General features: G+C 41.8%; 52 protein-coding genes. 13 read left to right on the forward strand and 39 right to left on the reverse strand.

Features of this window, described 5'->3' with window-relative positions; genetic code table 11:
- Positions 1 to 176: 176 nt before the first annotated feature.
- Complete coding sequence (gene cysI / locus BN2425_RS07380) at positions 177 to 1,892, reverse strand: assimilatory sulfite reductase (NADPH) hemoprotein subunit (RefSeq protein WP_042456998.1); 1,716 nt, start codon at positions 1,890 to 1,892, stop codon at positions 177 to 179.
- Between the two features lie 25 nt (positions 1,893 to 1,917).
- Positions 1,918 to 3,714, reverse strand: coding sequence for an assimilatory sulfite reductase (NADPH) flavoprotein subunit (locus BN2425_RS07385; RefSeq protein WP_042457001.1), 1,797 nt, complete (start codon positions 3,712 to 3,714; stop codon positions 1,918 to 1,920).
- 285 nt (positions 3,715 to 3,999) lie between these two features.
- Here BN2425_RS07385 and BN2425_RS07390 point away from each other — a divergent pair, with 285 nt between their 5' ends.
- Both BN2425_RS07390 and BN2425_RS07395 read left to right on the forward strand, forming a co-directional pair.
- A complete protein-coding gene (locus BN2425_RS07390; protein ID WP_042457005.1) occupies positions 4,000 to 4,509 on the forward strand; it encodes a DUF2243 domain-containing protein in 510 nt (169 codons plus the stop codon).
- Positions 4,502 to 5,317 (forward strand): cytochrome c oxidase assembly protein, encoded by an 816-nt coding sequence (locus BN2425_RS07395; protein WP_235714581.1) that lies wholly within the window; start codon positions 4,502 to 4,504, stop codon positions 5,315 to 5,317. The genes BN2425_RS07390 and BN2425_RS07395 overlap by 8 nt, the downstream gene beginning before the upstream one ends.
- Before the next feature lie 120 nt (positions 5,318 to 5,437).
- Here the strand turns inward: BN2425_RS07395 and BN2425_RS07400 are convergent, their stop codons facing one another.
- The 6 genes from BN2425_RS07400 to BN2425_RS07425 form a co-directional block, all read right to left on the reverse strand.
- Positions 5,438 to 6,628, reverse strand: coding sequence for a MalY/PatB family protein (locus tag BN2425_RS07400; protein WP_042457175.1), 1,191 nt, complete (start codon positions 6,626 to 6,628; stop codon positions 5,438 to 5,440).
- Positions 6,629 to 6,782: 154 nt separating this feature from the next.
- Positions 6,783 to 9,392, reverse strand: coding sequence for a bifunctional acetaldehyde-CoA/alcohol dehydrogenase (gene adhE / locus BN2425_RS07405; protein WP_042457008.1), 2,610 nt, complete (start codon positions 9,390 to 9,392; stop codon positions 6,783 to 6,785).
- Between the two features lie 389 nt (positions 9,393 to 9,781).
- Positions 9,782 to 10,927 (reverse strand): M20 family metallopeptidase, encoded by a 1,146-nt coding sequence (locus BN2425_RS07410; RefSeq protein WP_042457011.1) that lies wholly within the window; start codon positions 10,925 to 10,927, stop codon positions 9,782 to 9,784.
- Positions 10,928 to 11,178: 251 nt separating this feature from the next.
- Positions 11,179 to 11,760, reverse strand: a complete 582-nt coding sequence (locus tag BN2425_RS07415) for a hypothetical protein (RefSeq protein ID WP_042457014.1) — start codon at positions 11,758 to 11,760, stop codon at positions 11,179 to 11,181.
- A gap of 54 nt (positions 11,761 to 11,814) precedes the next feature.
- Positions 11,815 to 12,243: a DUF6114 domain-containing protein gene (locus BN2425_RS07420; protein WP_042457017.1), complete on the reverse strand. Its 429-nt coding sequence runs from the start codon at positions 12,241 to 12,243 to the stop codon at positions 11,815 to 11,817.
- A gap of 42 nt (positions 12,244 to 12,285) precedes the next feature.
- On the reverse strand, positions 12,286 to 12,870 hold the full coding sequence (locus BN2425_RS07425) for a DUF6230 family protein (protein ID WP_042457020.1): 585 nt from the start codon (positions 12,868 to 12,870) through the stop codon (positions 12,286 to 12,288).
- Positions 12,871 to 13,163: 293 nt separating this feature from the next.
- Here BN2425_RS07425 and BN2425_RS07430 point away from each other — a divergent pair, with 293 nt between their 5' ends.
- Positions 13,164 to 14,345: a response regulator transcription factor gene (locus tag BN2425_RS07430; protein WP_042457023.1), complete on the forward strand. Its 1,182-nt coding sequence runs from the start codon at positions 13,164 to 13,166 to the stop codon at positions 14,343 to 14,345.
- Positions 14,346 to 14,420: 75 nt separating this feature from the next.
- On the opposite strand, the gene proC is transcribed toward BN2425_RS07430, so the two are convergent.
- On the reverse strand, positions 14,421 to 15,221 hold the full coding sequence (proC, locus tag BN2425_RS07435; RefSeq protein WP_042457026.1) for a pyrroline-5-carboxylate reductase: 801 nt from the start codon (positions 15,219 to 15,221) through the stop codon (positions 14,421 to 14,423).
- A 115-nt stretch (positions 15,222 to 15,336) separates the two neighbouring features.
- Here proC and BN2425_RS07440 point away from each other — a divergent pair, with 115 nt between their 5' ends.
- The 4 genes from BN2425_RS07440 to BN2425_RS23315 all read left to right on the forward strand — a co-directional run bounded on the left by BN2425_RS07440 (position 15,337) and on the right by BN2425_RS23315 (position 17,364).
- Positions 15,337 to 16,467, forward strand: coding sequence for a CAP domain-containing protein (locus BN2425_RS07440; protein WP_195891911.1), 1,131 nt, complete (start codon positions 15,337 to 15,339; stop codon positions 16,465 to 16,467).
- A gap of 103 nt (positions 16,468 to 16,570) precedes the next feature.
- Positions 16,571 to 16,765: an alpha/beta-type small acid-soluble spore protein gene (locus BN2425_RS07445; RefSeq protein ID WP_042457032.1), complete on the forward strand. Its 195-nt coding sequence runs from the start codon at positions 16,571 to 16,573 to the stop codon at positions 16,763 to 16,765.
- A gap of 153 nt (positions 16,766 to 16,918) precedes the next feature.
- Positions 16,919 to 17,215: a hypothetical protein gene (locus tag BN2425_RS07450; protein WP_042457035.1), complete on the forward strand. Its 297-nt coding sequence runs from the start codon at positions 16,919 to 16,921 to the stop codon at positions 17,213 to 17,215.
- Between the two features lie 14 nt (positions 17,216 to 17,229).
- The gene (locus BN2425_RS23315; RefSeq protein ID WP_264757800.1) at positions 17,230 to 17,364 is read left to right on the forward strand and encodes a hypothetical protein; all 135 of its coding nucleotides are present in this window, start codon (positions 17,230 to 17,232) and stop codon (positions 17,362 to 17,364) included.
- 22 nt (positions 17,365 to 17,386) lie between these two features.
- Here the strand turns inward: BN2425_RS23315 and BN2425_RS07455 are convergent, their stop codons facing one another.
- A complete protein-coding gene (locus BN2425_RS07455) occupies positions 17,387 to 18,508 on the reverse strand; it encodes an NAD(P)/FAD-dependent oxidoreductase (RefSeq protein ID WP_042457038.1) in 1,122 nt (373 codons plus the stop codon).
- Positions 18,509 to 18,695: 187 nt separating this feature from the next.
- Here BN2425_RS07455 and BN2425_RS07460 point away from each other — a divergent pair, with 187 nt between their 5' ends.
- Positions 18,696 to 19,628: a vanadium-dependent haloperoxidase gene (locus BN2425_RS07460; protein WP_042457041.1), complete on the forward strand. Its 933-nt coding sequence runs from the start codon at positions 18,696 to 18,698 to the stop codon at positions 19,626 to 19,628.
- Positions 19,629 to 19,718: 90 nt separating this feature from the next.
- Positions 19,719 to 19,877 (forward strand): hypothetical protein, encoded by a 159-nt coding sequence (locus tag BN2425_RS22475; RefSeq protein WP_154663472.1) that lies wholly within the window; start codon positions 19,719 to 19,721, stop codon positions 19,875 to 19,877.
- Positions 19,878 to 19,918: 41 nt separating this feature from the next.
- Here the strand turns inward: BN2425_RS22475 and BN2425_RS07465 are convergent, their stop codons facing one another.
- From BN2425_RS07465 to BN2425_RS07480, 4 genes are all read right to left on the reverse strand, one after another.
- On the reverse strand, positions 19,919 to 20,245 hold the full coding sequence (locus BN2425_RS07465; protein WP_042457044.1) for an AzlD domain-containing protein: 327 nt from the start codon (positions 20,243 to 20,245) through the stop codon (positions 19,919 to 19,921).
- On the reverse strand, positions 20,236 to 20,970 hold the full coding sequence (locus BN2425_RS07470) for an AzlC family ABC transporter permease (protein WP_042457047.1): 735 nt from the start codon (positions 20,968 to 20,970) through the stop codon (positions 20,236 to 20,238). The genes BN2425_RS07465 and BN2425_RS07470 overlap by 10 nt, the downstream gene beginning before the upstream one ends.
- A 37-nt stretch (positions 20,971 to 21,007) precedes the next feature.
- Positions 21,008 to 21,820, reverse strand: a complete 813-nt coding sequence (locus BN2425_RS07475; RefSeq protein ID WP_042457050.1) for a TrmB family transcriptional regulator — start codon at positions 21,818 to 21,820, stop codon at positions 21,008 to 21,010.
- Positions 21,821 to 21,998: 178 nt separating this feature from the next.
- Positions 21,999 to 22,538: an NADPH-dependent FMN reductase gene (locus BN2425_RS07480; RefSeq protein ID WP_042457053.1), complete on the reverse strand. Its 540-nt coding sequence runs from the start codon at positions 22,536 to 22,538 to the stop codon at positions 21,999 to 22,001.
- A 216-nt stretch (positions 22,539 to 22,754) separates the two neighbouring features.
- Between BN2425_RS07480 and BN2425_RS07485 the strand changes: the two genes are divergently transcribed.
- A complete protein-coding gene (locus BN2425_RS07485; protein ID WP_042457056.1) occupies positions 22,755 to 23,900 on the forward strand; it encodes an SLC13 family permease in 1,146 nt (381 codons plus the stop codon).
- 41 nt (positions 23,901 to 23,941) lie between these two features.
- On the opposite strand, the gene BN2425_RS07490 is transcribed toward BN2425_RS07485, so the two are convergent.
- The 10 genes from BN2425_RS07490 to BN2425_RS07535 form a co-directional block, all read right to left on the reverse strand.
- Positions 23,942 to 24,661, reverse strand: coding sequence for a TerC family protein (locus tag BN2425_RS07490; protein WP_042457060.1), 720 nt, complete (start codon positions 24,659 to 24,661; stop codon positions 23,942 to 23,944).
- A 163-nt stretch (positions 24,662 to 24,824) separates the two neighbouring features.
- On the reverse strand, positions 24,825 to 26,360 hold the full coding sequence (locus BN2425_RS07495) for a DUF4145 domain-containing protein (RefSeq protein WP_074433021.1): 1,536 nt from the start codon (positions 26,358 to 26,360) through the stop codon (positions 24,825 to 24,827).
- Positions 26,361 to 26,710: 350 nt separating this feature from the next.
- Entirely contained in the window at positions 26,711 to 26,878 is a 168-nt protein-coding gene (locus tag BN2425_RS22960; RefSeq protein ID WP_235714582.1) for a hypothetical protein, read from the reverse strand.
- Between the two features lie 151 nt (positions 26,879 to 27,029).
- Positions 27,030 to 27,827 carry a GNAT family N-acetyltransferase gene (locus tag BN2425_RS07505; protein ID WP_042457062.1) on the reverse strand — a complete coding sequence of 266 codons (798 nt, stop codon included), beginning with the start codon at positions 27,825 to 27,827 and terminating at the stop codon, positions 27,030 to 27,032.
- A complete protein-coding gene (locus tag BN2425_RS07510) occupies positions 27,821 to 28,465 on the reverse strand; it encodes a hypothetical protein (protein WP_042457065.1) in 645 nt (214 codons plus the stop codon). Before BN2425_RS07510 ends, BN2425_RS07505 begins: the two co-directional genes overlap by 7 nt.
- An 83-nt stretch (positions 28,466 to 28,548) precedes the next feature.
- Complete coding sequence (locus BN2425_RS07515; protein WP_042457068.1) at positions 28,549 to 29,439, reverse strand: RNA polymerase sigma-70 factor; 891 nt, start codon at positions 29,437 to 29,439, stop codon at positions 28,549 to 28,551.
- Between the two features lie 18 nt (positions 29,440 to 29,457).
- Positions 29,458 to 30,603, reverse strand: coding sequence for an NAD(P)/FAD-dependent oxidoreductase (locus BN2425_RS07520; protein ID WP_042457071.1), 1,146 nt, complete (start codon positions 30,601 to 30,603; stop codon positions 29,458 to 29,460).
- A gap of 213 nt (positions 30,604 to 30,816) precedes the next feature.
- Complete coding sequence (locus tag BN2425_RS07525; RefSeq protein WP_042457074.1) at positions 30,817 to 32,073, reverse strand: MFS transporter; 1,257 nt, start codon at positions 32,071 to 32,073, stop codon at positions 30,817 to 30,819.
- A gap of 124 nt (positions 32,074 to 32,197) precedes the next feature.
- Complete coding sequence (locus BN2425_RS07530; RefSeq protein ID WP_042457077.1) at positions 32,198 to 33,367, reverse strand: SAM-dependent methyltransferase; 1,170 nt, start codon at positions 33,365 to 33,367, stop codon at positions 32,198 to 32,200.
- 136 nt (positions 33,368 to 33,503) lie between these two features.
- Positions 33,504 to 34,439 (reverse strand): aldo/keto reductase, encoded by a 936-nt coding sequence (locus BN2425_RS07535; protein ID WP_042457080.1) that lies wholly within the window; start codon positions 34,437 to 34,439, stop codon positions 33,504 to 33,506.
- 230 nt (positions 34,440 to 34,669) lie between these two features.
- On the opposite strand from BN2425_RS07535, the gene BN2425_RS07540 reads away from it, so the two are divergent.
- The gene (locus tag BN2425_RS07540) at positions 34,670 to 35,467 is read left to right on the forward strand and encodes a Cof-type HAD-IIB family hydrolase (protein WP_042457084.1); all 798 of its coding nucleotides are present in this window, start codon (positions 34,670 to 34,672) and stop codon (positions 35,465 to 35,467) included.
- Between the two features lie 50 nt (positions 35,468 to 35,517).
- Here BN2425_RS07540 and ilvA read toward each other — a convergent pair whose 3' ends face one another.
- From ilvA to BN2425_RS07565, 5 genes are all read right to left on the reverse strand, one after another.
- A complete protein-coding gene (gene ilvA, locus BN2425_RS07545) occupies positions 35,518 to 36,729 on the reverse strand; it encodes a threonine ammonia-lyase (protein ID WP_042457087.1) in 1,212 nt (403 codons plus the stop codon).
- A 191-nt stretch (positions 36,730 to 36,920) separates the two neighbouring features.
- Positions 36,921 to 37,745, reverse strand: a complete 825-nt coding sequence (locus BN2425_RS07550) for a formate/nitrite transporter family protein (protein WP_042457089.1) — start codon at positions 37,743 to 37,745, stop codon at positions 36,921 to 36,923.
- 118 nt (positions 37,746 to 37,863) lie between these two features.
- The gene (locus BN2425_RS07555; RefSeq protein WP_195891912.1) at positions 37,864 to 38,805 is read right to left on the reverse strand and encodes a ketopantoate reductase family protein; all 942 of its coding nucleotides are present in this window, start codon (positions 38,803 to 38,805) and stop codon (positions 37,864 to 37,866) included.
- Positions 38,806 to 38,919: 114 nt separating this feature from the next.
- Positions 38,920 to 39,555 (reverse strand): NUDIX hydrolase, encoded by a 636-nt coding sequence (locus BN2425_RS07560; RefSeq protein WP_042457094.1) that lies wholly within the window; start codon positions 39,553 to 39,555, stop codon positions 38,920 to 38,922.
- 34 nt (positions 39,556 to 39,589) lie between these two features.
- Complete coding sequence (locus BN2425_RS07565; RefSeq protein WP_042457097.1) at positions 39,590 to 40,654, reverse strand: NAD(P)H-dependent flavin oxidoreductase; 1,065 nt, start codon at positions 40,652 to 40,654, stop codon at positions 39,590 to 39,592.
- A gap of 191 nt (positions 40,655 to 40,845) precedes the next feature.
- Here BN2425_RS07565 and BN2425_RS07570 point away from each other — a divergent pair, with 191 nt between their 5' ends.
- Positions 40,846 to 41,670 (forward strand): MBL fold metallo-hydrolase, encoded by an 825-nt coding sequence (locus BN2425_RS07570; RefSeq protein ID WP_042457101.1) that lies wholly within the window; start codon positions 40,846 to 40,848, stop codon positions 41,668 to 41,670.
- A gap of 214 nt (positions 41,671 to 41,884) precedes the next feature.
- Here the strand turns inward: BN2425_RS07570 and BN2425_RS07575 are convergent, their stop codons facing one another.
- From BN2425_RS07575 to BN2425_RS07615, 9 genes are all read right to left on the reverse strand, one after another.
- Complete coding sequence (locus BN2425_RS07575; protein ID WP_042457103.1) at positions 41,885 to 43,105, reverse strand: M20 family metallopeptidase; 1,221 nt, start codon at positions 43,103 to 43,105, stop codon at positions 41,885 to 41,887.
- 19 nt (positions 43,106 to 43,124) lie between these two features.
- Positions 43,125 to 43,940, reverse strand: coding sequence for an ABC transporter permease (locus BN2425_RS07580; protein ID WP_042457107.1), 816 nt, complete (start codon positions 43,938 to 43,940; stop codon positions 43,125 to 43,127).
- A 16-nt stretch (positions 43,941 to 43,956) separates the two neighbouring features.
- Positions 43,957 to 44,901 carry an ABC transporter permease gene (locus BN2425_RS07585; protein ID WP_042457111.1) on the reverse strand — a complete coding sequence of 315 codons (945 nt, stop codon included), beginning with the start codon at positions 44,899 to 44,901 and terminating at the stop codon, positions 43,957 to 43,959.
- A gap of 97 nt (positions 44,902 to 44,998) precedes the next feature.
- Positions 44,999 to 46,534, reverse strand: coding sequence for an ABC transporter substrate-binding protein (locus BN2425_RS07590; RefSeq protein WP_042457114.1), 1,536 nt, complete (start codon positions 46,532 to 46,534; stop codon positions 44,999 to 45,001).
- Between the two features lie 28 nt (positions 46,535 to 46,562).
- Positions 46,563 to 47,270 carry an HAD family hydrolase gene (locus tag BN2425_RS07595; protein ID WP_042457117.1) on the reverse strand — a complete coding sequence of 236 codons (708 nt, stop codon included), beginning with the start codon at positions 47,268 to 47,270 and terminating at the stop codon, positions 46,563 to 46,565.
- 269 nt (positions 47,271 to 47,539) lie between these two features.
- Entirely contained in the window at positions 47,540 to 48,505 is a 966-nt protein-coding gene (locus tag BN2425_RS07600; protein WP_042457120.1) for an ABC transporter ATP-binding protein, read from the reverse strand.
- Positions 48,480 to 49,490, reverse strand: coding sequence for an ABC transporter ATP-binding protein (locus BN2425_RS07605; protein WP_042457123.1), 1,011 nt, complete (start codon positions 49,488 to 49,490; stop codon positions 48,480 to 48,482). The genes BN2425_RS07600 and BN2425_RS07605 overlap by 26 nt, the downstream gene beginning before the upstream one ends.
- Positions 49,491 to 50,020: 530 nt before the next feature.
- On the reverse strand, positions 50,021 to 50,800 hold the full coding sequence (locus BN2425_RS07610) for a class I SAM-dependent methyltransferase (RefSeq protein WP_235714583.1): 780 nt from the start codon (positions 50,798 to 50,800) through the stop codon (positions 50,021 to 50,023).
- A 105-nt stretch (positions 50,801 to 50,905) separates the two neighbouring features.
- Positions 50,906 to 52,222, reverse strand: a complete 1,317-nt coding sequence (locus tag BN2425_RS07615; protein WP_216628804.1) for a hypothetical protein — start codon at positions 52,220 to 52,222, stop codon at positions 50,906 to 50,908.
- A gap of 158 nt (positions 52,223 to 52,380) precedes the next feature.
- Here BN2425_RS07615 and BN2425_RS07620 point away from each other — a divergent pair, with 158 nt between their 5' ends.
- Positions 52,381 to 53,316, forward strand: a complete 936-nt coding sequence (locus BN2425_RS07620; RefSeq protein WP_042457126.1) for an AEC family transporter — start codon at positions 52,381 to 52,383, stop codon at positions 53,314 to 53,316.
- A gap of 51 nt (positions 53,317 to 53,367) precedes the next feature.
- Here BN2425_RS07620 and BN2425_RS07625 read toward each other — a convergent pair whose 3' ends face one another.
- Entirely contained in the window at positions 53,368 to 53,811 is a 444-nt protein-coding gene (locus BN2425_RS07625) for a hypothetical protein (protein WP_042457128.1), read from the reverse strand.
- Positions 53,812 to 54,004 lie beyond the last annotated feature (193 nt).

Genomic DNA, 54,004 nt, shown 5'->3' on the forward strand with positions numbered 1-54,004 from the left:
CGAGGAGGCTCCCCGGCACGCCCTAAGGTCCGCGAAGCACCTGGAGCGGAAATCAATAGGCCCCATTGCAGGCGATAATCAATTCTAAAAATCATATTTTAATTCAAGTAAAATGAAAAATTGCCGAGAAAAATAACCTTTCTCGACAATCTGAGAGACAGAAACCTGTCTCTTTTTTAGTCGTGAAAATTAGTGCCGTCTGTGGTGGCTTTTATAATTTCCGCACGGATGACAAAGTCACCAAAGTGCTCTCCATCTTTACGTTCTTTTGCGTAACGGGAGAAAAGTAATTTAAGTTCGCTTAATATTTCATCTTCCCCGATGTTTTCACGATACATTTTATTCAAACGGCTTCCGTCATGAGCTGCACCAAGATACATATTATATTTACCAACAGCTTTTCCAATTAAGGCAATTTCAGCAAGTGCCGGACGAGCACAGCCGTTTGGACATCCGGTCATGCGAATGGTGATTTCCTCATTACGAAGGCCATTTTCATCCACAATTTCTTCAATTTTATCCATCAACACTGGCAAGTAGCGCTCACTTTCAGCAAAAGCTAAACCACATGTCGGCAAAGCAACACAAGCCATCGAGCTGCGGCGTAATGCAGTATGGTAATTACCGTCGGTTAAGCCGTATTGCTCCATCAGTTCTGCAATCTTTTTCTTTTTCTGACTGGAAACATTAGCAATCACCAGGTTTTGATTTGGCGTCAGCCTAAAATCACCTGTATGAATCTTGGCAATTTCTTTTAAGCCGGTTTTTAGTTTATAATCCGTAAAATCTGCTACCCGGCCATTTTGGACAAACAGGGTGAAATGCCATCTTCCCCCAACCCCTTTAACCCAGCCATAACGGTCACCGTTATGATCAAAGTGATAAGGTTTTGCTTCCTCTAACTTCCAGCCAAGCCGGTTCTCCAGCTCTTCTTTGACTGCTTCTAATCCGAGACGGTCAATCGTGTATTTGAACCGGGCATTTTTCCTCACCGATCGATTTCCGTAGTCACGTTGGATGGTGATCGTCTTTTCGGCCAATTCTACAATTTTATCAGGTGTGCAGAAGCCAATCACCTTTGCGACCTGCGGATAAGTAGCTTTATCGCCGTGGGTCATACCCATGCCGCCGCCGATTGCGACATTAAAACCAATTAACTTGCCATCTTCCACGACCGCAATAAGTCCCAAATCCTGCGAAAAAACATCCACATCATTGGATGGCGGGACAGCGATCCCAATTTTAAATTTACGAGGTAGATAGGTAGGTCCGTAGATTGGCTCCTCTTCTACATCGGGTGTTCCGGCTACTCTTTCTTCATCCAGCCAAATTTCATGATACGCTCTTGTGCGAGGCAGTAAGTATTCACTTAAATAGCTCGCCCATTCATAGACTTCTGCATGGACTTCCGATTGATATGGATTTGGATTACACATGACGTTTCTGTTAACATCTCCGCACGCTGCTAGAGTTGTAAGCAGAGTATTATGGATTCGCTGAATCGTGTCTTTCATATTCCACTTTAAAATTCCGTGAAATTGGAACGACTGGCGAGTTGTTAATTTAATTGTTCCGTTGGCGTTTTGATCAGCTAGCCCATCCAAGACAAGCCATTGCTCTGGAGTTACCACCCCTCCTGGAGCACGAACGCGGAGCATAAATTGGTAAGCCGGTTCCAGTTTTTGCTTTTGGCGCTCAGTCCGTAAGTCCCGGTCATCTTGCAGGTAACTTCCGTGATGTTTCATCAGCCGGTTGTCACTTTCCGGTATTCCAGCACTAAGAGGTTCTTGCATAACTTCTTTCAATGTTCCACGCAGATAGTCACTATTAACTTTAATTTCTTCAACATCACTTGGAGGACCATCAGGCGCTTTTAAAATTTGATTCACCATGTTGAAAACTCCTTTCCACACCAGGTCAATAAACGTCCCGTTGATAACGTTTTTGCTGTTGCAATTCAGCTATATAAGTTTCTGCTTGCTCACGAGTCATATTGCCTTCCTGTTCCACAATGCTAATTAGAGTTTGATGGACATCATGAGCCATGTTCTTTTCATCACCGCAAATATAAACATAGGCGCCTTCTTCTAGCCATTGGAACAATTCCTTACTGTGTTCAAGCATGCGATGCTGCACATACACCTTTTCATCTGTATCGCGAGAAAAGGCAACGTCCATTTTCGTAAGGACACCATTCTTCAGCCATTTTTGCCATTCAATTTGGTATAAGAAATCTGTGCGGAAATGCTGGTCTCCAAAGAACAGCCAGGACTTTCCATCTGCACCTGCTTCTTCCCTTTCTTGCATAAACGAACGGAACGGCGCGACACCGGTGCCAGCTCCAACCATAATGATCGGGGCATCCGAATTCTGCGGCAATTTAAAGTTTTCGTTATGTTGAACAAAAACAGGAACTTTATCGCCTAACTGCAGACGCTCCGCTGTTAATGTGGAGCAAACCCCTTTTCTCTGTCTACCGTTTGCTTCATATCTAACAGCACCGATTGTCAAATGCACTTCCTCAGGATTCGCCGTTAAGCTGTTGGAAATGGAATACAGACGGGCAGGAATTTTTCGAAGTAATGAAACAAATTCCTGTGCAGATTCACCCCATGCCCCATAATCACGTACCAAATCGAGTAAATCACGTCCGGAAAGATATTGTTTAAGCTGTTGTGCATTTTCTGGTGTTAAAAGGTCCTTTAACCCGGCATTGTTTGTCAGCTGGCTGACTTTTTCAAGAAGAGGTTTGGTAAGGACGGTTATTTCGTAATAAGAAGTAAGTGCCTCTCTTAGTGAAAGGACCTCTCCCTGTTTATTAATCGTCACACTGTCTTCTGGACTCCATTTTAAATCAGCAAGAAGCAATTCTACGAGTTCCGGATCGTTCTCCGGATAAATTCCTAGGCTGTCACCAGGCGCAAACGATAGGCCAGAGCCTTCAAGTGATAACTCGAGATGACGAGTTTCTTTGTTGGAGCCTCGCCCATTTAAATTGATATTTTCAAGCACTTCCGCTTTAAATGGATTTGTTCTCGAGTATTCCGTTTCCACTGCTGATTGTGGCGCAGTAATGGAAGCAGGGGCAGCACTTCCTCCCTCTGATTCGTTTAAACTGCTAACTACACCTTCGAGCCACTCTCCTGCCGGTTCTTCATAATCGACATCACAATCGAACCGAGGATATAGTCGTGTACCCCCTAGTTCCTCTAATCGGGCATCAAAATTTTTACCTGTTTGACAGAAGAATTCATACGAGCTGTCTCCCAGTGCCAGTACAGAGAAGTGAAGGTCGTTCAGTTTTGGTGCACGTTTGCTAAATAGGAATTCGTTGAATGAGATAGCATTATCAGGCGGATCTCCCTCACCGTGGGTGCTGACAATGACCAGCAGGTTTTTAACCTTTTTTAAATTGTTTGGTTTAAAGTCACTCATGGATGAAAGGGTTACTTGGAAGCTATTTCCTTCAAGAGTTTTGGCCGCTTTCTTAGCCAGACCCTGTGAGTTGCCTGTTTGCGACCCGTACAGAATCGTTACATCTTTTGTCACTGTTGCCGTAGGTGTACTTGGCGTGCCCTGAACAGAGGTAAACTGGGACGCGGCCAAATATCCACTCAGCCATAATTTCTGAGAATCGGTCAATGTTGGCAGAAGGCGGTTTAGGAGTTCTGCCTGCTCCTGATTAAACGGACTGTTCAATACCTGAAGTTGCAACAATACCACCTCGCAAATTTTTTACTGTAAAAAGCGTATATTTCAAAGCTACTGGACTTTTCCAATCACTTTTTCAGTCATAAAAATTGATTACTATAATCATAGATTTAGTATTCCTATTAGTCAAGTAGGAATTAGGGGTTTATTAGATTATTTAGAAATTATTTATTAATCTGCGTAAGATTTCTGCCTGCTCCTTAGGTTAGAAAGTTTCACGGCTATGGTTTATAGCTTATTTATTTGGGGGAAATTGGGGGTAGGAAACCGTTTTTAAAGGAGAAGATTATGATCAGGGATAAAAACTATATACATAAAACAAGTGCTATACCAAATTCATTCATTCATCGTAATCTTTGGTCGGGGATGCTATTTGGACTGGGACTTATAGCATTCGTAGATGAAGTTGTATTTCATCAATTGCTTCATTGGCACCATTTTTATGATAAAGCCACGACTGTAATCGGACTGATCTCAGATGGATTTTTCCATGCGCTTAGCTGGTTTGCCACCGTGGGTTCTTTGTTTATGGTTGCGGACCTGCGCCGGCGCAAACACTGGTTGCCTCTACGATGGACTTCAGGGGTTTTGCTTGGGGCAGGTATATTCAATTTATATGACGGAACCATTCAGCATAAGGTAATGCAACTCCACCAAATTCGGTATAATGTAGACATTCTGCCCTACGACATGGCATGGCACATAACCTCCGGAATCATGATTATAATTGGCATCACCCTTTACATCCATTCAGGACGGATCATTAAAAGTACAGGGGCAAATCCAGAAAATGCTTAATCAACCTATGGTGCACGAATCACAACTCCATGTCCATCCGGTGTATAACCATTTTCTTTTAGGATTTCCTTTTTTATTAATGTTGGCAATCTATCTACTCGGAGTGGTTATTTCAAATCGTTCCTATAAAAAATGGCCGCTTTATCGAACCGTTTTTATGATTGCAGGTGTGATTTGTTGTTTAACTGCTATATCGAGGCCGGTTGCGGGCCGTTCACATGCTGATTTTATCGGACATATGATGGTTCATCTGTTATTAGGCATGCTGGCCCCCTTGTTAATGGTCTTTGCCGCACCGATTACTTTAGTTTTAAGGGCACTGCCCATTAACTATGCAAGAAAGGGATCAAAGGTCTTGAAAAGCAAATTCTTCCGCTTTATAGGTGACCCTTTAACTGCTTCGGTCCTAAATATTGGCGGACTTTGGCTGCTGTATACTACGGATTTATTTGCAAAAATGCAGCAAAATGGAATGGTCCATTTGTTCGTTCATAGTCATGTATTTCTTGCTGGATTTGTTTTTACAGCTGCCTATATTTCGGATGATCCACCCTCCCATCGGACTAGTTTTGTGTATCGCGGCATTGTATTAGTGATTGCTTTGGCCAGTCATAGCATTTTGTCTAAGTATATTTATGCACATCCACCGGATGGGGTCCCCGATAGACAAGCACAAATCGGCGGTATGCTCATGTATTATGGCGGTGATTTGATTGATTTGGTCATTATCTTTGTCCTCTGCTATAAATGGTATAAAGCATACCGGCCGAGACCTAATATGCAGCAACGGGTATATGATATTAAATAAATTTAACTATTAGGAAATGTCTTTGACGCGTGCTCCTACGAGGGTCCGTTAGGTGTAGTTATATGAAGAAACCCGCTGCCTTCAATATAGTGCTATACAATAGGCAGCGGGTTTACATTTTTAATTTACATCTTCAAACTCTTTTGCTATTCTCTCAAAGGCTTCCTGAATCATCGGTCTTGGAGAAGGGATACAAATTCTTTGATAAGGGAGTCCCTCTTCGCCGAACATTTTTCCATCCTCCAAGATGACATTTGCTCTATGGTATATACGTTCATGCACTTCGTCAGGGGTAAGTCCGTAACCGCTAAAATCCATCCACATAATATAGGTGCCTTCTGGAATTCTTACTTTAACTTTTGGCATCCTTTTTTCCAAAAAGTTAACCACCCATTCCATGGTCCCGTCAATATATTCTTTTAATTGTTCCAGCCAGTCCTCACCCTCATTGTAAGCAGCGATCAGTGCTGAAATCATAAATGGAGACGGTGATTGATGGCCCATTGCTTTACTAAATTTCTCCCGAAGTTCCTTGTTAGAGATGACAGCATTTGTGCAATGCAGTCCAGCAACATTGAACGTTTTATTGATGGCCGTAAACGTGATAATCCGGTCATTTTCCTCCGTTGCTTTGGCAATAGGGACAAAGGTTTGGTTTCGGCGGATAAGGTCACCATGAATTTCATCAGCTACGATTAGGACATCATTCTCCGCACAAATCGCCGCCAGTTTTTTTAATTCGTCGACAGTAAATACTCTGCCAGTCGGATTATGAGGATTACACAGGATAAACATTTTCGTGTTTTCTTCTTTTGCTTTTGCTTCAAAATCTGCAAAATCAATATGATAATAGCCTTGTTCGTCCGGCTTCAAAGCATTGTTTCTAACGACTCTCCCATTTGCCTCAATTGCCGAAGTAAATGGCGGATAGACAGGGCGCTGGATAATGATTCCATCACCCGGTTCAGTAAAAGCTCTGACTGCCACATTCAGCGCATAAACCGTTCCCGGGCTATAGACAATCTCATCTTTTTTGATTTCCCAATCGTGATGTTTTTTGAACCAATGCTGAATTGCTTCAAAGTATTCTGGAGGAAAGACAGTATAGCCAAATATTCGATGGTCTACCGTTTTATGCAGCGCATCTATCAACGGCTGCGGTACCGGTAAGTCCATATCTGCTGTAAACAATGGGATGGTCTCTTCATCATATCGATTTGTTAAACCTGCTTTTTTAATAAACTCGCCGCCATCCCATTTAACCGAATATGTACCACGGCGATTGATAATTTCATCAAAGTTATATTTCATTCGCATTCAGCCCTTCCTTTTATTAATCTTTGTTCATTCTCCTTTATTATATCTTTCTATTGACATTGTTGAAACTTTAAGAAATGTTTCGTTGGCGAAAATGTAAAAAGCAGGGAACCCAAACCATTAAAATAGTTTGGTCCCCTGCTTATTATTAGACGCCTTTATATGCTAAACGATAGATTTCTGCTAATTCTGATACAAGCGGAAGCTTTGGATTGGCCGTGGTACACTGGTCTTCGAATGCACGGTCGGCTAGATAATCAACGCGGCCCTCGAATTCTGTTTTGTCTACTTGGTTTGCTTCAAGGCTCATTGGAACATCCAATTCTTTCGCCAGTGTAATAATTGCTTGAATTAGGCTTTCTACACCCTCTTCCGTGGTCCGGGCAGGCAGGCCAAGAGTCCTGGCGATTTCCGCATAACGTTTATCCGCGACAAAATGAGAGTATTTTGGAAAGGCTGCAAACTTTTTCGGTTTGGTTGCATTATAGTGAATCACATGTGGCAATAAGACTGCATTAGCTCGCCCATGGGCAATATGAAACTCCGCCCCCAATTTATGGGCAAGGCTATGATTGATCCCTAAGAATGCATTCGCAAAGGCCATACCAGCAATAGTTGAAGCGTTATGCATCTTTTCACGAGCCTCTTCGTCCTGATTGCCAAATTTATAAGCCCTTGGTAAATACTTGAACACAATTTGGATTGCCTTCATGGCCAGACCATCCGTGAAATCGTTGGCCATATTGGATACATAAGCCTCAATCGCATGGGTTAAAACATCCAGCCCTGTATCTGCCGTGACTGTCTTGGGAACGGTCATAACAAACTGTGGGTCAATAATCGCTACATCTGGTGTTAATTCATAATCAGCTAATGGATATTTAATATTAGCCTGCTTATCGGTGATGACCGAGAATGATGTCACTTCAGAACCTGTACCAGAAGTAGTCGGAATTGCCACGAATTGAGCCTGTTTACCTAAATGTGGATACTTCACAATTCTTTTACGAATATCCAGGAATTTTTGTTTCAAACCAAAGAATTCGACATCAGGATATTCATAGAACAGCCACATTCCTTTGGCTGCATCCATTGCCGAACCTCCGCCTAGAGCAATAATCACATCGGGCTGGAACCTCGACATCATTTCCGCACCTTTTGCTACGGTTTCAATGGATGGATCTGGTTCTACATCGGAGAAAATTTCACAATGCACATAATCAGGGCGCTTCCTTAAATAGTACAGAATTTTATCGACATAACCCAATTTCACCATGCCAGGGTCAGTAACAATAAAAGCTTTAGAAATTTTAGGCATCTTGGCCAAGTATTGAATCGAATTTTTTTCAAAATAAATCTTGGAAGGCACTTTGAACCACTGCATATTGACGTTCCTCTTTGCCACTTTCTTTACATTGATTAGGTTTAGGGCACCAACGTTTGTCGATACTGAGTTTCCTCCATACGTTCCACAGCCCAGTGTCAAGGATGGCATATATGCATTATAGATATCTCCAATAGCACCTTGGGAGGATGGTGAATTGACAATAATCCGTCCAGCCCTCATTCGAATACCGTACTCCTCAATAACGGTTTTGTCTGAAGAATGAATCACGGCTGAGTGGCCTAGACCGCCAAATTCCAGCATTTCTTCTGCCCGCTTGTAGCCTTCTTCATGGCTATTCACCCTGAAACAAGCTAAAACTGGACTAAGCTTTTCTCTTGATAGCGGATATGCAGGTCCTACTCCTTTTAACTCTGCCACCAGCATTTTCGTTTCTTCAGGAACCTTTACACCAGCTAATTCGGCAATTTTATAGGCGGGCATGCCAACAATGTCTGGATTAACAGCACAGGAATGTTCATTAATAACCAGCTTTTCTACCAGTTCTCTCTCGGCGTCGGTGAGGAAATAGCAGTTGTTGTTGATCATTTCATTTCTTACTTCTTTGTATATTTCTTTATCAATAATAACGGCTTGTTCTGATGCACAAATCATCCCATTATCAAATGTTTTGGATAATATCAAATCATTGACTGCCTGTTTAATGTTAGCAGTTTTCTCTATATAACAAGGAACGTTTCCAGGACCAACCCCAAGGGCCGGTTTTCCAGAACTGTAGGCTGATTTCACCATGCCTGCTCCACCGGTTGCTAGGATCATTGATACGTTTGGATGGTTCATCAATGCCTGAGTGGCTTCAAGTGATGGGGTTTCAATCCATTGAATGCAATTTTCTGGAGCGCCTGCTTTAATAGCTGCATCTCTTAATATTCTTGCTGCCTCACTGCTGCACTTTTGTGCGGATGGATGGAAGGCGAAAATGATTGGGTTTCTTGTTTTAATCGAAATAAGTGCCTTAAACATAGTGGTCGAGGTCGGATTCGTCAACGGTGTTACCCCTGCAATGACCCCAACAGGCTCGGCAATTTCTATGATTCCCTCTAGTTCATTTTCGCTAATAATGCCAACGGTTTTGTTATATTTGATATTATGATAGACGTACTCTGTTGCAAACATGTTCTTGATAATTTTATCTTCATAGACGCCTCTTTTGGTTTCTTCAATTGCCAATTTCGCCAACGTCATATGTTGGTCAAGACCGGCTAAGGCCATTTGCTTAACGATTTCATCAATGGTTTCCTGGTTGAAGCCGCTGCGGAATTCATTTAAGGCCAAACGTGCGTTGTTTACCAATCGGTCAATCATATTCGTAACAGTCTGCTTTTCGTTTACGGTCTTTTCAGTTACTGCCATTGAAATTCACTCCATCTCCAATTTTTATTTGTGAAACAATTCACAAATGTCGTTAAAAAAATAAGCATTGCTATATGTAGATTTTATCTGTGAAGCGTTTCACATATTTGTGTGAAACATAAGCTGACTAGAGTTCATGAAACATGATCTTGTCTTTCTTATGTTGTTATCATAACATGATTTTTAAATAACGGTTTGTGAAGTATTGTACAAAGTTTGACAGATTGTTATCAAGATAATTCCTGTAAATGTCACTAGCAGCCCCAATAAATAAGGTAAGCGTTTACAAACGTAATATTATTTCGATATAATTTATTTGTTTCCTTAAAACACAAGCTGAGAAGGTGTTACCTTAAACCACCTTCTCAGCTTATAGTTAACAGTAATGATTAGTTCGGATTGGCCGCATATTTCAAAATGATTTCAGCCAATAACGCGGCCCGATAAGGGAGGTTTGTTAAATCAACGTGTTCATCTTCAGAATGGGCTCCATCTCCAACAGGCCCTAGACCATCGATAGTAGGAATCCCGATTCCTGCCGTGAAATTGCCATCACTGGCACCCCCTGTGGAACCTTCTCCCAATTCATATCCATGGGAAGCGGCAATCTTTTTTAAGTCTTTATATAGTTTAATTACCTGCTTTGTGCGTTCTAATGGGTATCTTTCTATTTTTCCAGTAACCTCAATTTTTGTACCTTTAATAAAGGTTGGACGCTTGATAATTTTTTGGGTCAGCTTTTCGGCATGTGCTTTTTTAGTAAATCGGACATCAATTTCCGCGGTTGCTTCTTTAGCGATCACATTCGCCCGAGTCCCCCCATTAATGAGGCCGATATTTATCGAGATTCCTTCCTTTCGGTTCGCCAATTTTTTGAGATCGAGGATTTGATGGGCCATTTCCTCAATGGCACTTGCCCCTTCCCAAGCATTAATTCCAGCATGAGCAGAAATTCCTTCGATTTTCATCGAGAAGTGACCAGTCCCTTTTCGTTCCGTTTTTACAGACCCATCTGGTGCGATACTGGATTCTGGAATAAATACGACGACGCTTTTTTTTGCTTCTTGGAGGATGATTTCTTTAGAGTGTTCGCTGCCAATTTCTTCGTCTGTTGTGACAAGGAAGGTTATGTTTCGATTAATCTTTAAATTGGCATCTTTGATGGCTTTTATAGCCCAAAGAGTGATCGTGAGGCCGCCTTTCATATCGAATACTCCGGGGCCATAAAGAGTATTTCCCTCTTGCATTATTTTCAGGGCCCCTTCATCCCAAACGGTGTCCAAATGTCCTATGATTAATACCTGGTCTTTGGCACTTTCATTTCCATAACCAAATTTATATTGATTACCAACTTCCGTTTTTTCAATCACTTCTACAGAACCGCCGATTAGCCGTTCAAATTCTTCCCGTATAACTTTACCACAGCGGTCAACCAAGTCCTTATTAGTAGAGGGAGACTCTGCTTTAGTCAGATTAATCAAGGTTTCAGCAATGGCATCCTGCTGCCCTTTCAAGTAACTAAGAATCTCAGACATTCATCCTGTATCCTTTCATCGTTTTATAAACTGCTTTTCCAGAATATAATATAATGCCCTACAGGCATTGCAATTGTTTACCAATATAAACTAAAACACCAATAAAAGCAACCTTGATATTTAAATATTCTAAATATTCTAAAGTAGGATAGCTTCGATACACTAAAACTTTACTGTGTTGGGGGCCTGTCCCCCAGTCCGTTAAAGCTTTACTGGGTTAATGGGCAGGAGCATAATGAAAGCGATGCTTTTTAGTTGGCATCGCTTTTTAGGAGGGTTTGGATTAGGTTTTCTAGTGTGCTTTTCATGGTTTGGAGCTCTTGTTCATTTTTGGGTTGGAGTTCTAAGTTGGTATCTGTTTCAAATTCTAAAGCGAATTGCGGGAGTGTTGCGTGACTTGAATTTACATCATGGGCTAGTAGTTTAATATCACGGAATCCAATTTTTCCTAGTTCGGGAGCGTAAATCTGTTTAAATTCGGCATTGGAGACCTTTAAGGAAAGAGTTTTGAATTGTACAGTGTCTTTAGAAGTTATTTTTGTCATGACGATGCCATTTTGTGTTTTCACTAACTTTTTTATGGTTAACCCCTGCACCGAACAGTTTGCAAATTTAAACTCCAGCATCGGTTGGGCTTTTTGGTTTGCAGTTTCACCGAGGGTCGGTAAAATCCCTAGGGGTGTTCCCTCCATTTGACTTGCTTCTATTATAAAACCAATGGTTGAATCTTCGACCGCTAAACTATGCTTTGTCGGTATTATAAGAGCTGAAATCATTAATATAAGTATTATGACGTTTTTAGCAGATTTAGTTGTTTGTTTCAATGCAATCACCGTTTCTCTCTATTACTGTGTGTCTTTTTACGGCAAAGGAATGTCTCTTATCCTTTAATTGTCTAATTCAGTAGTGGCTATTTCTTTTTCTGCCCCTGATTCAATGGTATGGACAGCAGCATTTAAATCGAATTCTGGTTTCCAAGCAATCATCATTGCACCGCCGAGAATACCAAGAATAGTACCAATTAGGAAACCTCCTAAAGCCCCCATAATCGACAATACCGATGAAAAGATTGCCAAAACCCCTAGCAGTGTAGATAACTTTGGCATGATATAGCCTAACACCCCTAATAACAGGGTTAGTCCGCCAAGAAAAAATCCAACAAATATAATGCTTCCTGGAGCAGCGGCGACTTCGTAAAGTTTCGCCGGTACCCATAATATGACGAGTCCAGAAAGGATGCACAAGGTCGCCCCCCAAAACGGACGCCTTGCTCTCCAATTCTTGAACTTCGCACGTATTGATAGTGTGGAGTTCATATTTATCATCCTTATTTTAGTAATCTATGATTGTGGAAAATATTATTTTATATGCTCAAAATACACCTTCATGCCTGGAAGTGAAACCGTTTGCTGGAATAGATATAGTGTCTTTAAATCACCATTTGTTATCGTGATGGTGCCAGCATCTTGAGTAAATTCTTTAGCAGCTGCTTCTAAAGGGTTTTTGATATCACCTACATAATGCTCTTGCATTGTCAAACTTTCAAAGCTTGCATCACCATTAATCAAGGTCGCTTTTTGGACTAATCCTGTAATTTCAACCGGCTCGCCAGCCTCTATTACAGCTTTGAGATTGAGAAGTGGGAATTCTTTTGTAATCTTTAAATTAGTAATGGTAGCGTCATCAATTTCGTTTACTGCAACTGGGTTTTGTTCATTTGATCCCCCTTCAGCAATTCCTCCGTAAAGATGAAAACCACTCCCAACCATTTTGTCAAAGCTGACTGTAAATTCGCCAACACCGCTTAGCGGTACAGCGTAGGCAACACCAGTCAGTCCAAAAGTCCCCAGCAGGGCTCCTAAGAATAAAAACCCTCCCAGTATGGCCAGCATTAATTTCTTCTTTACCGTCTTACCTCCTACAATAATGGCTTCAGCTGTCATTTACTTTCCTCCCTTTTATTTTTTATAGTACCAAGATATAAAAGAACATAGATATTCGGTACTATTTGTCACAATTTTAAGACAAATAATAAAATCGGTTAACCCCTACATTTGTAGGTTTTTCTTACATTCCTATCCGAGGTTCTATAACTTTCGGCATATTATTTCAAAAATTTTACAACAACAAAAAGGATTTTGGGATTATTTGAGGAATTATGAAAGGGATGTTTATATAAGAACTTAGTGTTACTCGCTAATAAGTCTGCCATATTATTTTAGGAGTGTAGGACCACATGTCGAAATCTCTTAATCATCATTTAAATCAATTATTGGAGGATGCCATTAAGCTGCTAAGCCGATATAACCATGAGCTGCTGGAGGAATGGAATTTTACTCTACAATCTTTAAAAAATACTAATAAAAAGTCGATATATGTATATGAGTTTATCAGCGGATTCTTGCAAAAATTTTTGACAGCTGTCCGAAACGAACAAGCTAATTTATATCGTATGTTTGATGAGATATCGAATGCTTGGTTTGAGAGTTTCCAACGTGAACCTGATCCGGAGGCGTTGATTTTTCATTTGAATTTGCTTGAAAATTCAGCCCATCGCGTGGTAAAAGCACAAATCTCTTATTCTTCAAAATTACATCCTTCCATTCATTATTTATTTTCGAAAATTAGTGAAGTCATGTTATTTAGAACGAATCAGGATAACTATAGTGTTTGGAAGGATGCCGTTATTTTGTTTAATGAATGGATAATCCGTTCACAGACCTTTCAAGAGGCAGTCGAAAATATTTGTTATGGTTTTGGGTACTTCCTTCCTTTTAAACGTTGTGCCCTGTTCAGGTTTACAAATGAAGAAAGCATGGCAATGGGGCAATGCGGCCATCATTTTAATAATGAAGAAATTCAAGCAATTGCCGAAAAGATTACCAATATCCCTGTTCTCAACGAAAGTCTCGTTAAGTTAAAATCCCAGGGAATGCAAATGAAAAACTTCCAGCCTATTTATGTACCGTTTGCAGAAAACGAATTTCCTGAGAAGTATGTAAAAAGTTTTAAGCTAACTTCCCTCATAATTGTACCAATCTATGTGCCTGAAGAAGGAAAGATTATTGGTGGAGTGATTTTAGACCAAGGACCGGAAACTTATTTTACACTAGATAGAAGTTTGTTTCCGGCACTGATCAAATTTGGCCAAAGCTCAGGAGAACTATTGCTGAAGTATTTTCAGGCAGACACCCAAAAGAGTGACACAACAGAAGACAAACCAGTATATCTAACCCCTCGCGAAATTGAAATAATCAAATTGCTGGCAGAAGGTGCCTCCACCCAAATGGCTGCCGCCAAATTATACTTAAGTGAATATACAGTAAGAGATCATATCTCCAACATCATGAAACGACTAAACGCCCAAAACCGAACAGAAGTCGCCGTTAAAGCCATACGCATGGGCATCATCGATTGAATTTATCGCTTTAAAGTGGCGGGGGACAGTCCCCCACTGCTTTAAAGTGCTACCAGATCGGGGGACTGTCCCCGGTTATTTAATAGCTGCTGCTTTTTTACGGCAGGCGATGATGGCTTGTTGGATGCTTGTGTTGAATTGATTGTTGTCGAGTGAATCTAGTCCGGCGGCGGTGGATCCTCCCGGGGTGGCGACTTGGTTGATGAGTTCGGTTGTGTCGATGTTGGTTTTCAGCATTTCGGCTGAACCAGCAATCATTTGAGCGACAAGTTTTCTTGCCTGTTGTTGAGTGACACCTGTTTCCAAGGCCATTTGCTCAAGAACCCCAGCTAATTTGTAAATGAAGGCTGGTGCACTTCCGGTGATGGCTGTTAATTCCTCAATTTGTTTTTCTGTTACTTTTTCATACTCCCCTATGCCGCTTAATAAGGTTTCAATCCATTGGATATGCTGCTGATTTACATGTTGGCCAGGTGCATACAGGGTAATCGATTCCCCTTGTTTTGCTGCTGTATTTGGCATCACCGAAACGACAGGTGTGGCATCTGGAAGCATACTCTCCATGTATGTGGGGCTAATTCCAGCTGCAACAGTCATAACCAATTGCCCGCCGATCTTTTCAGCTAACTCTTTTAATATGGAGGCATGGGCATCTGGTGGCATCGCTAAAAAGATAATGTCCATTTCACTAGCATGGTTTACCCAATGCTCCGTCGTTTCAACTCCATAGTGGTTCTTCACAAATTCCAGTCGTTCCTGATTGCCTTTATTAGCCACAGTGATTGCAAATTCAGTTTTATTGACCAGTCCCTCAATAATCGCTTGAGCCATCCGGCCTGCTCCTATAAATAACACGCGTTTTTGAACATTCGTCATTTTCTCACTCCTCACGGTGAACATTCTACCCTATTCATTATTTTTAAGCTAAGCATATTACTTATACATTTAAACTAGATTGGTTACAATTCTAATAGAAATGGAGGGTGAATTTATGGGGAGGTTTCTTGTACTATTATCCCTATTTGTACTTTTTGGCTTTTCAGGCTCCGCAATTGAAAAAAACATAAATGACAGCAAATGGACGAAGCCGATGGATACTCTTCAATCTCAAATAGATGTTCCCGATACACTTGCTGAGGTCACTGGGATTCTTGACCAGCTTCAACAGCTTTGGAAAAAGTTGAGCAATTCATTTGATGGGCTGGTACTAAAACAAAAAAATAACGAATCTGAAGAAAGTAAATCAATAAAATTAGTCGCTCCCACTGAGCAGCCATTTTCCATCCATAATGTCGAGCTTGGCGAAACAAAAACTGAAATCGAGGCCATAACGGGACCAGCAAAGCGGGTTTCCCTAAACGAATATGGTACGGATTGGTATACCTATCACAATAATTATCAGCAGTTTTTTATGGTTATGTATGACAAAAACAACCAAGCAACAGGCTTATATACCGATCAGGATTTAATATCATCAAAAAGTGGCATTAAAATGGGGACTCCCAAAGAGACCGTACGGGAAACTCTTGGAGAGCCACTAACAAAACTGCAAAAAGGCTTTATAATTTATCAATTTGAAAAAGACCGTGATTATGACATGTATTTGGTTGATGACGTCTATGTAACTATTTTTTACGACAAACACGAAGGAAATACAGTTACTGCCCTGCAACTAATAAGCAAAAATATGGAGGAACATAAATCGGATTATTATACAGAAGCAAGCCCAGCCTTAAAAGAAGGCTTTGAGTATCAACTGTTCGATTTGACAAATGCATCACGGGTCAACCATCAGCTGCCCATTCTAACATGGGACCAACATGTGAGAGAAACGGCGCGGAAACATAGCAGCGATATGGCAAAAAATGATTATTTTTCTCATACGAACTTAAAAGGTCAATCTCCGTTTGACCGAATGAAAGAAGATCAAATTATCTTCCAACTAGCTGGTGAAAATCTTGCTTACGGACAGTTAAGCAGCATTTTTGCCCATGAAGGATTAATGAATTCCCTCGGACACCGGGAAAATATTCTACGCAATGGCTATGTATATTTAGGGGTTGGCGTTGCTTTTAATGACAAGTCTCAGCCTTATTATACGGAAAACTTTTATGCCAAATAATGTTTCACCACTCTAATCTGTGAATTAGGATTTCTAAATTGGACAAATTATATTCGAGCAATTAATGATTGCTCAAAAAAACTCGAGTCGGGAGTGATGTATCATGGCTAGAAACAAACTGTTGGTTCCTGGTGCAGGCAATGTTCTGGATCAAATGAAACAAGAAATCGCCAATGAGTTTGGAGTTCAACTTGGTGCTGATACAACCGCACGAGCAAATGGTTCGGTCGGTGGCGAAATGACAAAACGTCTCATTGCCTACGCTGAACAAACATTACAAAATCAGCAAGGCCAGTAACCTGATGGTCCTGTGAATTAAAGGAACATTTCGTTCCGGAACCTGCAAAAGGCTGCTCCCATTGGGGCAGCCTTTTTCCAGTAGATTTAAATCGTCCGATTGCATATAAACTACCTGCTAAACAGACTCTAAAGAAAAAGAGGGGGATTATCATTGGACCAAGATTTTACTGTCGAGTATGGCCAAATGCCAACATTCCACAGTCATGAAGAAGCTAGATCCTGGTTTAAAGAACAATTTGGCGATAATCGCTTTTTATTAAGATTAAGTAATATGAAGGATGGAAAAAGAACGTACTTCTACCACCTTGTAAAAGATCCTGAGGTATACAAGCCTTACATGGAGAGTTTCTCCAGCTCCGTTAAACATGAAATCACGCACTTTGATACATTCAAAAGTTATTCAACGATTGAAATTACCGAAGATGGAGAAGTAATTTTTCAACCATAAAGGAGGTCTTTTTCTTGGACGGAAGGTATAACACTGGCGAGGATGCAACTATTGAATTAAAAAAAGCTTTAAGCAAAAGCAAATCACGGAATAATCCCGTCATGAGCGATGCTGAGTACAAACTAAAATATCAAGGAAAAAAAGAATAAACGGGCATATTCATCTGCCCGTTTATTCACTGCTTATAGCTAACGAAACATCATAACCACTTAAATCAAGTTCAGTCTCTTTGCCTAGTACAGATTTCGCAAGCTCACTGCCAAGATAAGGACCGCTCGTTAATCCGGAAGAACCAAGCCCATTTGCCACATAAATCCCTTCAAACCCCGGCAAACGACCTGCAACAGGTAAAAAACCAGGTGTATATGGCCGAAAACCAACTCTTGTTTCAAGAAAGGTGCTATCCGCTAGCCCTGGGGCCGTTTCTAACACCTGATCTAAAATCTCCCGTATTCCTCCTGGTGTGACTCGATTATCAAAACCCCTATCATTTTCATGGGTAGAGCCTGCAACTACCCGTCCATCATCAAATGTAAGGAGGTATTGAGTATGGGGCGGAATAACAACCGGCCAGGAACCTGTATCCTCTCCAGACAGTTCCATATGGACGATTTGTGCTTTTTGTGGCTTCACTGCAAACTCAACACCAAGAGGCTTTAGCAGTTCCTTCGACCATGCGCCGCCGGTAACAATAACCTGATCCGCATCCATTCTTTGGTCATCCAACTCAATGCCGACTATTTGCTTACCTTCATATCGTATGGAAGCGTTTCCTGTTAAAAAGCTTGCTCCACTTTTAACGGCTGCGTTAATCAAAGCATCCCTTATCTCTCTCCCATTCACACGGGCTCCACCACTGACATAAACGGAACCATATTCTTCTGATAATGGTGGAAACATCCTCTTCGTTTCAGACGGCGACAAAATTTTAATTTCGCCAATTTCCGGTGCATCCTCCCTGCGTTTTCGGGCACGTTCTGCCATTTGCTCCAACTTTTTTGGATCGGAATGTAAACTAAGAGCACCTACTCGCTTATATCCTGTACTTTTTTCACCATCAGCTTCTAAGTGGGCGATTAATTCGGGGTAGTATCGGGCTCCGCCTTTTGCTAAGTTATACCATATCTTGTTTCGCCGTTGCGATAACCACGGGCAGACAATTCCAGCAGCCGCATCGGTAGCCTGTCCAGGGTCTTTGCGGTCAACAATCACCACTTCTGCCCCATATTTAGTGAGGTGGTAGGCTGTAGACGCACCTAATATACCAGCTCCTACCACAATGATTTTATTCATAACACCATTCCTATTGTTTAAAGTTTATCCCTTTCATTATAGCTTAGAGGGTTTATTTTTAAAATTTCAGGTGCTTAGATTTAGTGATCACTGTTGGACAAACACACATTTATCACCATATAGGTCTTGTACTAAACCAAATGGCTTACCTTACATATTTTATTCTAAAGATAGGAGGTGATAAACTTTGGCTTTTGATTATCCTCGTTGGTCCAAGCTCCCCTACACGGGGGAAAAAAATCCTCCAAAGAACCCAGAAGAACCGCTTGCGGGTTCATGGCCATTGATTTTTTTAAAGCGAGATGGAATGGGTTGGTTTACCGATCCGCTTGGCAATCCAATTCCAAGAGTAAAGGATCCCAATTCCATCGACTGGAAGGAACAGTTAAAACAAGTCCAGAGAACACTTGCGGATTTGTCTCCTGTCGAGCAGTTGATTGCTGATTATTGGGGAACAGGGCATGTAACCAAACAATGGACGCCCATCATTGATCGATTAATTGACACCTATACCATCTATCGGTCAGCACTCCCGCCCCTCTCTCTAGCGACTCCGGAGGCTGGCCGCATACTAGCGATTACTCAGGGCGCCATTAATGATGCCCTTATCCTCTGTTGGGCTGTGAAATATCGTTATGACGCAGCCAGACCAAACCAGCAAGACCACGATTTGCCAACCTACCTCTGTACACCGCGGCATCCTACTTATATTTCTGCTCACGCTATCGTTGGGGGTGTTGTTTCAGAAGTTTTAATCCACTTTTTCCCGGCCGAGAAAGAACGCCTTCAGGAGTTGGCGGAACAATGTGCAATCGCACGTGTATATGGAGGGGTTCATTATCCGATTGACAGTAGCGAAGGCTTAAGGCTTGGACGGGCTATCGGGCGAATGCTGGCCGACTATTTTACGATTCAAACCGATGCAGCTGGAAACTCTGTTGACCGGCAATTCACCGAAGACAGGAATGCCGAACTTCCTCCAGGTCCTTTTCCGTTTGAACAAGCCATACCATATCCTTTCGTAAATTTTTGCCAGTCAGCTGTTATTGAGGAATCCATAGTTGATAGAATCGTAAAATTTTTCTTGAGAATATTTAAACGAAGAATAGACAATCCCTAAAAACTAAGGTTGTAGTTTTAATAAAAAACCTCTAATGGTTAAGTATACTTCTCTTTTATGGTGCAAATATACTAAATGGAGGTGGCTGTTTTGGCGGGTAAACTTGACAATGAACAATCAAACGAAATCAAGTTTAGTATCTGGGATACACGTACGAAGGAAAATCTTGGGCTAACCAATGACCAATATGAACATGCGATGGAAGACAATTCCCAAGATTTAAATGCTACAGAAAAACCTACTAGCTGAAAGAGCAGCCCTACGGCTGCTTTTTCATTTCTGGCTATATTTTAAAAAAAGAAACGCAATAGCATCATGCTAATAATTCCACACAATACAGTTGCCAGCAAGCTTCGCGTTTTTACCGCAACCAAAAAAGTGGGGATTGCTGCAATCAAATCAAGGTTACGGAAAGACAGTGACAGCTCGCCATCATTCATAAATATCTCCTGACCGACTAGTGCCGCCATGACGGAAATAGGAACAAAACTTAACCATCGTGTCCCCCACTCCGGTAATTCAAACCGACTAAGGACCATTAGTGGGAGAACTCTGGGCAGAAATGTGACTAATGCTGTTCCTATAATAATAATCAAGATCCCCCATCTTACTTCCATTTTTCAATCACCATCCCAATCGTCGAAGCGAATATCGTTGCTAAAATGACCCCTAAACTGCTGGAAAACATCATGCTGACACCTACTGCTATCACGATTGCCAGAACCCCAACAATGATATCAAGGACAATTTTTCTTCTGCTGATCATCGACAGGACCAAAAGCCCGATAAACATCGCCGGCAGCGCATAATTCAACCCGAATTTTTCCGGATTGGATATCCAGTTTCCAAAATAGGCTCCTGCTATATTGGCGACCACCCAATTTATCCAGGCGGTAAGATTTAAGCCTTGCATCCATCTTTCACTAATCGCTTTCTTCTCTGCAGCCTTATTTATGGCAACTCCGAATGTTTCGTCTGTGAGCAGCGTCCCAATCAGCATGTTTTTTAATGGTGAAAGATGGCGAAAATAGGGTGATAATGCGGCACTCAGTAAAATATGCCGCAAATTCACAAAGAAAACCGTTATGATAATGGCCATCGCTGAACTATTAACAGCAATCATTCCAGCAGCTATGAATTGGGCCGAACCCGCGTAAAGAATAAAGCTCAATAGGACGATTTCCGCAATGCTCAGGCCAGCCGTTTTTTCCACTACCCCAGCCGCAAAACCAATACTTAAGTAACCCAACAATGTGGGAATACAGTCCTTCACTCCCTGGATAAACGTATCACTATTCTGGGGTGCCGGAATGGTCTCCATTTGGGCATTCACTTGACCCATACTATTCCCTCCAACATCTATCTAAAAATAAAGCTTGTTAACATTCAAATGGCTTCCCTGTAACGACATGGTATAGTCCTGAATGACTTTTCCATAGGGATTCTACTTTAGCAGGGCCCAATTCTTTCACTAGTTCCGCAAACATAATGTCATGGCGAATATACTCTACGGCCACTAACACAAGCGCCGGATCCTGAGTTTTGATAGCCCATGCAGGACTGTTTGGTGAAAAATTGGCAATTAGGACTTCCTCGTTATCCCTCGATACAATGGTTAGCCGGCCATTCATCCGTTCTTCTGCTACTTCTGGTGCCATATAATCATGATGGGTGGTAACGCCCATTTCCGTGTCGGGCGCTCCAAACAGGATAGAAAAGACATGAACACCCTTATTAATTTTCAGCCTAACATCCGGTTGAACCAATGAAATTTGCGGCTCCCAAATAGACAGCCAAAGCTCTTCTTTGGCACTATTAATCATGGCAGCCATCTCTGCCAATACGTTCTCATCACTGCTAATTCGGCGGATTACGTCAATTTGCTGTTCACTTTCGATCGCAGCCAAATTTTTTTCCAAAAAATCAAAGGATTGTTCAAAGGAATTGCGTAAACGGTCAATTAATTCTTTAGCTGGTAATGGAGCATATGTCAAAGGGTCGGTAGGGACCGTATAAACAGCCCCTTTATCTAGAAGCTTTCCCAAAACCTCATAAATCATCGACCTGGGGACTCCTGACCTCTTGCTAACTTCATAGCCGGTAATGGGGGAGTTCTTTAACAAACCAATATAGGCTTTGCATTCATATTGAGAAAACCCTAGCTTCTGAAGTTCTTTAAAAATTTCCTCCATACCGATCGTCCTTTACCGAATTTTTAGTAGTTATTATTATACTTACTATTTATTTCGTAGTTATTATACTGCTGACTAAGTTTATTTTCAAGAAAATTAGGAATTGTCCATGGATATTTTGTTTCAAAAATAAAACTGCCAGGATTTTGATACATCCTGGCAGTGTGTAACTATATAATTATTCGTTGACAAGATCAACAAACCGGTCAATCACCGTATCAAGGAAACTGATAGTTGCTTCATCCGTTAGCTTGCCTGTTTCTGCATCAAACTTGTTTTGAGCCTGGCTGATGAGAATTTCATTTCCTGCCGGTGGTAAAAGTTTTACCTGCAAAGCAGTTAATATTTGGCGTAATTGAAGCTGTGCTCGGATCGTACCCATGATGCCAGTTGCGGCCCCTGCGGTCATAACTGGTTTTCCGATTAGAACTTTATCAACTCGGGAAAGCCAATCTAGCGCATTTTTTAATACGCCTGGGATTGACCAGTTATATTCAGGTGTAATGATCAGCACCCCGTCGGCTTCTTTTACTTTCTTTTTAAATTGGACAACCGATTCAGGAGGATTGAGTTCTTCGTCCTGGTTGTAATGCGGAAGTACTCCGATATCAAGGATCTCTAAATCGAAATGACCAGTGTTGCGTTCTTGAATTGTTTCGGCCAAAAGTCTGTTATAGGAGCCGTTTCTTAAGCTGCCTACTATGGCTACAAGTTTCATTCCCTTATGCACCTCTTATATGTATTTTTGTTGAAGTTACAAACTGATTATAAGGATATAAAATAGAATTTTTCAACAATAGTGACTCGCGAGGCAGATTTTTGGGCCAAAAGGTTGATTATTCATTTGATAATCCTATGGATTGACTCTATTGTAATTTATGTTATTTAAAATAGTTTACGATATTGATAGTACGTAGATTGTCGGTGATAAAAAGTGAAAGAATCAGTCTTATATAAAGATAAGAAAATGAAATGGAGTCTTCCCAAAATAGACCCCGTGTTGGCCATTTCCCTCAGCTTGGCAACAGCAAGCTGTTTTTTTCATGCTCCAAGATGGGAATATGTTGATTTTAAAGTCCTAATTAGTTTATTTAATCTGATGATGGCCATCAAAGCCTTTGAAGGGTTGAAGTTATTAGATAAAGTTGCCATCGGCTTGTTAAATAAATGCGAAAACAGCAGGACGATTTCGGCCATTCTAATCTCGTTATGCTTTTTCAGCTCTATGATTGTTACCAATGACGTGGCCTTATTGACCTTTGTTCCGTTAACGTTGGTTATAAGCAGGACAGCAAAAGTAAATATGATGAAAACAGTCATCCTGCAAACCATTGCAGCCAATATCGGCAGCAGCTTAACGCCGATGGGAAATCCGCAAAATTTATTCCTCTTCGCTACTTACGGATTAAAACCATTGCTGTTTTTTTCAACGATATTATTAATGGGTGTGTTAGGAATTATTGTCGTGGTATTCCTGATAATACGGCTTCCGAAAAAAGAATTGAACAACATAAATCTAACTCCCATCCAAGTTGGCAATCCGAAACACGCGGGTTTTTGGGGTTTATCATTAATAGTGACCATTGCTTCCATATTTGGATATATTTCTTACCAATTGGCTTTTATAGTCACGCTAGTCACATCCATTGTTTTGGATGGCAAATTATTGAGACGTATCGATTATCAGCTGTTAATCACTTTTATCGGCTTTTTTATTTTCGTTGGAAATATTTCAAATACCTACGCGGTGCAGGCAGCTGCCCAGGCCAGCCTCGAGGATTCTGATTCGGTTTATTTCACATCGATCTTATTAAGCCAATTTATTAGCAATGTTCCGGCCTCTATCTTGCTTGCACATTTTACTAGTGATTGGCAGCCGTTATTAATTGGAGTGAATATCGGTGGCCTCGGTACCATTATCGCTTCTTTAGCCAGTGTTATTTCTTATAAGCTATTTACTGGAGAAAACCCAAAGGAAAACAAAACATATCTGGTCAAATTTACAATCTATAATTTTTCCTTGCTCGCAATATTGACGTTATCTTTTTATTTTATTAAAAAATTTTTGGATTTACTGTAACACAAAAAGACGATGACATTTTGCTCATCGTCTTTTTTTCTTTATCGAGTTTTTATTTTCCCAATATAATGGACGATAAAAGTGGCGAAGAACGTAATCGTAATTAAGCTAAAGAAAACTACCTCATCCATATGGAAACCAAAGGCAGAAACAATCATTCTAATTCCGATGATGGCCACTAGGAGAAAAGCGGTCGTTTCAAATTCTGGAACTTTTTCAATCAGCGCCAAAAATAATTGTGCCACACCCCGCATCATTAAAATCCCCAATACCCCTCCCAAAAGCAAGATCCACTCCTGGTCAGACACGCCAAACGCAGCTATAATGCTGTCCAAACTAAATGCAATATCCATTAATTCCACTGTCAAAACTGTGCCCCAAAAGCCCTTTGCTTTCGATTGCACTTCTTCTTCTCCATTATCCTTCTTCACGAAGTTTTGCAGTACAATCCAAAGCAGATAGTGTCCGCCAATAATTTTAATCCAGGGTATATTGATTAAGGTAACACCTAGGCCAATCGCCAAAACACGGAAGAAATAAGCCCCAAAAATTCCATAAAACAGTGCTTTTTTTCTCTGTTTTTTTGGCAAATGCTTTACCATCACCGCTAGAACCAATGCGTTATCGGCAGACAGGAAGCCTTCAAGAACAATTAGAATCCCAATGACTCCCCAACTCGCTGGATTAAAGAAGGCGTGTTGAAATTCCTCTAAGGAAAAAATGGTCCCATAACTGGTTATGATATCGTTCAGGAGTTCCATACCTATTTCTCCTTTACCTTTCAAGTGTCATTTTGACATCTTGTCCAATTTAAAACATGTCAAAGCATTGCCTTGATAGTTTAAATGTATGAATCAGAATGGATTATATGTACAAAAATAGGGAAAGCCGTTCTCTCTGTTAAAAAACGGCTTTCCCTCAGCTTTATTCGGTATCCTCGAGCAAAGGAATTTTTACTTCTACTCCTAAACGCGTCAATAATTTTCCAAGTGTTTCGAGACCTGATTTTGGATTAATTTTCGTTTCTAGATAATAGGTCTTCCCTGTTATCTTAGATTCATAGGTATGCTTTTGAGCAAACGGGCGTCGGTCCTTGTGAATCGGTTTTAATGCGATGGCGTACCTTTTTCCATTGTCAGTGGAACCGAGTACAATCCCTTCTTTTACAAGAGGATATAGCGGAAGCTGGTGTCCTTCAATCCATTTTAATCCTTCTTTCCAAAGCGAAGGCACACTATCACCACGTATGACCGTTTTGCTTTCTCCTAATTTGACTCTTACAAATAAAGATTCCCACTTCTTGTAGCTGCGGCTTTCTTTCGAAACATCCGTTAGACTGGCAGTTGAAATTTTAGCGTCTGCTTTCTTTTTCAATTGCTCAAACAGTTTTTCTACCGTTCCGACTCCTACATTTTCATATTTTGCGAGAACCACTAATTCCTGCGGCAGATGACCTACAATTACTTTACCATCGCCGTTTAACTGCCTAAGCAGGCTTGGTATCCCTGTGAATTCCTCGGAAGTGAGTCCAACGTTTGCAAGTTCCTCAGTCACAACAATACGGTCAGCTTTATAAAAGAAGAATAATTCACCAGGACGTTCGTGAATAAGCTGTCTTCGGGCTTTTTCTTCCTCGATAAACAACCCTAATTCTTCAAAAAAGATTTCGTCATTTTTCTCACTGAACCGTTTGATGTGTTTGTGCAACCCGTCCAAATTATTGGGCAGCTCACTCATGATTCGCGCCTGTTGCTCTGCTCCCAATCGGATTAGATAGGTCTCGGATTTTTGAAATCGCTGCGGCAAAAGAAAGGCATCACGTAGAAAGTAAGGCACCTCAAGCTTGCGTTCCTTATAGGCTATAGTCCGAATGGTGGTAAACCCAGGAATATCTTGTATATCATCAACCAGATCAACAGCAGCCGCTATTTCCTTCGGTACAGCATCTCCCATTAGAGGGACAGATGGATTCCGGAGAAGTTCCTCTAAGGTATTAAGCCTTATTTCAAGCTCGGTCATATCAAAAGATTGTTCTGTGTGAAACAATGGTTCCTGATAATCGGGAACGGTTACATCAACAGGCCCGTATACTTCTACATACCATTTGACAATGGTATACAAGGCTTCCCAGCATAATAACGCTTCCGAATACCTGAATCTGCGGGCATCATGTGCCGCCTGGTTGCCGGTTTGCCTTACAAAGTGGAGCACTTCCCTGATCTCAGGTATTAAGTAGCCTTTTTCATTCAGCATATCAAGTCTTTCTTTTAAGTTAGTCCGTGGTTCAATGGGCAGCTGTTCTGCCTTTATGACCAGCTGCAGAATGTTTTCAACAAACACCCGAGCATGGGTCAGCATCGTGCGCGGACTGGTGAAAATACTATTTTCCAGTTCCTTTGCAACGAGCGCCAGTTCCTTTGAAATGGGTTCTAAAAATTGATAGAAATATTGCTTGTTCATTCCGTTTCCCCCGGTCCCTTTATAGACCCATTTTACCATAAAGCTAATAAAAAAAAGCTAGAATATCGAGGATACCAGCTTAAAAGGTTGGGAATAATCTGAAAAAATATTTAAGAAAACAGCTTTGTTAGTTTGATTTGAGTCTTTTATCCGATAAAGTTTTTTTTGTAATTCTTCCAGTCTGGTCAGGAGAAAGGTAGAGCTTCGACATAGAAGCGATTTTTTCTGCTGTTGCCTCAATGATCATTCTGTCAGCGTTGATGTGGTATTAAAATTGCTCGTTCGATAATCCTTCTAAACACCTGTCATTTTTTTGAGCCGCCCATGACTTTGGCCCGTCGCCCCTCCTTTTAAGTCTTTGGAGCAGCACTTCTTTTCCGGACATTAAAGTATACTGGTGTACCTCCACCCCTTCTTGTCGTTAATAAACCAATAATTTCTTTGAAGTAATTTGGATTCACAATGGTCATTGGAATGATTAGTGTACCATCATATTTTTCCTCAATGTCTTTGATCAATGTATAATCTTGAAAGTTATCTTGTTTTACAGTCGCTGGGACGTTTCTTGATAGAAATGTACCTAGATTTTCAGGATCATAGACAAATGAAGTTGAAGCTCAAAGGCGGTCCTTCTTTTGCCAGCACCAAAAGGACCGTTTATCCATATAATCATTGCATATCTCCCATATCTTCCTGCCTCTTGACGAAGATCGAATAAGTGCTAGGATGTTCGAAGCCCAACTTTTCTGCTAGTTTAATAGAAGGCAAATTGTTAACATCACAATTCCAGATGGGGGCGATATTTTTTTTAAGGCAGTAATCAATAAATAATTGTGCTGCAGTCAGTGCTAATCCTCTGCCGCGGTACGGCTCCTGTGTAACTATATCTATCTCAGCAAATTTTGAAGAAGTAAAGATGGTTAGACATTCGCATGCTATTTGGCCATCCTCTAACAAACAAAAACCAAAACCATTCTTCAAAAAGTTTGTGGTAGAACCCCAATATTCCTTTATATAGGCTTGATTAAACTCGTGGCTTTTGGAGATAAGTTCACTGTCATACTTATGAACAGAAAAGCTTTGACTATGATCGACTTTTACTAGGCGTCTATAATTATTTGGATTAAAAATAAAGGAATGCCGTTTATATTGTGTTAGGTCATTTTCAAGTAGCTCGTCAATCTTTAGATCCCATTCTTGTGATGGTGAAAATAAAGTAAACCTCTTTTTTGCAGCCTGTCTAGACTGAAAAAGTCCCGCTAATAATCTTTCACCATCCTGATCTCGCACGTCCCCAATAACAGCGTAAATGCCTGAGCCTGTTCCCATTATGGCAGATGTTTCTGATTTAGTGAGATAAATTTTCCCAGGAATGTATTGATCAAGGACAGAGTATACAAAGGTAGGATAAACAGACTGCTTAGCTTTTTTCATCAGTGCTGATGCTTTTATAGCTTCATTTAACATGGTGAGTCTCCCTTGTTGGATATAATATCAAACAACTCTTCGGTGGAATATTCTCCTTTAATTCCGGGCTTATTTATAAAATAAGTAAAAATATCTTCATCCGTATAATGTTCTTTTGCCCCGTTAACGATGGTTGATAAGTAGGCTGTTGAAGGCTTCCTTGTGTATGTTTCCGTTATGTCCCAAGGGGCTGTGAAGGTGAAAATAGGATAACCTTGTTCTTCTCCCAAATATACTAGATTTCCATACCAAGAATGGCGAAAAACCTTAGAACCTGCTTTCTTTACTTCAGATAAATCAAGGTGAAAGTCGATTCCGTTATTTTCTTGTTTCACCACATCCACAAATTGTTCCGCTGTAATCAAATATTTCTTACTAATTGTAGGATTCACAGGATTTTGATTTAATCCGATAAACGCAACTCCCATCGACTGCCAGCCCGCAGCCTCCTTAGCAAAGTATAACGGATAGGGAATCGTAAAAAATGATTCAGCAACAGGAAGCGAAGCATCCCTGCAGCCAACCTCCACCCTAGTAGAACCCGCTGGGCTGCCTCCTCTTATATAACACAAAAACCGATCTCGATTCATATTCGACCCAAAACTCGCATACCACACATATTGTTGATCAAAACTCATAAATACACCTCTTTTTGGGGCCTGTCCCCCACTAATCTACCGCGGTAAAGCGGCGGGGGACAGGCCCCCGCTATGGTAAAGCATCAGTGCGGTGGGGTGTCCCCCATTTGGATATGTTTCAATTTATCTGGATTTCTTACGATGTAGATTTCTTGGATTTGGTTGTTTGCTGCGTGAAAGCTGATGACGGTTTTGTTGTTGTCGGGTGTCGCTGCAATGATGCCTGGCTGCCCATTGATGTTGGCGATTTGGATTTGCGATGACTGGTCGTCTTGATATACCTGCCCGTATAAATATTGGATAAACCGCAGGACATTTTTCTTGGTAGAGATCGGCTTGAGTGCTGCAAGCACTTTACCACCGCCATCTGAATAAAGCGTAACATCCGAAGCTAATAAAGTTTCTAGTTGCTGCAGATTTCCTTCAAAAATGGCTGAAAGAAATTGACTGACAATCGCTTCCTGTCCTTGTTTTCGGTTCTTTATTTCAGCCTCATTGTTGAACGGAAATTTCTTTTTTACACGGCTGAAAATCTTTCTGCATGCCGGTTCCTGCCGTTCAACAATCTCGGCAATCGTTTGATAATCGTACTCGAACACTTCTCTTAAGATAAAGATAGCTCTTTCAATCGGTGTCAGTTTTTCCAAAAGCAACAGTACGGCGAATGTTATCATTTCATCTTTTAATGCTTGCGTATACGGGTCATTGTCCAAGAGGACGATTGGTTCCGGAAGCCATGGCCCCGTGTATACCTCACGTTGCTTTCGTGCCGATTTAAGCAGGTCAAGACAGGAGTTGGTAACCATTTTGCAAAGATAGGCTTTTTGATTTACAACGTCTGTCATATCTTTTTCCTCTACGCGCAAGAATACATCTTGAACGATATCCTCCGCATCAGAAATAGTCCCGAGCATCCGGTATGCGATGGAAAATAACAACGGCCTGTATTCATGATAGAGCTCAGCTAACCCCATTCCCTTTTTACCTCCCTGCTACTGACTAGCATATTCCCATGTATATTCACGAATTTTAGCTGCCAGTTTCCCCGTGAGGACAAAATTCAATCCCCATTTTTGCGCCCAAGTAACGGCATCCTTTGGACCAAGTCCGATACAATACGCCTGAGGAATTGATTTATGGGCTTCTGCTTCTACTCCCTGTAAATCTGCCAGAATTATTTTAGCCAGTCGCTTTGCTTGAATAATGGCTTCTTTGCAGCTCATTGCCGCTGCCTTTCCAGACAAGGTGTCAATTATATGGGCACAATCACCTATAGAATATAGATGTTTGGTATTGTCCACGCGGTACCACGAATCCGTTTTGATTTGGCCGTTTTCCTGTAAAGGAAGTCCCAGCAGTTTAAGACTTGGATTTGGAGACATGCCGATTGTCCAAATGCAGTAGTCTGCCATTAGTTGGGAACCATCACATAAATGTATGATTCCATCTTGAAATTTTTCCACGCCAGCTTGGTGAATCGATTGAACACCCTTAATTTTCAATTTGTGCTCCAGTAGTTCACTTGCTTTTTTCGGAGCATCCGGGAGCAATCCTTTTTGCTTATTAATCAACAAGACTTCAACATGTGAAGGCATCATCCCTGCTGAGATTGCCTCGTTTTTTAGCCACACTACCAACTCTGCTGCCGTCTCTACCCCGGTAATGCCTCCCCCGACTATTGCAATCCGCAGCCCTGACTTGCCGGAATGTATCTTCTCCAGAAGTTCTTTTCTGATTGTCATTGCACTCACTAAATCAGAAAGCGATCTCCCGCCAATGCCGTCTTCCTGTTTTTTTGCAACACTCCCTAACGCAAGGACCAAGTTGTCATAAAGTAATTCTCGGTATCCGCCCAATGGGTCTCTCAATTCAACTTTTTTATTTGCGCGGTCAATTGCACTCAATTCTCCTTGAACAAATTGAACCCCTGAGCCACAATATTCTGTAAGGGGCACCATAAGACGATCTTGTTTTTCCTCCACAATCGTTTTAAAAAGCTTTACCTTTTTAAAATGAAAATCATTCTTGTCAACCAATATGATTTCCAAATCATGATTAGACTCTTTTCGCAAATGCTTGATTACATGAATACCGGCATAACCGCCGCCAACAACGATTATTCTTCGCTTTTGAAACATCCAATCCACTCCTTCATCATCTTCTAAAAAGCAAGACGATTAAGGGGGCATTATTGTGACCAATGGGTGCAATCATTTTAAAAAATAGGAATGCAAAGAACCGTCAAAATGGACCCGGTTCTTTTTTCTAAGTGTATTAAACTAATATCAACGTGCTAGCACCTTGCAATTAGTTTAATAGTTTAGAGATATCACTTTTATTCTTTTAATCTATTAATCAAAATTCCTAATCCCTTTACTAATCATTGACAAGACCGCTATAAGAATAATAGTTACACTAAACACAATGAGAGTGAGAATCTCTCCTATGCCCTCCGCAAGCCATCCCGTGATTAAATAGCCCACCGGCAGGAGCGCAAAAGACCCGAGCATATCTAAACTGGCTACCCGTCCGAACTTTTCTTCCGGGACTAATTCTTGCAAACTTGTTTCCCAGATGAGGCCAAACAGCATAATGCCAGCTCCTTCCATAAACATACAGAATGCAAGCATCGGAACACTGGAGGAAAATCCCATTAGCAACAGAGCAACACCACTTACCGTTACTCCCAGATAGGCCAGCAGGCCCCTTTTTCTCCATGTAGACCTTAAGCCAAAAATGATTCCGGTACAAATGGCACCTGCCCCTGAAGCACCAAGAACCAAACCGTAAACAGATGGATCCAACTTATAAAAACTGTTAATCAGCCAAGGAATGATAATTCTGATAATTCCTCCAGAGAAAATGTTAATTAAGGAGAATGCCAGGATCGTGATCCAAAGCCAGGACTCTTGTTTTAGGACTTCAATCCCTTCCAAGAAGTCACGTTTAATAGAAAGTTTATTTTTTAATGGCAACTTATCATTCTGGAAAGGTAATGTCCGTAAACGAAAAATAAAATATAACGATATGAGATAGGTTGCAGCGTTGATGCCAAAGCCCCATCCAGCTGTAAAAGCAGATATAATCACACCGCCGATAATCGGGCCAAATATTCGTAAAGCCTGAACACTGACTTGCGTCAATGAATTGGCCGCATTGCGAATATCTGGCGTAAATATCTTTGCCCTCACTCCAGAATAGGCCGGCTGGAAAAAGCTATCCATGGTGCCCATAAAAAACATAAAAATAAATAGAACCATCATATTTAACTGATTCAAAAAAGCAAAGATGGCTAACATCAGCATGAGGATAAACCGGACGACATCGACAATAAACATAATCCTAACCTTGTTCATTTTATCAGTCAAAACACCTGAAAACGGCAGAAGTATGACAAAAGGAGCCATATAAATCGCCATGACCGTTCCCATCATAGCAGTGGAGTTCGACAATTGAAGAACAACGATAGGGAGAACAACATTTGTTATGGAACTGCCTAATAATGAAAAAATCTCTCCGAATAAAAGCGCGGTGAAATATTTGGAGCTTTTAAATAGTTTAATATAGGTGACCTTTTCCGCAGCTTGATTCGTTGGTATTGCACCCACACAAATCCCCCTTTACCCAAATTTTTCCGAGCAATAGGTCTATTTTAATAAGTTTCCGCTAATCAGTCAATTCAGAATTCACCAAACAAAAGGCCATTTTCACCAATCGAAAATGGCCTTTTGTTTAATACATATACTCTCGTGTCCAAGGTATGGAATCATTGATCCCTTTTGTAAAGATAAATTGACTCAGGTCAATGTTTCCTGTTTGGAATGAAGCAGAACAGGCATTTAAGTATAATCTCCACATCCGGATAAACCGTTCGTCTTTCGATTTTCTGACCTGGTCAAGAGCAGCTTCAAAGTTAGCTGCCCAATTATCTAATGTCTTGGCATAATGTCTACGCAAGCTTTCATAATCTATTAAGTAAAACTGATTTTCGGCAATCTGGCTCACTAGTTCACTTACGGAAGGTATGTAGCCACCGGGGAAAATGTACTTTTCAATCCAAGAATTCGTCGCACCTTCCCGTGGAGAAGTGATCGAGTGAAGTACCGATAGGCCGCCCTCTTCCAGCAATCCGTTTACCGCTTTAAAATACTCTGGTAAATGCTCTTTGCCAACATGCTCGAGCATTCCGACACTGACAATCCGATCAAATTTTTGCTTTTTTAATTCCCGATAGTCGATTAGTTGCACATCTACCAAATGGGATAATTGCTCTTCTTTAATCCGCTCCTGCACTCGTGCAAACTGTTCATCCGACAGCGTAATTCCTGTTGCTCTAGCTCCGTAACGTTTTGCGGCTGTAATAATCAATTCTCCCCAACCGCAGCCAATATCCAGAAGTTTCTGCCCTTCTTTTAGGTTCAATTTTTTTAATATATGAGCCACTTTATTTTGCTGGGCCGTTTTTAACGAATCATCTGGAGTTTTAAAATACGCGCATGAATACGTCATGGTTTCATCCAGCCATAGCTTGTAAAAATCATTGCCGATATCATAGTGGAAAGAAATATTTTCCTTGCTGCGCTTGGTGGAATTCGTTAGTTTTTTCATCAATTGTACTGCTAGCTGGCCCTGACCTAAAAAGCCTTCACTACTACGGTAAATGGAGGTGACAATTTCCTTTAAATTGCCTTCCACTTCGATGACTCCATCCATATAGGCTTCACCAAAGGCCATGGAGGGGTCTTGAATGAGCAATGATTTTGACGGGACATCATGAAACTTGAGCTTGAAACGGGGTTCCTCGTTACCATACTGTACGGTTTCACCGTCCCAGAAAGTAATCTGGACAGGATCTGAAAAGGTTGTTTTCAACAATGTCTTATAAAATAACTTATCGATCATCTCATCACCTCTTTATTCTCTTATTTTAAGGTGATTTATGTCACAACACAAAATAAAATACAAATTTTCCCTATTTTATTTTTTCTACGAAAAAAAGCACTATGTCAGCCATAGTGCTTAGAGTGTACGGGCTATCTTAGCCTTTAAAAATCTGGTCAATTTCGTTTATTTCCTCGTTTGTTAACTGAACTTCAAGTGTTTTGAGGTTTTGCAGTACCTGCTCAGCCCGTTTAGCTCCAGGTATAATAACATCGATGACATCACGTGTTAAATACCAAGCAAGCACCACATGGGCAACCTCTGCCCCTTTTGCAACAGCAATCTCACGGACTTTCTCGATCTTGACCAAGTTCTCTTCATAGACGCCTTCCTTGAAATGCGGTCGTTTACGCATCTTTTCACTTAACTCGGTATCTTTGCTATATTTGCCAGTAAGTAATCCGGATGCAAGCGGAAAATAAGGAATAAATGAAATTTGGTGCTCTGCCACGTATGGGAACAATTCCTTTTCGGCCTCGCGGCTTAGCAGGTTATAGCCACCTTGATAGACATCGACATAGCCGTCCTTGTTGGCTTCTTTTAACTGTTCGATGGAAAAATTGGATACACCAATGGCCCGGATTTTTCCTTCATCTTTCAATTGTTTTAATGCTCCGACTGCCTCATCTTTTGGAGTATCCTGATCTGGAAAATGAATATAAAACAAATCTATGTAATCTGTTTGCAGACGTTTCAGTGCATCTTCTACTGATTGCTGTAGAAAGGCAGGAGAATTGTCCATCAAGGTCTCGTTGCCTACGATTTTATGGGCAGCTTTTGTGGCAATCACAATTTCAGAACGGTTGCCCGCTTCCCTTACCACTTCGCCAATAATTTCTTCTGAGCGCTTAGGACCATAAATAAACGCCGTATCTAAAAAATTGATTCCATTCGCAATACCAGCCCTAACCAAATCCCTCCCCGCATCCTCATCTAAATTGGGGAATAAATTATGGCCACCAACAGCATTCGTGCCCAATCCAATCGGATTCACCAGCAAATCCGTTCTACCAATCCTTGTTCTGTGACTCATCAAATCCAACTCCTTGTATTGAATTTGCCCAGCGGTACTTTAACACAGTGCAGTACCGGGGGCCTGTCCCCCGCCCATTTAACGCGGTAAAGTAACGGGGGCGCTTCTCTTTTTTATCTTACCAAGTTTCTCCTTTTATTAATAATGGAACGACTCTTGGAGGCTTTTATTTTTTTTGGGGGGGTATTTTGGTATAGTGTTGATTATCATGAAAAGGAAGGAATCTAATAATGAAATGTTTTTCTATTGATTTAGATGGGACGTTATTGAACTCTGGGCATGAAATTTCCGATGAAAATTTTAAGGCGCTGCAGGAGCTGAGGGAACAAGGGCATACCGTCATTGTTAACACTGGCCGGGCGGTTGAAGATGTGGTTAAATTCGAAGCTATTAAAACACTGCAGCTGCCTATTATTAGCATCAATGGAACGGTACTGTATTCTCATGCTGGGGAAATTCTGTATGAAGCCTCACTTCCAGTTTCATACTATCAGATTCTGATGCCAATTTTACAAGAGCTAGGATTATGGATTATGGTCTACACCAATCAAGGCGGTTTTCCATGTAGGAATCCAGAACTGCAAGATAAAAGTGTTGAAGAAATTGATGCGATTTTCCGGGAGTATGATTACAGCGAAATACTTAAGAAAGATCATCTCAAGATATACAAAATCATGGCGGTATCACGTGCAGATGAAATGGAAAAACTCGATCAGGCCCAACAAGCCGTTAAGGGGAAATTGGAAGTATCTATGGCTTCCTCCCATCTTAACAATGTTGAATTTACTTCCATTGAGGCTAATAAAGGGGCAGCATTGCTGCGTTATCAGCAATTGACTGAAACCAAATTTGATGAAATCTTCGCATTCGGTGACGGTGGAAATGACCTGGAACAATTCAAAGTGGCCACCACTTCTGTTGCAATGGGAAATGCCCCATTCCATATCCAACAAGAAGCGGATATTATCACCAAAACCAACGATGAAAATGGCTTTGCTTATGCCGTCCGCCATTTATTAAATTTCTAACAACTAAACCCCCTGGACCTTATAATATGGTCCAGGGGTGTTTTTGCAAACTAAAAATTATCTTTGACCGCATACCCTTTGTTCTTAAGCACATTACATACTGTCTGAATGTGATCTTGATTTTTAGTCTCAAGTGAAAGCTCTAGTTGGGCATAGCCTGGATAAATATCCTCTCCGGCATGCTGCAGATCGACTGATAATATATTTGCATCCAGTTCAGTGATCGCACTCAGCACTCGCTGCAATTCGCCTGGCTTGTCTTTTAAAATCATGGAAAAATTAGCATACCGGCCTGACTCCACCATACCGCGTTCAATAATTCGTGAAATAAAACTGACATCCACATTACCGCCGCTTATCACAGCAGCCACTTTCTTTTCCTTAAAATTGACCTTTTGATACAGCAATGAAGCTAAAGAAACGGCACCGGAACCTTCAACCAAAAGTTTATTCCGTTCCAGCAATAATAGCATCGTCCTGGCAATCTCCATTTCATCAACACAAAATATATCATCGACATATTTCTTTACTATCTCAAAAGGATGTTCACCAGGCTTCTTGACAGCGATTCCGTCTGCCATCGTTGGAGTAGAGTCGACCATGACCGGTTTGTTTTCCAGCAATGACTGCTTCATGCTTGGGCAGGCAAGAGTTTGGACCCCATACACATGAATATTCGGGTTTGTCTCTTTCACAGCCATGGCAACTCCAGCAATCAGTCCACCACCGCCTACAGGGCACAAAATTGCTTCTACATCCGGAAGCTGTTCTAAGATTTCCAACCCGACCGTACCTTGACCAGCGATAATCGCTTCGTCATCAAAGGCATGCACAAAGGTTGCCCCCATTTCTTCCTTCAGTTGTAGTGCATGGGCTAAGGCATCATCAAACACATTTCCCTCTAATACTACCTCAGCACCATATTGTCTAGTAGCTGATATTTTGCTAAGCGGCGCCCCTTTTGGCATCACAATTGTACAAGGAATTCCCAGCATTGAGCTAGAATAGGCGACACCCTGGGCGTGATTGCCGGCGGAAGCGGCGATTACTCCTTTCGCCAGTTCTTCTTTTGATAAGGAAGTAAGCTTATTATAGGAGCCTCTTACTTTAAATGACCCCGTCTTTTGTAAGTTTTCCAGTTTTAGATACACTTGATTATGATGGGAAAGGTCGCTGAATGTTTGAGAAAAATCCAGCGGCATGGTATGGACTACTCCCTTCAGCTTTTCTTGGGCGGCCATAATATCATCCAAAGTGACCAATTTCCAGACCTCCTAAAAACCTTGTCTTATTTTAGAATGCACTGGAAAAAATAAACTATTCTAATGGCAAATAGAAATAGAAAAACGCCAGAACCCAAACTTCTGGCATTTTTGATGCGTTCGTCATTCTATTGGGGCCTGTCCCCCATCTCTTTAACGCAGTACAGCAGTGGGGGACAGGCCCCACCCTTTTATCTGCTCCCGGTTTTGGCGATTGGTTTGACGGCCCGTGGTGCGTTAAGTGGCGCTTCGGTCTTTTTGTACGCGTGGAAATAGGCCATTGAGATGAATAGGACTCCGCCTATAGCGTTTCCCAAGAAGACGGGTACGAAGTTTCCAAGATATTCTGCCCAAGTGAATTGGCCTGCAAAAATGGCTGCTGGAATCACAAACATGTTGGCTACAACGTGCTGGAAACCTACGGCAACGAATGTCATGGTTGGCAACCAAATGCCAAGGATTTTACCGGACATATCTTCTGCCCCATAGGAAAGCCATACAGCCGATGCTACCAGCCAGTTACAGCCAATCCCAGAAAGAATTGCTTGCAAAAACGACGCGTCTAGTTTATGCTGCGCCACATCAATAGTTTTAGTTAAAAACGGTTCTGCTTCCGTTAATCCAACCAAATGTCCAAAAACATAGGCTACAAAGACAGCACCAACAAAGTTGCTGACAGTCACCAGGAACCAGTTCCATGCAACTTGCTTTAATGTGACTTTTTTAGCCAGTTTGGCCATCGAGACTGCCATCATGTTGCCAGTTAAGAGTTCTCCCCCTGCCAGCAATGTTAAAACAAGCCCGATTGGAAACACAGATGCTCCTATTAAACTGCTAAGTCCTTGAAAATCACCTGTCAGTGTTGCCGTCACACGGATAAACAGCAAATAGCCCAATGCAATAAAGGCACCTGCTTCAAACCCTAAGATTAATGTCCTTAATGTAGGATAATTGGCCTTCTTTGTTCCATAATCGGCCGTGAGTTCCATAATTTTATCAGGTTTACTATACGCCATACGATTGTCTCCCTTATGTAAAAATAAACTTTGTGAAACAATTAACATATTTATTTTACCTTACATAATAGGAAAACAATGTGAACGTTTTAGTAACATTATAATCCGACGAAATAATTTAAATGTTTAATATTTGATCAGTCAGATATTGGCTTTCAATCATTTTTATTTTTTCATAGAGTTGTTTATTTACAGGTACAGCTGCACCATGTTTGTCTGCTAATTTTATGACCGCTCCCGAAAACAATTCCACTTCGCTATAACGTTTTGCTTCAACATCTTGAGCCATTGAAGGCTTTCCGTCTGGACTCAGTGTGGCAAGGACACGCAGCCAATAATCCAAATCCTCTTCGGTTAAAGGAATCCCTTCTTTTTCGGAGAGTGCAATGACCTCACGCATCGCGGCAATCATTGTATTCCTTGCTTCGCCCTCTCTTTGTATCTCCCCATAATTGCTTTGATAGACTGCCACCGTTTGATTGACACCGACGTTCAGCATGAATTTTCCCCACAGACGCTTCATCATATCGGAATCCAACTGGTAAGGGACCCCTGTCTTTTCAAAAAATTCGGCGACTGCCTTCATCCGATCGGATATGGCGCCCGGTTCGCACTCACCAAAGCAGAGCATCCCCATATGGTCATAGGTAAGCTGATTCCCAACTTTTACCGCATCCATCCCTTGGGCGACACAATATAAAAGCTTATTACGCCCATAGGTTTCACCAATAATCTCTTCACTTGAAATCCCATTTAATGCTGATAGAATGATGGTGTTTTCTCCAACGTGGTTTCTTACTTTTTGTATCGCATCTTGCAGCCCATCAAATTTCACGGTAAAAATAAGCAAATCCGCCGGTTCACAAGCTTCGTCTGGTGTTACATAATGAAAGTCACAGCGTTCCCCATTACAATAAACGCCTTCTTGTTCGTACCGATTCCTGCGCCCTTTATCAGCAATAATTCGTAAGTCTGCTTTCGGCATATTTTTAGAAAATTGATGTCCAAATAAAATTCCTAGTGCACCCAATCCAATAATTGAAACCTTTCGTATTTCCAAACCTAAACGAATCCCCTTTCTGCTGTTAAACTCTAGCATTATTATACCGTTTCGGATAAATTATTTTCAAAAATAAAAAAACTTAGAAGAGTAATAAAAAGACAATTGCAAATCTCACTCACTCTTCTGTTCTAAATAATCCATGATAGCAGGTAATACTTTTTCAAAATAAGGCGGAACATGCTGGACAAATTGTTCCTTAGTTAAATCCTCTAAAAACTTCTTTCTGCTTCCGTCATCCTGCACCTTAAACCCCTCCGCTGGAACCCGTTCAAGTTCGCCTAGCCAAAGTTCAAAAAAGGAGCGAAAGGGTATTCTGACGATCCCCGAGACTTCCTCTAACTGAAGCTTATAGTCCACAAAATGATGCGTGGACTCATACAAGAAAACATGGGCATGTTCATTATCTTTTAAACTTTCACTAATAGCACTGTAGGAAACAATTCCTAATGGAACAAGTTCGTCCATTGATAGGCTAATACCAATCTCTTCCTTTACCTCTCTGATGCCATCTTGGACTGTCTCATCCGCTAATAAATGACCTGCTGCAGTAATATCCAGCAAATTAGGGTAATCTTTTTTCCTGTGGCTGCGAATTTGCAAATAAATATAGTCAATACCAGCCTCATGCCCTATAAACCAGCAATGAAAAACTTCATGCCAGAGCCCCAGCCGATGTACTTCAGACCGTGGCGCTGTTCCAATATAGTTTCGTTCTCTATCAAAAATTTTCAAGACTTCGGTTTCCATAAATACATCTCCTTTATGATGTAATTTTATTGCTCTATAGGATTCGCTTCGCTCCATTAATTAGATTTTCTATTAATTGGGCAGCCGATAGGTTGGACTGTAAAAGCCTTGTACCCTGTCCAGCCCATAGTGCCATATATTCAGGGTTGTTTTGACTTGAAGCTTCCCTACGGATATCACCCGTTAAAGTATTTTGAGTAGGGAAATCTGCCGGGGCGATGCCGGCTTTTTCGTATTCCTGAATGAATTGATTTTTTATGCCTCGAGCAGGACGGCCGGAAAAAACTTTCGTTATCACCGTACTTTCTTCGTTGCTGCTGATCAAAGCATGCTTATACTCAGGATGAGCACCGGACTCGAGAGTTGTTAGGAATGCTGTTCCCATTTGTACCCCTTGCGCTCCTAATGCTAATGCAGCAACAAGACCCCTGCTGTCCATAATTCCTCCAGCTGCCACGACCGGAACTGAAACGGCATCAACTACTTGTGGGACAAGCGAAAAGGTTCCAATTAATCCCCCATTGGTATCGCCCTCAATTTCAAAGGTTCCGCGGTGTCCGCCAGCATCGCTTCCCTGCGCCACGATGATATCTGCCCCATTTTCTTCAGCAATCAACGCCTCACGAACCGTTGTCACCATTGAAGTTATTTTGATATTCCGTTTCTTTAATTCTAAAACTTTATGTTTCGGTAGCACACCAAACGCTGTTGAGGTAATCGGCACTTTTTCTTCCAGGATTATTCTAAACTGATCTTCAAAAAAATTAGTCGTTATTACTGGTTGGGAGATATCTTTAATTTGTAGTTTGGCCCTAATGGCGTTTAACACCTTTTGCGATTCTTCCACACCTTCATACTGATCGTTCCAATTTGTACAAAACAAGTTAACCGCAAATGGTTTAGTCGTTTTTTGTTTTATTTTTCGGATAGCCGTCTTCATATCTTCAGGCTTCATGTAAGCCGCGCCCAGTGTTCCAAGTCCGCCAGCATTAGAAACATTAGCCACTAGTCCTGGTGTTGTCGGACCTCCGGCCATACCTGCCTGAATGATGGGATAAGTAATCTCAAGAATCCTACATAAATCGGTGTTTAGTTTCAATGTTTTCCCACTCTCCCATACCCTTTTCCAAAATTTATTTATTCTTATTCTACCGAACTTTTATTCGAATGAAAAATAGGAATTTACTCATTATAATCTTGTTTTTTCACATCCTTGAAGGAATATCACGTTTTCACAGTGAATAAATTAGTTAAAATTTACTTTGTGCCATTCACGAAAGGATGTCCTTTATGACAAATGAACTAAAGATTATTCGTGTTCCTATCCATACACCAACCATTTTGCCGCACACAACCACTAACTGTTATTTAATTGGTAATGAGCAAGAATGTTTGCTAGTCGATGCTGGATATGATGTCCCAGAAACCAAGCAGCTTTTAGAAAAAGCAATCGCTGAAAACAAATTGGCTGTACCAAAGACTATTGTCCTTACGCATTCCCATCCGGATCATGCCCCAGGAGTCCGTCAATTAACGGATTGGGGCCCTACAGTTTATTGCCATAGAGAAGAAGAGCAAACGTCGCTTGATGCGATATCACCGTGGTCCAAGATTGCTTTTTTGGACGATGGTGACCTTCTCACTATTGGGAATGAGAAAATAACTATTCTACATGCGCCTGGTCATACTTCCGGTCACTTGAATCTTTATATTCCTGCAAATAAAGTGCTTATTGCCGGTGATAATATTGTCGCCGAGGGTACGTCGTGGATAGGGCCGCCAGACGGTGATATGGGCGATTATTTGCAAACGCTAACAAGATTAAAGCAGTTGGATTTAACCAGGATTGGTCCAGGCCATGGCGGTTGGGTGGAGAACCCTTATGAACACATTAATTTTGTCATCAATCGGAGATTACATCGTGAAAACCAGATTAAGAGTTTGCTATCAGAACATAAAGAGCTAACTTCTGAAAAACTAACGAGTATGATTTATCAGGAGCTTCCCCATCCCAGCGTTTTTGAATTTGCCAAACGAACAACCGAAGCACATTTAACAAAATTAATGAAAGATGGCGCCGTGTCCCTGCAAGATTCTGTTTATTCATTAGTATAATAGCTGTTATTTCCAAAAAGAAATGGGCACTGAATGACCAGTGCCCGTATTTTTCTTTCCTACCAGGCTGTGCAACAGATTTACCGGCACTTTTGGAATGCTTATCGGCATTTCATATCCCTCTATCAACCGTTTTGCCTTTATTACCGGCATGTTTCATTTCCAACATTTCTAAAGCCAGGCCGTAGCCTGGCTTACTTATTGCTATCTTTTTTCATGTTTTTCCATTTAAAAAATACAAAATCGCAGTCCGATAGATTTGCGTGGTAATTGCCAATTCCTCAATGTCCACATATTCATTGACATGGTGTGGAATCTCGCGGTCGCCGGCACCGGTGGTCACAATCGGGACACCCGCCAAATGCAAAAATGTTCCGTCCGTCGCGCCGGGAACACCATTATAGACCGGTTCCTGCCCAGTAGCTTGCCGGTAGGCCCCAGAAATCGCCGTCACAATTGGATGATTGGGGTCCGTTTTTGTCCAAGGCCTGTCCTCAATCACCTCAAACTCCGCCCTGAAATTGTGATCAATTTGTGTAAGCCGATCAATAATGGATTGGATATCGGCTTTAAGCTGCTCATGGTCCTGCCCTGGAATCGTCCTGATGTCGAGCGCGGACATGCAATGATCCGGCATCACATTAATTTGCGGATCCCCGGATACGGGTGCCTGCAAAATCGTCGGGGTAATACTCGGCCAGCCTAGTTCAGGGTCACGTCCCACCCGCTGTTTTTCTCTCCGTTCCAATAGTTCTAGTTCGCAAATAATCTTAGCCATTCGGGTAATCGGGTTGATGCCGCTTAATGGCATCGCCCCATGGGCCATTTTACCGAACGTCCGGACGAGCACGCGCATGGCCCCTTTTTGCGAAATACAAATTTGATTTTCTTCGGGTTCGCAAATAATGGCGCCATCCACTCCATTGGCCCAGCCCCGCTTGATAAAATGCTTGATGCCGATCATCATGTCTTCCTCATCGCACGGGATACAGAGAATAATTTTTCCTCTGAAACTCTCTTTACCTTCCAAAATCGACTGAACCGCCGTGATGGCGCAGGCCAAATTTCCTTTGGTATCATTTGTCCCCCTGCCGTACATCCTGCCGTCCACAATCTCCGCGCCAAACGGGTCGTAGTTCCATTGCGACCGGTCGCCCTCTGTCACGACATCCGTATGGCCTTCAAGGAGAATCGTTTTTCCGGGAACACCAGAATCGAGAATCCCGATGACATTCAGCCTGCCGGGTACAACCTCCTCAATATGAACTTCCAAACCCAGCTGTTTTATAAAATCAGCCGTAAACAGAGCCACTTTTTGCTCATTTCCATCCGGCTGCTTGGGCCGGTAGACACTTGGAATCCGGACTAGTTTTTGTGTCAAATCTATTACTCTTTGCCTGTCTCTCAAAAAGCGTTCATCCTTTGCTAATGTCAAACCACTTCACCTCAAAGATTTATTTTGACCGATGATCGGTTAAATCCCGGATGCCATTACTTAACATGTAAAAACCAAGAACCAACAAAGTAATTGTAATCCCCGGGGCCAATGTGAACCAAGGGCTGGTCGTCAAATATTCCTGTGATTCCTTCAACATCCGACCTAAACTCGGGTCAGGCGGCTGCACGCCCAGTCCTAAATAGCTTAAAGATGCTTCAGCCAGCAAAGCGATGGCGAAAGCAACCGATGCTGCCACAATCAATGGTGAGTAAATATTTGGAAGTATTTCTCGGAATATTATTTTTAACGGATGGACCCCAATTGACTTGGCGGCCGAAACATATTCAAGCTGTTTATTTTGGATAAATCCGCTTCGGGCAATCCGGGCAATGCCGGGTGTGGCCAGGATGCCCAAGGCAATCGCGGTATTTAACGTTCCTGTGCCAAAAACTGCTACAATCATAATCGCCAGGATGATTCCCGGAAAGGCCATTAGCGCATCAATTGCCCGCATGATGATTTCATCCAGCCAACCGCCCACATAACCGGCAAACCCGCCAATTAACGTGCCAAATACCACCCCAATCAGGGTCACTACGCTTCCGACAAAAAAGGCGGTTTGCGTGCCGGCCATGATCCGGCTCAAAATGTCCCTTCCGAACGGGTCTGTCCCAAACCAATGCGCCGAACTAGGAGCCTGCAATTTATTGCTGACGGCAATCGCGTTCACATCGTACGGGGTGTAGAAAAAACTGACGACCATCGTCACTAAAAAGAACAGCAAAACAAAACAGCCAACTAGTAAATTTAAATTGATTTTTTTACGTTTCATCTCTTGTCCCCCTTAATCACGACTTCAGCCTGATTCTCGGGTCGAGGACCGCGTAAAGGATATCCACGATAAAATTAATCACGACGACAACAAGGGCAATATAAAGCACAATCCCTTGCACGACAGGGAAATCCCTATAACTAACAGCAGTAATTAATAAGCGCCCGATCCCCGGCAGGGAAAAGACCTGTTCGACCACAATGGTGCCGGCGATCACTTCGGCAAGTATCAAGCCAAACACCGTTACTACAGGAATCAAGGAATTCCGCAGGACATGTTTATAAATGACTATTGCTTCAGATACCCCTTTTCCACGAGCTGTTCGAACATAATCCAGCTTTGACTGCTCTAATATGGCGTTTCTTACATAACGAAAACTAATGGCGATTTGTGGAAGAGCGATCGTAAGGGCGGGCAGGATCAGCGAGCCGATAGCACCGGTTATACTTTCACTCCAAGGCACATAGCCTCCAGTTGTAAAAAATTGAAAACTCATGCCGATAAACAGAATCAAAACCATTCCAACAAAAAAAGTCGGAACAGCCATTCCCAATTGGGTAAAGGATGAAAGGAAAAAGTCACTCCATTTCTTTTCCCTTTTAGCTGAAAAGATCCCCAATGGTATCGTAACGAGTATCACTATGATGAGGGAAATTACGGCCAACGAAAGAGTGATGGGCAACCGTTCCATAATCAGCCCGGTAACTGGGCGGGAAAAACGAATCGAGTCCCCCATATCCCCTTGAAAAAATCCTTCCACCAAATGCAAGTATTGGACATGCCCCGGCTGGTCCAAACCAAGCTGTTGTTTAAGCGTTTCCACTTGGGCCTCATCGGCATCCGGACCTAACATTGTGCGGACCGGATCCCCTGGAAGGATTTGAAAAACAAGAAACGTTATGACAGAGATAAAAATTAAGGTAACGACCAACAGTAAAAAACGACGGACAACATACGTCAAATATCTACCACTCCCTTTATAGACAGGTCCGTCATCCAAACCTGACCATAAAACCTGGTTAGCTGACGCTGCGATCAGATAACCAGGCTTCTATTGACTATTGCTTTGGTTTCATATGGGCCATATCCATATAAAAGATAGGATAAGATTTGAACCCTTCTACTTTTGGATTCATCCCCCACAAAGTTTTATAGTCTGCAATAAACACAGCAGCTGCTTGCTTCGTTAAAATCTCCTGCGCTTGTTGATACATGGCGATTTGTTTGGCTTCATCCGTTTCTAACACAACATCAGCCATCAGTTTGTCGAACTCAGCATTATTAAAGTTCATCAGGTTGCTGCTTTTATTGGTTGACACATAACGGCTTAAGATTTTATAGGGATCCAGCTTTCCGGTAAAATCAATCATCGTCATTTCGTAATCTCTTTTTCCATATACATCCTCCAGCCATTTGGCCCATTCCACCACTTTAATTTCTGCTGTAATGCCCACTTTTTTCAGCTGTTCGACCGCAATTTGAGCGGCATCAGAATAGAGCTCGGCATGGGAGGAAATCGTTAGTGTTGTCTTAAAGCCATCTGGATAACCTGCTTCGGCCAATAATTGCTTTGCCTTTTCTACATTAGCAGGATAATAGTCTTCCAGGCCCTTTTTATAATATTTCCCCATAATTGGGCTTAAATTGGAGCCTAACTTGGTGGCATATCCTGAGAAAGCCCCCTCAATGATTTCGTCCTTATTGATGGCATAATTGATGGCTTGCCGTACCTTTAAATCGGAAAATGGCTTCTTCTCATTGTTAAAGCCGAGCAGGAAAACAGAATTATTTTCTTGTTCTATAATTGTAAAATTCTTCTCCACTTCTGCTTTCTGATGGGCCGGGATATCGGTGAGATCCAGTTGGCCGCCCTGCAGGCTCAATAAGGCGGATTGGTTATCCGATTGAAAAACAAAAGTTACTTTATCGAGGTAAGGGACATCTTTTTTCCAATAATCCTTATTTTTTTCGATGATTAAATTGTTTTCAGGATTATACTCTACGAATTTAAATGAACCTGTCCCAATCGGTTTGGTGTTTTGATTGGCGTCATTGCTTTCCGGTATTATGGCCGCTTGCTCGGCCGTTAGCCGGTAGATAAAGGTGGAGTCTGGTTTCTTCAGTTTCATGACAACCGTTTTATCATCCGGGGTTTCGACCGCTTCAACATTCACAAAATCGGATGACAGTGGCTGTCCTGTACCGGTTCCCATTAATCGGTCGAACGAGTACTTCACATCCTTGACTGTCACGGGATCACCGTTATGGAACTTAACTTCATCTCTTAATGTGAATGTGTAAACAAGGCCATCATCTGAAACCTGATATTTTTCTGCAATCGCAGGCTCGACACTACCATCGGGTGACGGATTAAATAAGCCTTCAAATACATTTAACATCATTCGGAAGGTCAATGAGGCTTCCGCTTTATGTGGGTCAAGAAAATCGGGGTCGCTGTTTATCCGGACACTCATTTCCTTAATCTCGCTCTTCCCCTCTTCCCCTTTTTCGCCCTTCTGGCTGCTTCCCGAACACGCGCTTACTAGTAAACTCATAATCAATAAACTAGCGAAGATGATCCATCGTTTGCGCATTTCTTTTTACACCCCTTAAAAGTCTTTTTTACTTCTCCAACCCTAGAATCTTGAGAAGCCCCGTGGTGTTTTGTACTAAGTATGGTACTTCAATCTCTTCAATTCCTTCCCTGCCGAAACGATTGATCAGGACCGTTTGAATCCCCAGTTTCCCTGCCCCCACCACATCGTCATAGTAATTGTCCCCGACATACAATACTTCATCATGTGCACAGTGAGTGATATCCAATAAATATTTAAAAATACCCACATCCGGCTTACTGATGTTTATCTCCGATGAAACGATAATCTGTTCGAAGTAATCATAAACCCCAATCTGTTTAAGTACCCTGCGGCAGGTCAAATCCCAATTTGATAACAAGGCAAGTCGGTAGCCATTGTTTTTTAAGGTGTCCATCACCTGGGTTGTCCATGGAAATGGCTGCCAATACGAAGAGCCCGGTTTCCCTTGTGCCATAATGAAGGTTACTTGATGAATCAGATCAAATTTAACATTTAAAAAATAATTGACCAGTCCGATATACCAAGGCATGTAATACTCCGGTGGATTTCCTAAGACTCCGTGATAGGACCGCATAAATGTTTTATCCGCAAGATGATAAGCTTTTTCTACTTTTTCCCTTGGTATAATCACAGATTCCGATTCTAAAAAATTCATATAATGATCTTCACGCCGGTTGTAGGCAAGTGTATACCCTAAATCAAAGGCAATTAATTTCAGCCTGTTATTATTCATTTATTAAACCTCCAATCATTTGTTTTATGCCCCACCCTCTTTATCAACTGGAGTGAATATCCTGCCAACTCGGACTCCCATTAACGACTTTTCCCTTTTTATGGCTTGAACGTCGGAAACTTTATTCGATGACAATGGCAAATGATATAAAAGCAACCTGGGTCATCGTTGAGGATACGGACAAATCGGCATTGACTTGTTACTGCTCAATCATGGTATTGGCTCCTCGGCAAGTTCCACCTCCTGGCCGTTTGGTTAGTCAAAACACTTTATATGAAATGACAGGCGGCAGCATGGCCCTGTTCATCCGTTATTAACTCGGGCCGAACCTTACGGCAAATGTCGGCTGCCAGTGGACATCTGGTATGAAAAGCACAGCCTTCCGGAGGATGAGCCGGATTCGGGACATCGCCAGATAGTATGATCCGGTTGGATTTATTCTTCGGATCAGGGACGGGAACGGCAGACAGTAAGGCCCTTGTATAAGGATGTTTGGGGCTTACGTAAAGCATGTTGCTATCAGCTACTTCCACCAACCGTCCAAGATACATGACACCTACTCGGTCACTTATGTGGCGGACTACCCCCAAATCATGCGAGATGAAAACATAAGTCAATTTAAATTCGCTTTGGAGCTCTTTCAGCAGATTTAATACTTGTGATTGAATCGACACGTCTAGGGCAGATACTGGTTCATCAGCAACGATTAGTTTAGGGCGCACCGCCAAAGCGCGAGCGATACCGATTCTCTGTCTTTGACCGCCGCTGAATTGATGGGGGTAACGTGATGCAGCATAGGCATCGAGGCCGACTGTTTCCAATAATTCTTCCACCATTCGGGATCTTTCCTTTGAAGTCCCCAACCCATGGACAATTAGAGGTTGTTCAATAATCTGTTGGACTGTATACCGCGGATTTAACGAGCCGAATGGGTCTTGAAAAATCATTTGGATATCGCGGCGCTTTTTCCGCATTTGTTTTTTGGATAAGTCAGTAAGTAAGGTTTCATCAAATTCAATCGTCCCGGCACTTGGTTCGGTCAGCCGAAGAAGCATTCGACCCGTTGTTGATTTTCCGCACCCCGACTCGCCGACCAGTCCAAACGTTTCGCCTTTTTTAAGGATAAAAGATACCCCATCCACGGCCTTTACTTCACCAACTTTTCGGCCAAAAATCCCGCCTGAAATCGGGAAATATTTTTTTAAATCATCAACTTTTAATAATGTTTCGGTCATGCTTCTCCTCCTTCAGAGTTCCATGAAGAAAACAGCGGACAGCATGGCCATCCAAACTAACAACCATTTTAGGGGTTTCCTCTTTGCAAACATCAAACGCATGCTCACATCTTTGTGCAAAATGACACCCCTTTTTAATAGTCCCGGGTTTCGGCACATACCCTGGGATGGAATAGAGTCGGTCTTTTTTAAATCTTATGTCGGGAATGGATTGAATCAAACCAATGGTATAGGGATGTTTCGGCTGCTGAAAAATAACATCAACAGACCCTTCTTCGACAATTTTTCCGGCATACATGACGGCAACCCGGTCGCAAAGTTCCGCCACGACCCCCAAATCATGGGTAATCATGATAATCGATGTATTCAATTCCTGATTTAAATTTTTCATAAGATCGAGGATTTGGGCCTGAATCGTCACATCAAGGGCTGTGGTAGGTTCATCGGCAATCAATACCTTGGGACCGCAGGCTACAGCCATCGCAATCATGACACGCTGGCACATCCCACCTGACAATTGGTGCGGATATTCATGAATGAGTTCATCTGCCCTTGGCAAGCCAACCAGGTTTAGCATTTCAATTGCCTTCTTGGCTGCTTCCTCCCGCGATATTTTGTTATGGGTGCGGATCGCTTCCATTAGTTGACTGCCAATGGTAAACACTGGATTGAGTGAAGACATCGGTTCTTGATAAATCATCGCGATTTCTTTCCCACGGATTTGCCTCATTCTTTTGGCGGTGGCCTTCGTTAATTCCTCGCCATGGAACCGGATACTTCCGCCAACCACCTTTCCATTTTCTGTTGGAACCAGGCCCATGATTGACAGAGATGTGACACTTTTCCCGCAGCCTGATTCCCCAACGATCCCCAAGATTTCCCCCTCTGATAAATGGAAGTTCACCCCATCTACCGCAGGGATTTCGCCTTCAGGCGAAAAAAACGATGTCCGCAAATCCTTAACTTCAAGCACCTTTCGAGTCATTGTTCGCCTCCTTGCTACGAAAAATGGATGTCGTTGTTTAATATTTCATTGCCACATTTGTCATCCGTGTATGGTTTTAAGGGTTTAAATTTCTTTTTTTCTCAAGTTTGAGGAGTGTGGGTTTAAAGTAATACCCAGTTTCTAAAGTGACATAAGCCCATTCGCCGTCAGTATGCTATTAAATCTTTTGCTTTACAACTTCAGAATCTGCACTACTGTTAAACTGTATTTCTGATAAAAGCGACCCAATTACTTGGTTCGTTCATACCGGACAAATCAATGGTGAGTTTCGACTGTACTCGGAAAGGTGAGAATCACCGCTAATGAACATAGTCCATAGGCCTGTTCGTTACACCCCCTTCCGTTTGAAAGAATTCAATTGTTTGTCCATATCCATATATATTCCTGAAAAAATGAAGCTATTCCGAATTATTGCTCTTGTTCTAGCCAGAAAGGCCTATATGCTTATATTTGCAACAAAAAAACCATCCTGCGCGATAGGCTGCAGGATGGGGCTCAAGATTTTGGGACTATTGGTTTTTCTCGGCTATGCAAAATAATTCAGCAAAATCAGTGACAATCGTTTTTTCTGGGGCAGCGGCCACCTCGTAACACATGCGCTCTATCCCTTGCTGGTAGTCCTGGTCGGACAATAGTGTTAACACAGAAATGTCGCGATTTTCCGCGAAGCTTAAATAATCAGCAACACGAATTTGTTCCATTCGATAGTTGACGGTTAATTTGACCGTTAAGCCTCTCAAACTCAATTCCTGATACAGAACCTCTTTGGTCCAGTACCTTTTTTGGTCTTCATAATAGGCTGCGGGAAAGTACTGGTACACCCACCATTTTGGCATATCGTGAATAGCGATATTATGTAATTTATAGATGCCGCCCTTTTTTAGCACTCGTTCGATTTCGTTTAAGACCTGTTCTTTATGGTCATAGTGATGGAATGCATAATTATTAGAAATAAAGTGAAAAGATTCCGAATCATAAGGCATATTCTCAGCAAATCCCTGAATCAATGATGCAGTCTTTACCCGTTCCTTCGCCTTTTCAAGCATCTTCTCCGATGCATCAAGCCCATGCCAAGTCACAGGAAAGTCCGTAAAGCCCCCCATCTGCTTCTCCAAATAAAGCCCTGTCCCGCAAGACAAATCCAATACCGCGTACTCCGACTGAGATTGATGCACCATATACTCCCTTAAATCCGCATCCACCTTTACCTCCTCAACTCGATACTGATTCCGATCATACCTATCCGCAATCCTCGAATAATTAGTAGATTTCATCTGGACTCCTTTCATCGGGCCTGCCCCCCGCCGCTTTAACGCTGCAGTACAGCGGGGGACAGGCCCCCACTGCGTTAATGCTTTGCTGTGCTGGGGGACTGTCCCTCCTTATTTTATTCACTACTTTATACCGTGCCATTTTTTTAGGTGCTGGGCGTGGGTGTGTAGATAGGAGTTTGGTTCAAAAAGGTTGTCGTAATAGTCAAGGTCAAGGTGGTGTGATTGCAGGTACATTAGGGAATAGACGGACGGGATGGTGGCTGGGAATTTTCCAAATGTGTCGTACATGTACTGGGCTTGGATGGTGATAATTTCTTTGAATTCTTCATCATGCATTTGCGCACTGCTGCGAACCTTAGCTGGATTCTTCCAAATGCCAGGCGTTTCTGGATGGAATGGGCCGCTTTTTCCAAATTTCCGCTCCACTAATGCTTCAACGGCGTCTCGCATTGTCGGGTAATGCGGTGGCGTGAACGAAGTAAATACCCCATCAAGACCAGTTGGATTGGGGATGGCCCATCGGTCATCGGTATCATAACGGAACCCAAGACCAGGAACATCCGGGTCACCGCTGGCCCCCAACACCGTCAGGCGGTCAATTCCATCAAACATCCATCCCCCAAGACCAATCGCCTGCTGCAGGAGCATTCCTGAATAGGTGGCGGTCGCCAGTTCTGCAGACAATTCAGCTAGTGAATACTGATCCAAAAAGCTGAGTGGTACGGGATTATCAACATCTATGACATTTCGATATTTCTCTAATCCTGGTATTTTCCGGTTATGAATATCGTCATAAATGGCTAGTCCATTTTGCACATAAAAGCATAAATTTAATAGCGTATGCTGCGCCAAATCCCCAACAGGAAACACTAAAAACGTACCTGGTTTATTGGCAACCCAGGAATTATGGCCCTCCATGTACGGTTCATAATTCGGTATATGAAGGCGCTTGTCTGATAACTTCTGGATTCTCTTTTGGTGTGCCAGCAGCATGTCTTTAGTAGAAAGTTGTCCTGATTCCGACTGCTCCACTTCTGGAGCAAAATCGCGGGTGCGAAAAATATAAGTGCCAGTATCGTCGGTAAAAAACACCTCCGACGTATGAAATCCAGCAGCCGACGGGTGTGTCCTTCCTGATGCGGACCCAGAATAATTAGACAAATGCGGTTTGTACCGATCGTGCCTTGTTACCGAGTGATGCCAGCCTGTCACACCGCTTACACCTAACAAAATCAGCATTTTTTCAAAATTGTTCAGTGGGTGCGCATCATGCTTCGATTTGTAGGCCAGTGGACCATCAGGAATCTCGGCACCTAGAAAAAACCGACGAGAGCGCCGCCCGAAAATTGCATCAAGAAGTGGGAAGGTTCCCAGTTCCTTTAGCAGGTCTTCATTTATTTCTTCATCAGTCAATTCAAATCCATTTTTTTCAGTCATTTTAGTATCCCCCTTATATAATCACATTTCCCTATTACCATAGAATTGGTAAATTATATGTACAAGCAGGTCCAAATATCCTTCGGAAATATGTGAAGTTTATAAACACACTTAAGGGTTGGTCAACAATAAAATAAGATAAGGAGGGACGGTTGGCCATGAGCTCAGTTTGGGGATTTTCTCAAGAAATGATCACTTTGTATGGGATATCATTATTAGGCTTTATTTTAAGAAAAACAGGGACTCTTAACGAGCACACCAACGATGTGTTGACGCAACTCATCCTATACGGAACCTTGCCTGCTCTTATTTTACTTTCTTTAGATATTTCCTTTTCTTTCACATTGGTAAAAGAATTAACCCTGCTTATAACTATGTCGATCTTTATCTTAACGATTTCATGCTTCATTGCGGCCTGGATGAGAAAACACTCGAAACTTCCAGATCAACAGAAAAGTGTTTATGAAGGATTGATTATTTTTGGAAATCAAGGCTTCATCGGGTATGCCGTCAGTTATCTGCTTTTTGGTGATAAAGGCATCGTTATCGCCACGATGTTTAATTTATGCTATTTTGTTCTCATTTGGACCTATGGCATCTATTTATTTACTAAAAACAAAGATCGCATTAATTGGAGAAATATCTTCTTTAATCCCGGCATTGTGGCCACCTTGATTGGCTTAATTTTTATGTTTTCACCGCTTAGCTGGCCAGAAGTCGTGGCGAATGGGCTAGAAAGTGTAGGAAAGATGACTATTCCACTTTCGATGATTTTAATTGGCAGCTTAGTGGCTAACGCCCATCCCAAAGAATTTTTCACTTCACTCAAAAATCAATATCTATGGAAATCTGCTTTCGCAAAACTTCTATTCATTCCATTATTCCTACTGCCATTTGCCTTTTTTTCTGTGCCATTTCCCTTATTAGCCACCGCAGTGATTGTCTCCGGGATGCCCTCCGCCTCCACCGTATCTTTATATGCGCAAAGATATGGTGCAGATGCCCTTTTCGGTTCTTTTGGGGTCCTGTTAACCACCTTGTTATGTCTCGTTTCTATTCCGATATTGTATTGGATTTGTACCATTATTTATTGAATGCCAAAATAAAACGAGGCACCCCTTTTAAAAAGGAATGCCTCGTTTTGACTAATTGAATAGGCTGAAATTAATATCAGCTTCAAGTGCTTTTTTCATCTCTTTAACATCTTTCTTGGTAGCTTTGCCGCCTTCAGCTTTTTCTTGAATTTTTTCTAATACTTGTTCTCTTTGTTCAAATTTGTCATTTGCAAAATCCTTCACTTTTTTTCCGATGACAGGAGTGTCAGCGTTTTTAATTTCATCGACGGCATCCAATAAACTGCTAATTTCCGTGGCTAGTCTTTTTTGGTCCTTTGCTTTAATCGTTTGCTGATCTTCTAGTTCATCGGCCAGTGCCATCAATCCATCATATTCATATTCCAGGGCATCCGCCTTTTCCTCTAATTGATTAGATTTGGAGTTAACAGAAGACCTAGTAGTATCCAGTTCTACGGAACATCCTGTCGCAAATAACGTTACCAACACCATTGAAGCTACAATCATTTTTTTCATTTTTATCCCATCCTTTTTAATATTTAGTGCTTTGCACCATTTCCTTATCTGAAACCTATTCTAACCATCAAAGTTTTCTTTTTTATTAATCAATTCTTACGTAATTCTTAAGAAAGGCAAGAACTTTATCTAATAGAATTGTCATCCCAAATAGGCTGGATGAAGCGTAGTTCACAATCGAGTAGGAGGGGGT

It is taken from the genome of Neobacillus dielmonensis, assembly GCF_000612665.1.
In the GTDB taxonomy this organism is placed as follows: Bacteria; Bacillota; Bacilli; order Bacillales; family Cytobacillaceae; genus Neobacillus; species Neobacillus dielmonensis.

Excerpts from the sequence above, each read along its gene's own strand:
- cysI (WP_042456998.1), bottom strand. The coding sequence starts at position 1,892 with ATGGTGAATCAAATTTTAAAAGCGCCTGATGGTCCTCCAAGTGATGTT.
- BN2425_RS07390 (WP_042457005.1), top strand. The coding sequence starts at position 4,000 with ATGATCAGGGATAAAAACTATATACATAAAACAAGTGCTATACCAAAT.
- BN2425_RS07395 (WP_235714581.1), top strand. The coding sequence starts at position 4,502 with ATGCTTAATCAACCTATGGTGCACGAATCACAACTCCATGTCCATCCG.
- BN2425_RS07400 (WP_042457175.1), bottom strand. The coding sequence starts at position 6,628 with ATGAAATATAACTTTGATGAAATTATCAATCGCCGTGGTACATATTCG.
- adhE (WP_042457008.1), bottom strand. The coding sequence starts at position 9,392 with ATGGCAGTAACTGAAAAGACCGTAAACGAAAAGCAGACTGTTACGAAT.
- BN2425_RS07410 (WP_042457011.1), bottom strand. The coding sequence starts at position 10,927 with ATGTCTGAGATTCTTAGTTACTTGAAAGGGCAGCAGGATGCCATTGCT.
- BN2425_RS07420 (WP_042457017.1), bottom strand. The coding sequence starts at position 12,243 with ATGAACTCCACACTATCAATACGTGCGAAGTTCAAGAATTGGAGAGCA.
- BN2425_RS07425 (WP_042457020.1), bottom strand. The coding sequence starts at position 12,870 with ATGACAGCTGAAGCCATTATTGTAGGAGGTAAGACGGTAAAGAAGAAA.
- BN2425_RS07430 (WP_042457023.1), top strand. The coding sequence starts at position 13,164 with ATGTCGAAATCTCTTAATCATCATTTAAATCAATTATTGGAGGATGCC.
- proC (WP_042457026.1), bottom strand. The coding sequence starts at position 15,221 with ATGACGAATGTTCAAAAACGCGTGTTATTTATAGGAGCAGGCCGGATG.
- BN2425_RS07440 (WP_195891911.1), top strand. The coding sequence starts at position 15,337 with ATGGGGAGGTTTCTTGTACTATTATCCCTATTTGTACTTTTTGGCTTT.
- BN2425_RS07445 (WP_042457032.1), top strand. The coding sequence starts at position 16,571 with ATGGCTAGAAACAAACTGTTGGTTCCTGGTGCAGGCAATGTTCTGGAT.
- BN2425_RS07455 (WP_042457038.1), bottom strand. The coding sequence starts at position 18,508 with ATGAATAAAATCATTGTGGTAGGAGCTGGTATATTAGGTGCGTCTACA.
- BN2425_RS07465 (WP_042457044.1), bottom strand. The coding sequence starts at position 20,245 with ATGGAAGTAAGATGGGGGATCTTGATTATTATTATAGGAACAGCATTA.
- BN2425_RS07470 (WP_042457047.1), bottom strand. The coding sequence starts at position 20,970 with ATGGGTCAAGTGAATGCCCAAATGGAGACCATTCCGGCACCCCAGAAT.
- BN2425_RS07475 (WP_042457050.1), bottom strand. The coding sequence starts at position 21,820 with ATGGAGGAAATTTTTAAAGAACTTCAGAAGCTAGGGTTTTCTCAATAT.
- BN2425_RS07480 (WP_042457053.1), bottom strand. The coding sequence starts at position 22,538 with ATGAAACTTGTAGCCATAGTAGGCAGCTTAAGAAACGGCTCCTATAAC.
- BN2425_RS07490 (WP_042457060.1), bottom strand. The coding sequence starts at position 24,661 with ATGGAACTCCTGAACGATATCATAACCAGTTATGGGACCATTTTTTCC.
- BN2425_RS07495 (WP_074433021.1), bottom strand. The coding sequence starts at position 26,360 with ATGAACAAGCAATATTTCTATCAATTTTTAGAACCCATTTCAAAGGAA.
- BN2425_RS07505 (WP_042457062.1), bottom strand. The coding sequence starts at position 27,827 with ATGTTAAATGAAGCTATAAAAGCATCAGCACTGATGAAAAAAGCTAAG.
- BN2425_RS07510 (WP_042457065.1), bottom strand. The coding sequence starts at position 28,465 with ATGAGTTTTGATCAACAATATGTGTGGTATGCGAGTTTTGGGTCGAAT.
- BN2425_RS07515 (WP_042457068.1), bottom strand. The coding sequence starts at position 29,439 with ATGGGGTTAGCTGAGCTCTATCATGAATACAGGCCGTTGTTATTTTCC.
- BN2425_RS07520 (WP_042457071.1), bottom strand. The coding sequence starts at position 30,603 with ATGTTTCAAAAGCGAAGAATAATCGTTGTTGGCGGCGGTTATGCCGGT.
- BN2425_RS07530 (WP_042457077.1), bottom strand. The coding sequence starts at position 33,367 with ATGATCGATAAGTTATTTTATAAGACATTGTTGAAAACAACCTTTTCA.
- BN2425_RS07535 (WP_042457080.1), bottom strand. The coding sequence starts at position 34,439 with ATGAGTCACAGAACAAGGATTGGTAGAACGGATTTGCTGGTGAATCCG.
- BN2425_RS07540 (WP_042457084.1), top strand. The coding sequence starts at position 34,670 with ATGAAATGTTTTTCTATTGATTTAGATGGGACGTTATTGAACTCTGGG.
- BN2425_RS07550 (WP_042457089.1), bottom strand. The coding sequence starts at position 37,745 with ATGGCGTATAGTAAACCTGATAAAATTATGGAACTCACGGCCGATTAT.
- BN2425_RS07560 (WP_042457094.1), bottom strand. The coding sequence starts at position 39,555 with ATGGAAACCGAAGTCTTGAAAATTTTTGATAGAGAACGAAACTATATT.
- BN2425_RS07570 (WP_042457101.1), top strand. The coding sequence starts at position 40,846 with ATGACAAATGAACTAAAGATTATTCGTGTTCCTATCCATACACCAACC.
- BN2425_RS07580 (WP_042457107.1), bottom strand. The coding sequence starts at position 43,940 with ATGAAACGTAAAAAAATCAATTTAAATTTACTAGTTGGCTGTTTTGTT.
- BN2425_RS07590 (WP_042457114.1), bottom strand. The coding sequence starts at position 46,534 with ATGCGCAAACGATGGATCATCTTCGCTAGTTTATTGATTATGAGTTTA.
- BN2425_RS07595 (WP_042457117.1), bottom strand. The coding sequence starts at position 47,270 with ATGAATAATAACAGGCTGAAATTAATTGCCTTTGATTTAGGGTATACA.
- BN2425_RS07600 (WP_042457120.1), bottom strand. The coding sequence starts at position 48,505 with ATGACCGAAACATTATTAAAAGTTGATGATTTAAAAAAATATTTCCCG.
- BN2425_RS07605 (WP_042457123.1), bottom strand. The coding sequence starts at position 49,490 with ATGACTCGAAAGGTGCTTGAAGTTAAGGATTTGCGGACATCGTTTTTT.
- BN2425_RS07610 (WP_235714583.1), bottom strand. The coding sequence starts at position 50,800 with ATGAAAGGAGTCCAGATGAAATCTACTAATTATTCGAGGATTGCGGAT.
- BN2425_RS07615 (WP_216628804.1), bottom strand. The coding sequence starts at position 52,222 with ATGACTGAAAAAAATGGATTTGAATTGACTGATGAAGAAATAAATGAA.
- BN2425_RS07620 (WP_042457126.1), top strand. The coding sequence starts at position 52,381 with ATGAGCTCAGTTTGGGGATTTTCTCAAGAAATGATCACTTTGTATGGG.
- BN2425_RS07625 (WP_042457128.1), bottom strand. The coding sequence starts at position 53,811 with ATGAAAAAAATGATTGTAGCTTCAATGGTGTTGGTAACGTTATTTGCG.